We start from the raw sequence: 57671 nt of genomic DNA, 5'->3' as shown, positions 1-57671 counted from the left end.
TCACTGGATAAATTATTTTTAATGATCATTTTTGTTCTGATCGGCTATTTAATCAAAGAATACGAAGATCAAATAATAGAAAGACATACAGCATTGCTGCTTATTCTTGGCATTTTTTCATTTGCATTAATCATAGCGGGACCAAAGCTGATAAACAGCTTGAACGATTCCTTTGCTTTGCATTTTTCACATTATTTCCTAGCTGAATTAAACAGCTTGACTGCGTTAGTCTTTTCAGTTTGCCTCTTTATCTTGTTGTTAAAGGTGAACATCCAGAGCCTTCTAGCAAAGCTTTTAGGGTCATGTATGTTTGCAGTGCTCCTAATTCATGATAATCCCATTGTTCGAGATACATTATGGGTTCAAACCTTTAAAAATGCAGAACACTTTTTAGATCCTTGGCCACAATTTATCTTACGTGCAGTAGCTGAGCCATTGCTTGTATTTTTTCTGTGCGTACTTATTGAATTAGCAAGAAAAACAATCCTTAAATTCCTAAGACGCTTTCGTTCAACTGAACTAGCCAAAAATCCCACTTGAAGAGTTGAGTAATACAGCTTACTGAAATTGCATGTTGATCTACTTCAAAAATAAAAAAACTTTAAGCCAACGACTTAAAGTTTTTTTTACGTTCCCGACTGGAATCGAACCAGCGACCTATCGCTTAGGAGGCGATTGCTCTATCCTACTGAGCTACGAGAACATACTCAATTATTTTAAATTTCTTTTAACTATGTGTCAACCTCAAACAAAACATCCAGAGCCACTAGGTTGACTCAATAAAGCAATTTTTTTGATTCCCTGTGACTTTTCATAAAATACTAAGTCAGTATAACGCATTTCACAAATCGTTTATGTTTGCTTGACTGTGCACAAAAAAAGAGTGCTTATCAACACTCTTAATAAGATTCTTCAATCATTTGTAGCATTTTTTTAAATTGACGCTTTTTAAAATACATTAAAATCGTTCCTAAAATAGCATCGTTCATTTTTTGTAAAAAACCAAAGGATTCCATTTTTTCTTGATAATGAATTTCGCAGGATTTCTCATCAATCGGAACAATATCATAAGCTACTGAAAAATCATTTTTAGTTGTGGAGGTTCTAAAGTGGTAAGCAGTGTTATCGACAACCTTTTCGACTTTAATTTTGGCCCGACTGTTTTTAGAAAATGATTTTACATATTCAAAATTGTTCAATTGTTTTTTTGTCAAACTTTTCCCGGTGTGCTTGCGAATATCAAAAAGAACAGAATCAATCACTTTTTCATAAAAGTAAGGCGCCGGAATGTTTAATTTTTTAGTAATTTCCATTATTTCTTCACCTCTTGCTGTTTCTTCTCTTTATTTTCTTCATTTTTCTTTCCTTTGAAAAAGATATAGCCACCGGCCACAACTAAAAAGAAACCAGTTGTCATGCTTAACAAATCATAGGTCATTGTAACAGGATTCAACGTAAATAAAATTATCAAAAAACCAATACTGCACATAAATAAGCCGTTTCTTACCATTTTACATCCATCCAATCTTTTTTAAACTGCCGCTGCTTGGAAAAATAATACGCTGCCCCAAGATTGTTCTTTAATTAATGCTTTCGCTTTGGCCGCCGCTTCCTGTGGCTCACCCGTTACTTCAAAAAATAATTTGATTCCTTGTTTTTTTGAGAACTTGTATGTAAAATCACCGCCGTCATAGCTTTCTAATAACTTCTTGATTTCTTCCTGCTGCATTGCACTTGCAATTGTAATCATTGTTTTTGCTCCTTCACTTATAAAGCCGTTGCTTTCACCTTTAGATGAAAGCAACCTGCTTCATTTTTTATTGTTTATTCAAAATCAGTTGGTTCCATTTTATTCGCTGCAATCACGAAAGGTGTCCAAATAAAGAATGTGACAACCATGCACACTAGCGTAACAATCGGTGCACGCCAGTCAGCTCCTGTCGCTAAGAATGAAAGCAATAGCGGTGGAACAACCCACGTTACTTGTTGAGAAACCGGGGCAACTAAACCGAAGTAGGTTGCCAACCAGCCAATCGTTGTTGCTACTACTGGAGCAACCAAGAACGGTACAAACATAATCGCGTTTAATACGATTGGTAGACCAAACATAATTGGTTCATTAATGTTAAAGATACCAGGTCCTAATGACAATTTACCAACCGTTAGATAGTCTGCTCGTTTAGAGAACAGTAAGATGGCAATAATCAATACAATCGTACCACCTGAACCGCCAAACCAGGCAAAGGCATCAAATGAACCACGAACCCACATATAAGCTTTGCCGTCTTCAATTGCTTTTAAAACGGCTGGTGTACCAGTCAAGCCTTTGTAGCCTTTTTGGAAAATATCAATGTTGATTAATTGCGCTTGGCCCCAAATACCTTCTAAAACAGGCGCTAATACGTTTGGCCCATGAATACCAAAGAACCAGAAGATCTGTACAAAAATTGTAACGATTAGTACTGCACCGATACCTTGAGATAAGCCCAAGAATGGTTCTGCAATATATTTTTGAACAAGATCAATAATTAATTGGCCATCTGCGATTTTACCAACAACAAAATTAATAATTGCAATAACGTATAACGCAATAGTCGCTGGTAAGATCGCAGCGAACGCTTTTGATACTGCTGGCGGAACGGAGTCCGGCATTTTGATTGTGATGTTTGCCAACATTAACTTACAGAAAATGATAACAGAAATTGCACCCATAATCATAACAGTAAAATACGCATTACCATTTAAATGATCCAGTTTCAACCAGCCCCAGCCGCCTGCAGTTAAGCCTTGTGCTGTTGCTGTCCAGCCTGAATCGGCAGAACCGGCATTGATTGTATTAACTAACTCTTTTGGAACAGCTGTTTCTAATGTATTAGAATAAGAAAAAGCGATTCCTTGAATTAATGTAGCAACCCCAACAATACCACCGGCTAAATCATTGACTTTATACGCTCTAGCTAAATTATAGCCCCAAGAAAAGGCAAAAACTAAGCCGGCAATTGCCAACGTACCGTTCCAAACAAATCCATTAATCCCAATAATAACGTTGATAACTGCAAAGATTCCTTTGTCGGCAGCAAGGTTTGCTGCATAATCAGAAAAGAACTGCTGAGGCAAGTCACGAATAATCGCGTTGATCATTACTGCGATTGATCCGGCCATTGTCGCTGGCATCGTGCCGATAAAAGCATCACGTAGTGCGACCAAGTGTTTCTGCGCACCAATTTTGCCAGCCACCGGCAGAATGTACTTTTCCATCCAGGCTGTTAATCCATCCATTTTTTAATTCCCCCTATAAGTATTATTTATTTAAAAAGCGCGTGCTTTTTAAAACACAGGTGATTAAAGTTCCGTTCAAAAAACTTTAATGATTTCTTCCGTTCAAAAAAGAAATAAGTCTACCTATTCATTGCTGATACGACGATACAAATCAATAATTTCTTTCGCCAAATCAGTAAAAGCAATTGAAGTCATCAGATGATCCTGACTGTGAACAGTCAATAACGTAACTTCCATATGATTTCCTTGTGCTTCTTGTGTCAGCATTCCTGTTTGTGCATGGTGCGCCTGTACTAAGGATTCTTCTGCATCAACGATTTTTTGGTCTGCCAATTCGAAGTCGCCTGCCTTAGCTGCGGCAATTGCTTCCATTGCATCGCTTTTCGCATTACCGCCATACATAATCAAGCCCATAACTGCTTCTAAATTTTGTTGGTCTCCCACGATTATTGCTCCGTTCTTGTGTATTTATTTGTCCATTAACGCGATTGCTTGATCCAATACTTTTTCACCATTCATCATGCCGTAGTCTGACATATTAATAACATCCAACGGGATGCCTTTTGGTGCTAGTTTTTGTTCAAATTGTGATTTCATAAATCGAACTTGTGGGCCTAAAAGTAAAACGTTTACATCTTTTGCCTCTAAATTATTGTCCGCATCAGATGCTGACACTGCAAAGATATCGGTATCCATGCCGCGTTCTTCTGCTGCTTTTTGCATTTTTGTTACTAATAAACTTGTACTCATTCCTGCCGAACAAACTAACATAATTGTTTTTTTAGCCACTTTTGCTCACTCCTAAAATTTTATTTGTTTTACATTTTAATATAAAGCAAGAAGCGTGCCAAAAATTTGTATAGACCAAATCCCTTTAAATCAAGGTTTTGGTCTATACATTTTGTGTACACACTAGTAAAAATTCATTACACACATCAATTTGTGTGCGTTTTCTTTGTTGATATAACGGTATTAATCATTTTTACACATTGATGCACTATCTAAAACTTATAGCTATTGCAAATGGTTTTTAGAGCTAAAAAACTCTTCCATGGCTGAGCCGTAGGAAGAGTCTATGATTTATTCTGTTACTTGAGCAGCTTCTTGTTTCAAGAATTGATCTGTTGCTACTTTTACAAATGGTAGGTAAATTAATACAGAAACAATTAGGTTTACTGCGGCAAGCACACCACCGGCAATACTTTTTGTTGCTAAGAATCCGCCGATAATTGGTGGTGTTACCCAAGGTGGCATAAAGGTTGCTCCTGGCACAAGACCGGTAGCTGTCGCTACATAAGCAATGGTAACTAGAACCATTGGTGTAATAATGAATGGAATAAACATGATTGGGTTTAACACAATCGGCAAACCAAACATTACGGGTTCATTAATATTGAAAAGCCCTGGTGCTAAACTTAAGTTAGTAATCACTTTGTAGGGTTTGTTTTTACGACCTACGATAAAGATTGCAATCAATAGACCTAAAGTAGCTCCTGTTCCGCCTAAGTTAACAAATGAATCGAAGAACGGTTTGTTGACAATATACGGAATTTGTTTACCTGCTTCTAGTGCTTTGATATTAGCGTCAATTGCTGGCACATTGATTGTTTGCATCAATGGATCAACCATGTTGGCACCGTGTAATCCGAAGAACCATAAGAACGGTGTAATAAAGGCTAATAATAAAGCTGAAGGGTAGCTGTTCGCTAAGCCCATAAATGGTTTTTGAACTGCTTCATAGAATGAAACAACGATATTGTCAATTCCGAAGCCAAATAAAATAGACGTAATTAAACTAAATAAGCTGATGGTAATCATTGCTGGTAATAATGCCGCAAAAGATTTTGCAACTGCCGGTGGAACGCCATCTGGCATTTTAATTACTAATTTTTCATTACCAACTAATCTTTGGAAAATTTCTCCTGAAATAAGTGCAATAACTAATGCAATAAATAATCCTGTTGCGTCCATACCGCTAAGTCCTCCAACAGCAAAGAATGAAGCGACAGATACAGTTCCTGCTGCAATCCCGTCTTTTCCATAAGATTTAACTAAGTTATAAGCAACTAAAAAGGCAATTAATACTGAAAAGATCGCAAAGGTACCGTTCCAGATATTTCCGCCAAAGCTTTTCCAGATTGGTGCATCATTGACGATTTTTGGAAATAGCTTGTCCATCAAATCTGCGAATCCCGGAATCGGCAGATTGTTGATTAAAACTGCCAGCGCTCCTAAAATCATTAACGGCATCGTTACAACAAACGCATCACGAATTGCCACTAAGTGCCGTTGAGCTGCAATAACTGAAGCTTTCGGCATAAAATACTTTTCCATCCACTGAACAAATTTGTCCATTTTGTATTTCCTCCCATACAATATTTATTTAAAAAGCGTAATGCTTTTCAAAACACTCCTTGTTAAAGTTCCGTTCAAAAAACTTCAACCTGATTAGTTGCTCTCAATACGACGATACAAATCGATGATTTCTTTCGCCAAATCAGTGAAAGCAATTGATGTCATTAAATGATCTTGACTGTGTACAGTCAATAACGTAACTTCCATATGATTTCCTTGTGCTTCTTGTGTTAACATTCCTGTTTGCGCATGATGTGCCTGTACTAAGGATTCCTCTGCGTCAGCGATTTTTTGATCTGCTAATTCGAAGTCACCAGCTTTAGCTGCAGCAATCGCTTCCATTGCATCACTTTTGGCATTACCGCCGTACATAATTAACCCCATAACTGCTTCTAAGTTTTGTTGTTCCATTGTCATAACTCCCTCTTTATTTTATTTGTTTTCGATTAATGAGATTGCTTGATCCAATACTTTTTCACCGTTCATCATGCCGTAGTCTGACATATTAATAACATCCAACGGAATGCCTTTTGGTGCCAGTTTTTGTTCAAATTGTGATTTCATGAATCGAACTTGCGGGCCTAAAAGTAATACGTTTACATCTTTGGCTTCTAAGTTGTTGTCTGCATCAGAGGCTGATACTGCAAAGATATCGGTATCCATCCCGCGTTCTTCTGCTGCTTTTTGCATTTTTGTTACTAATAAGCTTGTGCTCATTCCTGCTGAACATACTAACATGATTGTTTTTTTAGCCATTGTTCTCCACTCCCTGAATTTAAATTGTTTTACATCTTTATATAAAGCAAGAAGTGTGCCAAAAAAAATGTATAGACCAAACCCTGCTACAGCAAGGTTTTGGTCTATACGTTTTGTGTACACACTAGCATAAAAAAGAGTTACACACTAATTTGACGGTGTATATTCGCTGGTGGATTTAATTTTATTTTCTAAAAACATCTGTGTTAAATGCGCAATGTCTGATTCAGTAAAGGTTAAACGGTAAGCTTTTTCGATCACCATTAGATTCGTTCTGGCTACATCCGTTTCCAAACGGTTCTTTTTCATAAACTCAGCTAAATCAGGAAATTCCTTGGTCTTTTCCCCTTTTAGAATGGCTTCAACTAAAAAGGCTAAATGAATCACAATACCGGCATCCACTCCCGGTTCAACGATAATATGCATGTCTGTTTGTATTTGGTGAACAGTTTTTTGCAGCATCATGATCAGTTTGTGAATAGAATCCACTGCAGTAATCGTTCCCGCTAATGACTTCACGATTTTTTCTGTCGGTACTTCGTCTCCGGCAATGCGTTTTAAAACATTCAGCTTTTCATCATCGAAGATATCATAGGCAGAAAAGAAGGGAATATTTTGGTACTCCACATCGACGGTTCCAGCAATGGCTTTGATTTCGTATTCTTCCATTAAACTATCAATATGCTTTTTAAAGGCTTCCCGCTCCAAAAACTGCATTTGAATAATTTCAACCTTGTTTTCATCAATGACCGGTAGAATACGCTGATAAAGCTTCGCAGCAACACCTTCCCCAGTAAAACAAGTTACGACGACTGCTTTTTTCACTTCCTCCCGGTTTTGAGGACTCGTCCGAAATTGTTCTCTAATAATACTTTCAAATGACATCTGAATATTTTGGTAAATATCTTCTAAACTGCGGCCCACGCTGGCCATCCGAATCGCTTCCAGTACAATCATCGTACTCGTCATCGTAATCGCTTTGGTGCGCACGCCTGTTTCTTCAAAGATCAAGCCGCCGAATGAATTTAATGAGCCCATATCCGTCAATAGCAGCATCCCATTAACTAATTGTTTTTGATGCTCTACAACAAACGCTTTTAGCTTTTCGTACATCGTCTGCACTTCCATGGTTAACGGCATATTCATGGCGACACCAGTTTGGGTGCCTAAAAGCTCCTGCGCTGTTTTTAACATACTAGAAGCCGTGGAATCACCGTGCATTAAGACGACTACGCCAACATTGTTTTCATGAATTTTTTCTTTGCTGCCGACATTAATGGAAAGAAACATACTGATAAAGCCGATTTCATCAAACGGAATTTCAATATTATTTTCTTCTTCAATAATCGCAGATAAATCCATAGCCACTTGAAATTCTTTTTTCATTTTTTTGCGGACATTATTAAGATCAGGATGAACGATGACATGACCTTCTTTAACACGATCAATGGTACTTTGCAAATGCAAGGCAAAGGCAAAACGCGCTTTTTCATTATAGGTACGCTCTAATCTTTGTTCCGCGATATCATACAGATGATTGGTCAGCTTCCAGATCGGTTCCGGCAGCAGCTCTTTATGCACTGGATTTTGTGTCAATTCATCCACGTAATTTTGAAAATAAGTATCCATATCGCTGGAAATTAACTGTTCCAAATCAACATTTTCCAGTTCATTAGCAGATAGATTCGCTACTTTTTCTTCAATTTCGTTATATACCTGCATGTCACGCGCAGGATCCTGCGACCAGACGACTTCATTTGTACCAGGCTCAAAGGAAAGATAATTGCTTTTACTGTCGACAAAGCGATCCAAACGGTCAGATACTTCTTTAATTTTTAATAAGCCTTTTTGCACTTGCAACGGCAGATCACGTTTTCTAATGACTAAACTAGATTCATTGTGCGTCCGATAGTGTAAAAAGGATTTCGCACAGACCAATTTAAGATCACGTTTAACCTGACCAATATTGCCTTCTGCATCGTACAGCATAAACGCTAAAATCGCCTCTCTTTTAATATCAATACGCTGATTTAAACGATTGGCTTCTTGCTTAATAAACAAAGAAATAATTTCATAGCGTTCATCTAATGAACGAGCATCTAGAGACGGCAAGGTAATCGCCATCGGGATGCGGCGGTTAAAGGTTGTCAAAAAGCTTTCAGAGGATTCCGTAGTGGCACCGATAATCTGTACAGAAGCTTCATAGGTTTTACTACTCTCACCTAAAGGCCGGTAAATACCTTTATCAATAAACGTAAACAGCATTTCCTGACCTTCTGGAGGCAAGCGATGAATTTCATCAAGGAATAAAATACCGCCGTCAGCTTCCGACATCAGGCCGGGGCTATCCTCATTTGCTCCAGTATAAGCGCCTTTTTTTACACCGAAAATATGACCAAACAGTAATTGCGGATTCTGCGCATAATCCGCACAATTAAAGGAGACAAAGGGCGCATTTGCTGCTAAGGCTTTCGCTTCGACTGCAAAATGATACATACATTCCGCAAAAAGTGATTTTCCTGTTCCTGTTTCACCGAAGATAATTGTATGTAAGCCGCGCGGCGGATATAAAATTGCCGCTTTTGCCTGTTGAATACTGACCTTTAAGGAGTCGTGTGCTCCAACTAAGTTTTCAAAAGTTATTTCACTTGAACTATCGACATGAACTTTGTCTTCTTCAGGAATAGCGGAATAAATTACTGGTCGACCTTCACTTTTGATGATACGGCGCTCTTTAAAAAGTTCACTTAAATAACGGCTGGCATTGCTGCGGTCAATAGCTAATTCCGCTGCAACATCCGCTGCAGTCATTCCTGTTTTTTTCGCTTCTAATACGGCTAAAATCTCGTCTTTTCTCGATTTCATGGATAAGCCTCCTTCAATCATGACGTTTTGCTTTGGTTCTTGTTAGTAGACGTTTTTCGTCTGGCACCTTTGTTTTTACTATTCTTAGTTCTTTTTTTCGGTTTGTTTTTTTCCTTTTGAACGGGCTGCTTTACAGGCGTCTTTTTTTCAACGGGCTGTGCGGCAGGCTTTTCAACTGCTTGCTTTTCTTTTCTGACTAACTGTAGCTCACCGTCGTAAAGGAAGATTTCCTGATAAGGGATATCTAGCTTTTTCATTAGCCGCTGGTAATCTCTTTTGGTGGCATCATTCACAAACGTAATGACTTTTCCCGAAGCCCCCATTCGCCCAACTCGACCGGAACGATGAATATAGCTTTCTTCTGACAAGGGCACTTCTGTGTTAACGACATAAGGTACAGCTTCAAAGTCCAAGCCTCTGGCCGCTATATCCGTAGTTAGGAAAAGGGACGCACGCCGTTTTGAAAAAAGATCAATCGCCAGCTTACGCAAATCCTTACTTTGATCCGAGGCTAAACCAGTAACCGGTAAGCCAGCATAAATCAATTTTTCTTCAATTGTGCCAAGCTCTGCGACCTGATTAAAGAAGATCATTCCTCTGAAGTTTGGTGTATGGGCTAAACTTCTAAGATAGTCACTTTTCTTTCGTGGGGAAAGCATCATAAAGAAATGCTCAACCTTCCCTTTTGAACAATCCTGCTCAGTCACATCCAGTACATCTAGCTTTGAAGTTAATGTTTCAGCTTCTTGTACAACACGATCTGCTGTTGCAGAATAAAAAACTAGTTGGAACTCTTTTGGCGCACTCGTAATTATTTGTTTCGTTAAATTCATTTCTTTTTCATGAAACAGCTGGTCCACTTCATCAAGTACGATCGTCTGCAGTGTATGGCTTTTAATTTTCTTAGCTTTGATCAGCTCTAAAACTCGACCCGGAGTTCCCACAAGCACTTCAGGCTTTTTCTTTAACTTTTCTATTTGGCGGCTAACATTAGCTCCGCCAATTAAGGGTTGGGTTTTTATCTGGATTAAGGCAGCCCAAGCTTTGACCACTTGGCTGATCTGCACCGCTAATTCTTGTGAAGGCGCCAAAATCAACAGCTGACTTCCCTGATCTTTTTCCACTTTTAAAAGCAGCGGCAATACGTATGCTAAGGTCTTACCAGATCCTGTTGGTGAAATACCTAAAATATTCTGTCCTTCTATTAAAGGAGTAAAGCTTTTTTCCTGAATGACAGAAGGCTCGCTAAAACCAGAAGCCTGCCACTTTTTTTGCCAAGCTTCTGGTAATTGTTTAATAAATGTCATAATATTCCCTTCTTCAATAAAACCGTTCATTCTTTGTCTGCATCAAAGACGATGCCGGCACTTTTTCTTAATTGTGTTAGTACTTGATTGACATTGCGTGAAAGCTCCACCCACTCTTCATAACGGGCACCCCACAATGGATCATTAGGATTTTCCAAAACATCAGCAAAGTCATGGGCTTCTTCAATCATTGGGTTTTCTTCTGCTGTAACAGGGATCAGTTCGCGTTCTTGATGATTGCGATCATGAAATTCAGCTTTGGAAATAGCATTTACACTATCTAAAACCAATGTACCGCCGTCAAAGTAAATTTCTGAATCTAAGAAGGCATCCGCATTTTTCCCAGTTTGTAAGGTCACGTCAAACAAATCATAGCGTAAAATCGCTGTTCCCATACCGTCAACGCCCGTTGGCAGCTTGCGGGCAAAATAGTGGCTTTCATTCGGCAAACCAAACCAGCCAACTGCGGCATAAACTAAATACACACCTAAATCAGCAATTGCACCCCCAGAAAAATGAGGAGAAAAAATATTCGGCTCTTCTCCATTCAATACTTGATCATAACGAGAAGAATATTTCATATAAGTAAAATTCGCTCCGAGAATTTGATTTTTTAGCGGAAGCAAATCAGCAATCGTTTTAAAGCTTTTTTCATGAATATTGCGTGCTGCTTCAAAGAAATACACTTGCTGTTGGTTTGTCAGCTCAATGATTTCAGCCATTTCCTCCGGCGTAGAGAAAGCCGGCTTTTCAACAATCACATTTTTGCCTGCTAGAATCGCTTGCTTAGCTTGTTCAAAATGCAGTGAATTGGGTGAAGCAATATAGACAGTATCCATGTGCTCAATGCCGAAAAAGGTTTTTAAATCAGTGGCATACTCAACATCGCCGTATTCTGAGCCGAATTTTTGAGCTGTTTCCAGCTTTCTTGAATAAACCGCCGTTAGATCGTAGCGCTTCGTTTTTAGTGCCGCTTTAACAAATTGATGACTAATCCAGTTGGTTCCAATAACTCCTAAGTGAATCATCTTTATCCTCACCTTTCTAAATTGGGATCCTCGAACATTGTCGTAACATCAAAAGGAACCTGATGTTCTATCTCTATTGTAGCAGGAGTGACCTGACAATTGTAAGCAAGGACACTTAAGCCTTGTTGTTGCCCTAAGGTAATCATTTCTGCCAGCTGCGGCTGCATTTGTGTATGAATGGTTGCTATTTTGACCGCAGCAAACTGAACCACAAATAATAAATAGCTTTGGTAGCCTTGTGCGGCTGCGTCAATCAGCTCGGTTACATGCTTTAAGCCGCGTAAGGTTGGTGCATCAGGAAAAGCGCCAATTTGTTGATTTTCTAAAGTCATTCCTTTAACTTCTACAAAAGCCTGCTGGCCGGTATCCGTTTCAATCAAAATATCAAACTGTGATTGCCCAAACCGCTTTTCCCGTTTCAGTGAAACAATACTGCCGTTCAGTTGCGGCAATACAATATCTCCCGCCAAAATTGCCTGACTAGCTAACGCATTGGGAACCTGACTATCAATATTGATCCAGTTCTCTGCTTTTTTTACAGCAATCAGATCATAAGCGGTTTTTCTTTTTGGCGAAGGCTGATAAGACAACGCGACCTCGACACCCGGCGCAAATAATTCTTTGCAGCGACCGGTATTTTTCACATGAACGGTGACGATTTCAGCTGTATCTTGTAATTTACATTGCGCAATAAAGCGGTTAGGTCTATTGATAAAATAGGCTAACTGCACATTTGGATAGGTAATCATTGTAACATCCTTTCCTCAAAACAATACCATATTTTCACTGAAAAAGCACCGCCAAACTTCGCTTCTGCACTTTCTTTTATTTGTATAAGCGATCATGTAAAATCGTAAGTAGCAGACTCATTTAAAAAATAACTTAAGTTTTTTTGTATTCTAAGATTTTGGAATAGTCTGTTTTTTTATTTCATGCTATGATGATAGTCAAAGGGGATTGATAGTATGAAAAAACATTGGTCATTTTTCTTAGGTGCTTCCGTTCTTACAGGGATTGCTGGTTCTTTATTTTTAAAAAGAAAGCAAACGAAACAATCCGATGCACTTGTGCCTAATTTATATAAAACCTACATTGGCAGCTGGTGGTTCGTCAACAAGCAAAAAGCGACACAGCATACCTTAAAAATCACGGATGATTTACAGATTATTATTGATGACAAAAAGCTGTCCTATGCTTTAATTGAGTTAACGAATAAACGTTTGGTTGCGCAGGATGAATATGGCTATCATTTAATTATTCAATGCCTTCAGGAGAAACCCGCTTCATTATACGATGAAGCAGACGATACAACCTATTTATTAGAAGAAATAAAACCATTAGATGATCTGCATCCGGATGCATAATTCGCTGCAGCAAAAGAAGAAGACGGAACAAAACTAAAAAACAGTTTTGTTCCGTCTTTTTACTACGAATAAACGGTGGCCAAATCTCAAGCCCTTCGGCAATTTCATAAAATCCGCCAATGCAAAAAGCGCATTCGTCGTCTTTTACTCCATTTGCTCGAGCCTGTACGACTTTTGGCTCAGCCTCTTTAATTAAAGCTCATCAATCTGCTGGCGTTCCTGTGTTTTGCTCAGTTTTCCTTCGCGTTTTTCCAGCTCAGCATTAATGTCTGCTAAAGAAACACCTTGTTCTGCCAATAAGACCAGCACGTGATACAAAAGATCTGCTGTTTCATAGACAAGCTCTTCCTGATTGTTTTTGGCGGCAATGATGACTTCTGTTGCTTCCTCACCCACCTTTTTCAAAATTTTATCGAGTCCTTTTTCAAACAAATAGTTTGTATAAGAACCTTCTTTTGGTGTCTGTTTTCGGTCGTTTATTTCTTCATATAAGCGTTCCAGCATGACATTCCCTTCTTTCATTTAAATGATTTGATTGAAAAAGCAGCTATGTTTTCCTGTATGACAAGCAGGCCCGGTCTGCTCAACTGTAATCAGCAACGTATCCTGATCACAATCCAGCACAAGCTTTTTCACTTTTTGCGTGTGTCCGCTGGTTTCACCCTTATGCCAAAGCTGCTGTCTTGAACGAGAATAAAACCAGGTTGAGCGTGTTGCCAGTGTTTTTGCGTAGCTTTCTTCATTCATATAAGCCAGCATGAGAACCTCGTTAGTTTTTTCTTCTATTATAATAGCCGGCAATAAGCCTTTGGAAAAATCTGGTTTCATAAGCGCACCTCGATTTCATTTGCTTTCAACGTTCGTTTTAATTCAGGAATTTTGACCTCGCCATAATGAAAAATACTGGCGGCCAGTGCCGCAGAAACCGGCGTCTGTTCAAACACTTTCTGAATATCCGCACAGCTGCCGCAGCCACCCGAAGCAATAACCGGCACTGTTACATCTGCACAAATGGCCTGATTTAACGCTAGATCATAGCCTTTTTTAGTTCCATCCGCATCCATGCTAGTCAGTAAAATTTCGCCTGCCCCTAAACGTACCGCTTCCCGTGCCCAAGCGATCGCATCCATACCTGTATCTTCCCGACCGCCTTTGATAAACACATGCCAGCTGCTGCCTACTTTTTTAGCATCAATGGCAATCACGATACATTGGGCACCAAATTTCTCTGCGCCGTCTTGAATCAGCTGCGGATTTTTTACTGCGGCTGAATTAAGTGAGATTTTATCCGCTCCTGCAGCCAAAATCCGTTTCATATCGGCAATCGTTTGAATACCACCGCCAACAGTTAAGGGAATAAAAACTTTTTCTGCTGTTTTTTCGATTACGTCAACCATCGTTTGGCGTTCGTCACTAGTCGCAGTGATATCTAAAAAGACTAGCTCATCTGCGCCCTGCTCATTATAAAATTCAGCAATTGCCACTGGATCGCCGACATCCTGCAAATCTACGAAATTAACACCTTTAACGACACGTCCGGCCGTCACATCCAAGCAAGGAATGATTCGTTTAGTCAGCATCGGCTTCTACCTCCAGCATTTCTGCTAATGAAATAGCGCCGTTATAATAAGCTTTGCCTACAATCGCTCCATAAATACCGATAGCGGCCAGCTGCTGCAAATCCTTCCGACTGCTTACGCCACCGGAAGCGATAATTTGAATATCCGGCACGGCCTTCAATAATTGCTCATACTGTGAAAAATTAGGTCCGGTTAACGTACCGTCTTTGGCAATATCCGTATAAATAATGGTTTTCACTCCGATTGCCGCCATTTCTTTCGCCATCTGTAAATAATCCGTTTCACTGACATCCAGCCAGCCGCTCACAGCCACCTTATCATTTTTAGCATCTATGCCGACAGCAATCTTTTCCCCATATTTTTGTACAGCCGCTTTAACTAATTCGGGATTTTTTAAAGCAGCTGAACCGATGATTACTCGTTCAATGCCTAATGCAAGATAGGCATCTATTTGTTCCATCGTACGAATCCCGCCGCCGACTTCAATGTTTAATCCTGTTGCCTGCAACTGTTCAATTAATTCGGCGTTTGCTGCTTTGCCCAATAAAGCTCCGTCCAAATCAACGACATGAATCATTTGAATGCCGTTGCGCTGAAACTCTTGCGCTTGGGCCAATGGATCGTCATTAACAACTGATTTTTGCTTAAAATCTCCCTGAACCAAACGAACTGCTTTGCCCTCTTGCAGATCAATTGCCGGAAATACGCGCATGTTCAACTACCTCCTTGAAATTTTTTAAAATCGTTAGTCCCGCATCGCTGCTTTTTTCGGGATGAAATTGTGTGCCGTAAATATTCCCTTTAGAAATCATTGCAGGAACTTTTATTGAATATTGTGCTAAAGCATCAATCGCTTCAAGCTCACAATCCGCATAATAGGAATGAACAAAATAAACATATTCGTCTGCTACAGCCTTTGTCAATGGTGTTTCCTTCGTTATCAGCAGCTGATTCCAGCCCATATGGGGAACCGGAAACGCAGCTTCTTCCGGCAGTTTTTCGCAAAGTCCTTCGATTAAACCTAAGCCTTCAGTAAAGCCATTTTCCATGCTTCCTTCCAATAATAGCTGCATGCCCAGACAAACACCTAAAATCGGCGTTCCTTTTGCAGCAGCCTCTTTAATGACTGATATCAGCTGGCGTTCCTTCAAAGCTGCCATCGCTAAGGAGAAGGCTCCAACTCCCGGTAAAATCAATCCGTCAGCCGCTTTTATTTCAGTAGGATCAGCAGAAATCTTATTGTCCAGCCCAATGTAATTCAGCGCTTTCTGTACATTGCGCGTATTACCTGTGTCGTAATCAATAATAATAATCATCTATAAGATTCCTTTCGTGGAATTTACACCTTGAATAGCCGGATTTTTCGTGATCGCTTCTCGCAATGCTCTGCCGGTTGCCTTAAATAGTGCTTCTATTTTATGATGGGTATTCTTTCCATGAATAATTTTCAGATGCAGATTCATTTGTGTGTTAAAAGCCAATGCTTGAAAAAATTCCTCCGCAAGCTCTGTATCAAACGTTCCCAATTTAGGATTATCAAATGCTGCATCGAAAACTAAATACGCCCGTCCGCTCAAATCCAGTGAAGCCAGCGCCAAAGATTCATCCATCGGTACAAAGCTTGTGCCGTAGCGATTAATTCCAGCCTTGTCGCCCAAAGCCTCTTTCAAGCATAAGCCTAAAACAATCCCGACATCCTCCACAGTGTGATGACTGTCTACCTCTAAATCGCCTTCAACCGAAATTTCCAGAGACATCCGACTATGACGAGCAAATAGAATCAGCATATGATCGAAAAAGCCCACACCTGTTTGAATTCGAACAGGCTCCTGACGATCCAAGTTAAGGGATAGTGTAATCGCTGTTTCCGCTGTCTTTCTAGTTAAGGTTGCTGTTCTCATTCTTCTTCCTCCTTAAATCGATAGTCCACCGCTCGAGCATGCGCCTCCAAGCCTTCTTTTCTAGCTAAAATAGTCACAGCTTCTTTCGCTTCCTCTAACGCTGCTTTTGTATAATAAGTAACCTGACTGTATTTAACAAAATCATAGACGCCCAACGGTGAATAAAACTTCGCAGTGCCGCTAGTTGGTAAAACATGGTTTGTTCCAGAGAAATAATCACCAACAGGTTCACAGGCATAAGCACCTAAAAAGATGGAGCCGGCATTTTTGATTTCAGATAAATAACTGATAGGATCAGGCAGTTGGACCTCCAAATGCTCGGGAGCAATCTCATTCATCACCGTAAACAGCTCCGAAAATTCTTCCACCACGATAATTTGACCATAATCATCCCAAGCTTTTTGCGCAATAGCTTTACGAGGTAAGGTTTGTAATTGTTTTTCTACTTCTGCCGCAACTTTGGTGCCCAATTCTTGTGAATTTGTCACTAAAATCGCCCGGGCCAGTATATCATGTTCTGCCTGAGAAAGTAAATCTGCGGCAATATAAGCCGGATTGGCGGTTGCGTCCGCAATAATGCCAATTTCGGAAGGGCCGGCGACCATATCAATTCCCACCAGACCAAACACTTGCTTTTTCGCCGTCGCTACATACTGATTGCCGGGACCGACAATTTTATCTACTTTAGGAACCGTTTCTGTACCGTAAGCTAAAGCGGCAATGGCTTGCGCTCCGCCAATTTGAAAAATTCGATCGACACCCGCGATTTTTGCCGCCGCCAAAATAACATCCGCTACACCAGCAGCAGAAGGCGGTGTGACCATAATAATTTCTGCTACCCCGGCAATTTTAGCCGGCAAAACATTCATTAGCACGGAGGAAGGATAAGCGGCCGTCCCGCCAGGCACATAAACCCCCACACGTTCTAAGGGCAATACCAGCTGACCTCTTATTACGCCATTTTTTTCAGCATCCATAAAATTGTTCTGCTTTTGTTTTTGATGATAGCTGATAATATTTGCTTTAGCAGCTTCAAGTGCCTCCAGTACAGGCTTTTCAACGCGCTGATAGGCTTGCTCTATTTGCTCCTTGGAAATAAGCAACTCTTGAAGAACAACCTGATCAAACTGCTCAGAATATTCTTTTAAAGCTTGATCGCCTTTTTCTCTGACCGCTTCGAGAATTACTTTGACTCTTGCTTCCACCTGCTGATTATCTGTACTCGTACGTAAAGCCTCAGCCCGCAACTGTTTTAAAATTGCTGGTGTTGTTCCTGTTAGCCACTTCATTGTACTCCTCCTTCAATCACTGCTGCTAATTCATCAAACAACTGAAAAATTTCTTGCCGCTTTCGCTTCAGCATGGCTTTATTGACAATGACACGTGCAGAAATGGGACAAATATCTTCGAAAATTTCTAAGCCATTTTCTTTTAAGGTCGTGCCTGTTTCAACAATATCGACAATCGCATCGGCCAAGCCCAGAACAGGCGCAATTTCTACTGAGCCTTCAATCTTAATGATCTCCACATCTTCACCTTTTTGCCGAAAATAATCTGATGCCAGAGTAGGATATTTCGTGGCAATGCGTTTTCGCTTATAATCATTCGGCTGGTAATTAGGCGTAGAGGCTACTGAAAATTTACATTTTCCAATTCCTAAGTCCAGCATTTCATAATAGCCGAAAGGATGCTCCAGCAAGACATCTTTTCCCACAATTCCCAAATCAGCCACCCCTTGCCGCACATAAGTAGTAACATCTGCCGCTTTTACTAATAAAAAGGTAAACCGCTCATCCGGACTATGAAAAATCAACTTTCTCTGTTTGTTTTCCATAAATGCAAGATCTATTCCAGCTTGTTTAAACAGTGCTAATGTTTGCTTTTCTAATCTTCCTTTAGTTAATGCTACGGTCAAGCGTGTCATCGTCGTCACCTACCTTTATCACTGTTGTTCGTTCTGCCGTTAGTTGAATAATTTGCTGATAGTGCCACTGCTGTGCGTACCTTTGCGTTTCTGCCAAGCTGTCAAATAGCGATAATTGATAGCCTTCGTTTTCACTAACCAGCTGCCGCGCTTGTTTCATTTGGTCAAGGGAGCTAAAAACCAGCGTAGTCGGTTGCTCCAAGGAAGCCAGCTGGTCTAAACGATATAAAAGAGAAACCAGCGTATCCAGATTAATGCCCCAGCCCACCGCAGGAACGTTTTGATACCCGAATTGCTCCGTCAATTGATCGTAACGCCCGCCTTGTAAAAAGGTTTCCGGCACTAAATCGGCATAACCGCTAAAGAGCACCCCTGTATAATAATCCATTAGCACAATTAAACCCAAGTCAACGGTTAAAGACAACGAGCGTTGCTGCTGAATCATTCGAGCTAAAATTTCCAGCTCTTCAATCACAGGTAATAGCTCAGAATCTTTAGGGAGCAAGGAGCGTGCGGCAGCCGTCACTTGATCCACTTCGCCGAACAACGTAGGAATCGCGCGAATAAAGGCATCCAGCTCACTAGGATGCTGCTTTGTAAAACGCCGCAGATCTGTTAAGCTTTTATTGCTGAAATATAATTGCAGTTCAGCCCTTTCTGCTTCATTTAATTGTAGCTTGGCGATAATTAAACGAAAAATTTCCGCATGCCCCAACTCGAAATGAAAATTGGGAATCTTTAACGCTTCCAGCACATCCACCGCACAAGTAATGCATTCGATCTCCGCTTTCAAAGAAGCATAACCGATTAATTCAATGCCGGCCTGTGTGACTTCATTTTTTTCGCCAAGCATTTCATCATTAAAACGAAAAATTTTGCCACTGTACGAAAGCTTTAGGGGTAAATTAAGACCAGCTGTCGTAATCACACGTCCAATCGGTAACGTCATATCCGGGCGTAGCACCAATAATCGCCCCTTTTGATCGAAAAAACGATAATAATCTTTCTCATTATGATTCTTGCTGTGAAAAACATCCGCAAACTCAATCACCGGCGTCTCGATCCTCTGATAGCCTCTTTTTTTAAGCAGCGTATGAATCTCTTTTTCAACTTCATAGGCACCATTAGCTTCTTTGAACAGCTTGTCTTTCGTTCCTGATGGTAAGCTTCGATTCCATTTCATTCGTTTCACTCCTTTTTTTAGAATAAAAAAAGTCCTCCCGGCAAATAAGCCAAGAGGACGAGAAATTTTTTTCACGTGGTCCCACCTCAGATTCATTTTTACTTCACAGTAAAAATCTCTGTTAGTTATACAACTAAGGAGTGTTAACGGACTCACCGATTTTTCCTACAATAAACAGATCCTTCACTAAAAAAAACAGATCCATTTCGATTCAGAAAAACAACTTACAGGCGTGTTCAATGAGAATTTATTATTTCCTTGCAGCAACCGGAAACTCTCTGGAATAAATCGATTCATTTACTATTCTGATCAGCGTTTTTTCATTTATTTATCATATATTTCTAAACAATTTATCATGAAAACGTCAGTTAGTCAAGAGGCATTTTTTAATTGATTTTGAACTACACTAGCGGTTCCACTGATTATTTTGTTCTTTTATTCGTTAAAATTGCTGTAATTTCTTCTTCTAAATACACACGTTTGTCTTCTTTAATTGCTTCTGCCTGTGGGCTTTTTGGTGAAATAAATCTAAATATTGTACATTCTGCTGGCTCCTGACCAACATTTGAAATCCGATGAATGCTGTTATTCATTCGTATGATCTCACCCGTGGAAACTTTTTTACTTTGAAGTCCTTCTGCCAGCCATTCCAGCAGCAGAGTGCCTTTGGACAGTACAACAATCTCTTCAATGATTTGATGCGCATGCCAATCCTGTATGCATTGAGCAGGAATCACATTCGTATGAACTTCAAATTTATCAAATAAGAAATAAGCAACCTCTGTACCATTTTCTTTGGTTACAGTTAATGCCTGTTCTTTATTTACAATCACCGGCTCATTCATATTCATTCTCCTGATACTTTTGCTGTACTTTTTTTGGTAATTTTCTAAAAACCAGCTCATAGGATTCTTTTAAAAAGTCGGTCAGCTGATCTTTCGAAAAGGAAGAATTCTCCAGCAAAAATGAATTCCAGTGCGTTTTATTCGCATAATAGCCCGGCAAAACATCCGCATATTGCTCTCGCAGCAGCTCATTTTTTTCCGGCAAGCCTTTGACTGTCATAACCCACTGCCCTCTTCCATTTTTTCCCAGCATACAAAAGCATTTTTGTTCAACCGAAAAATAATCGCAGGCCCAATCCTCACGAAAAATGACAAAAGCACCCGGCCAAACCGCCGCATCTTTTAAATACTGTCTTAATTCATTCATTTCCCACTACTCCTTTTTCATTGCAAAATAGACTAAGCAAATTACCATCTGGATCCTTAATAATGGCATAATATTGTCCCCAAACAGCATGCCAAGGCTCACGGAAAAGCACATAGCCAAAGGTTTTCATTTTTTCACAAAGCTGGTCGATCTGCTCCGCAGAATCACATAGAAAGGCCAGTTCTATTTTATCCCCTTCGCTTTTCGGTTCATATCCATAAATGCCAGTGATCATCTTTTTCGTATTCAACGAAAGCCTGATCCCCGCATGCTCCAGTTCCACGTAATCCGCCTCACGCTCGCCAATGGCCTGAAAGCCTAATCGTTCATAAAATAAAACAGCAGCTTCCATTGAAGATACAATGATCCCTACCATATCCAATTGCATATTTTATTCCTCCGTTTCTAATCGTGTCATAATAAAAGTTACTTCCATTATACCTTGTTTTCTTAGGATACAAACCGGAAAAGTTTTCATTATCCACAAGACAAGGTTTTTCATCTGCCATTTTCTAATTTTTCTTTAATAAAAGTCCTTTTAAAGATTTTTATATAAGAAACTATTTTCTAAATTCACTAACAAAAGGAACAGAAAACGTTATCATAACTAGGTTTCCATGATTTTTCCAGACAATCTAGTAAAATCAGAAAAAATTTTTAAGATTAATATCTTATTAAATGGTCAAAAAAAGTTTTTTCTGCTAAACTTATCCTGATGGCTTCTTTGAAAGGATGAAAATTATGACCCCGAACCGTGAAGACTACCTAAAGCTGATTTTTGAGCTGGGTGGCGATGAAAATAAAATTAATAATAAACAGATTGTTTCCGGACTCAATGTATCAGCGGCTTCTGTCAGCGAGATGATCTCTAAGCTGGTTAAAGAAGGACTCGTTGTTCATTCGCCTTATCAAGGCGTACAGCTGACCGAATCCGGCTTGAAGAAAGCCAGTACTTTGATTCGCAAGCATCGTTTGTGGGAAGTATTTTTAGTTGAGCATCTAGGTTATTCCTGGAATGAAGTACATGATGACGCCGAAGTACTGGAGCATGTGACTTCGCAAACCTTAGCGAATCGCCTATCCACGTATTTGCAAGATCCTGAGTTTTGTCCCCACGGTGGGGTTATTCCCGCAGTTGATCAGCCGGTTCATGAACAAAAGCGGCAGACACTTACCGAATACCCCGTAGGCACTAAGATTAGGATCGCCCGCGTTTTGGACGAGAAGGAATTACTGGATTACTTAGTTTCAATCGATTTAAAAATCCATGAAGAATACACGATCGATGAAATTGCTGCCTATGAAGGACCGATCAGCATCAGCAATGAGCAAAAACAATTATCCATCAGTTATAAAGCAGCCAACACCATCTTTGTTGATCAGTTATAAACATAAATCCTATAATGATAGACACTATGAAAGCGGGGAACACTATGACAGAAAAAATTGCGCTATTTACTATATTCGGTGGTACCGGAGATTTAGCTAAAAGAAAGCTATATCCTTCTTTATTCAGACTATACCGCAAAGGTCTTTTAGCGAAGCACTTTGCCGTAATCGGTACAGCTAGAAGAGATTGGTCGGATGAGTATTACCGGGAAATTGTACAAGAAACGCTTCAAGACTTGAATCCAACCGATGAAGAAGCTCAGGACTTTTCCAGTCATTTTTTTTATCAGTCACATAACGTGAATGACTCTGAGCATTATGATACGCTCAAAAAATTATCAGATACTTTAAATGATAAATACGAATTAGGCGGCAATCATATCTATTATTTAGCTATGGCTCCACAATTTTTCGGAACCATCGTCAAGCATCTAAAATCACAAAATATCTTAACTGAAAACGGCTTTGATCGTTTGGTCATTGAAAAACCCTTTGGTTCCGATTATGAATCTGCTTATCAGCTGAATGAAGAAATTCGTGCCGTTTTCCCTGAAAATGATATTTTTAGAATTGATCATTATTTAGGCAAAGAAATGATCCAAAATATTTCTGCAATTCGTTTTGCCAACAATATTTTTGAGTCACAATGGAATAACCGCTATATTGACAACGTACAAATCACTTTTGCTGAAAGCTTAGGTGTGGAAGATCGCGGCGGCTATTACGATCATAGCGGGGCCTTAAAAGATATGGTTCAAAATCATATTTTGCAAGTCGTTTCTTTATTGGCAATGGAACCGCCTGTCGCATTTTCAGAAGCAGAAATTCGTGCCGAAAAAGTCAAAGCACTTCAAGCGATCCGTCTTTATTCTGAAACAGAGGCTTTAGAAAATTTTGTCCGTGGTCAATATGACAAAGGGCGGCTTGGCAAAACTGAATTTGCCAGCTATCGCGAGGAGCCGAATGTTTCTGAAGCTTCTCAAACAGAAACTTTTGTTGCCGGCAAATTTTTAATCGATAACTTCCGCTGGTCTGGCGTTCCTTTTTATATTCGTACAGGAAAGCGTCTCACGGAAAAAGGCACACGTATTAGTATTGTCTTTAAACAAGTTCCTATTAATGTTTTTAAAGATGATGTGGATAACTGCGGGGAAAAAGTGGACCTGCCGCCAAACATTTTAACGATCTACATTCAGCCGACTGAAGGCTTTTCACTAACGCTGAACGGTAAAGAAATCGGGCAAGGGTTTTCAACAGCACCGGTGAAATTAGACTATCGTCATGATGCTGAAACCTCCGGCAATAGCCCGGAAGCTTATGAAAAACTATTATTGGATTGCCTAAACGGCGACGGTACAAACTTCTCTCATTGGGATGAAGTCGCTCAATCTTGGCGTATTGTGGATATCATTCGTGAGGCTTGGAATAAGACCTCTGTTGATTTCCCAAATTATCCAGCAGCCTCTATGGGACCTGCTGCAGCATTTGAGCTATTAGAAAAAGATGGATTCTCTTGGGTTTGGGAACCAGATATTTGGTACCGTGAACGCGGTAAATTAGATTAGAAAAAGAAGAAGTTGAGCCAAAAGTCGTTTAGGTGCGAGCAATTGGAGTAAGAGCCGATCAATATGCTTTTTATATTGATCGTCTTTTATAAAATTGCCGAAGAATCTGACTTCTGGCCATCGTTTATTCTTTTCCTCTTGACTAATCGTAGGAAGAAGTGGACGGGACAAAACTGTTTTTTTAGTTTTGTCCCGCCCACTTCTTCTTTAGTTATTCTTTTAGATTCAACTATAATTAATCTTCAAAACCTTCTGCTACTGCTTCTGGATAGTTTTCTTCCACAATCGTTGCGCAACGACCGCATAAATGCGGTAATTTTTCGTCTTCGCCAACATCTGTGCGTACAGCACGACAACGTTGACATGTTTCTCCCGCTGCTTTTTCCACAAGAATAGCCATATCCTCAAATGTTTCCACATTTTCAGGAATAACCGCTGCTTGCTCCGCAATATCAAAGTCAGAAACAATCAATAATTGGGCAATGTCCGCATCCACAGCTGTTAATAACTGACGAATTTGTTCATTCGGATAAACCGTTACTTTAGCTTCCAGTGATTTACCAATTAATTTAGAATTACGAGCCTCTTCTAACGCTTTTAACACATTATCTCTAAAGCTCATGAATGCTTCCCACGTATCTAGCAATTCTGCCTGATTGGCAAATTCTTCATAGCCGGGGAACTCAGACAACTGAACATAATCCTCTTCTTCTTTCAGGAAACTCCAGATTTCTTCAGAAGTATGTGGAATAATTGGTGTTAATAATTTTGTCAGCGCTACAGCTGTTTGATAAAAGACAGTTTGCATACAACGACGTTGATAGTTATCCTCAGCTTCAATATAGACCACATCTTTGGCGAAATCCAAATAGAACGAAGATAAATCTACTGTTAAAAAGTTCATGACTGTACGGTAAATCTGCATAAAGTTGTACTCTTCATATCCTTTTTCACGGATTTCTTTAATTACTTGATTCAAACGAACCATCATATATTTATCCACAGAGCGTAAGTCTTGATAAGCAACAGTATGTTCCATTGGTTCAAAATCGCTTGTATTTGCCAATAAGAAACGCATGGTGTTGCGGATTTTACGATACACTTCAGATACTTGGTTTAAAATATCCATGGATACCCGCACATCGGCTTCATAATCCACACTACTTACCCACAGGCGTAAAATATCTGCACCCATCTGCTTGATAACTTTGTCAGGTAAAATCGTATTGCCGAGTGATTTACTCATTTTACGACCTTCACCATCTAAAGTAAAGCCCTGTGATAAAACAGCTTTATAAGGTGCTACGCCATTAATTGCTACACTTGTTGTGATACTTGAATTAAACCAGCCGCGATATTGGTCGGAACCTTCCAAATACATATCAGCCGGGAAGGTTAATTCTGGACGCTGACGCAACACTGCTTCATGAGAAGAGCCTGAATCAAACCAAACATCCATAATATCTTTTTCCTTCGTAAATTCACCATTTGGCGAACCCGGATGTGTAAAGCCTTCCGGAAGTAGCTCTTTTGCTTCACGTTTAAACCAGACATTTGAGCCGTGCTCTGCGAATAATTCCGCTACATGATCGATCGTTTCCGGCGTAATAATTGCTTCACCATTTTCCGCATAGAAAATTGGTAGCGGCACACCCCAAGCACGTTGACGAGAAATAACCCAGTCGCCGCGATCACGAATCATATTATAAAGACGGGTTTTGCCCCACGGTAAGATCCAATCAACTTTTTCCACTTCATCCAGAATATTTTGTCGGAATTTATCAATAGAAGCAAACCATTGAGGAGTGGCACGATAAATTACTGGTTTTTTCGTCCGCCAATCATGTGGATAACTATGAACGAAGAAGTCCAATTTCAATAAAGCATCTTTTTCATCCAGCAATGCTGTAATCATCGGATTTGCTTTATCATAAAAAATACCTTCAAAACCTGGCGCTTCGTCCGTAAATACTCCGCGATTATCAATTGGTGAAAGAACGTCAAGATTATATTTTTTACTTACGATATAGTCATCTTCCCCGTGTCCAGGGGCCGTATGAACCAGCCCTGTACCAGCGTCCAACGTCACATGGTCTCCCAGCATAAGTAAAGAAGTCCGATCATAAAACGGATGCTGTGCAGTCATATACTCCAATTCTTTGCCGGCAATTGTTTCAAGTACTTCCACTTCTTCCCAGCCAATTGCTTCTTTGACTGAATCTAACAGATCTTTAGCCACAACGTATTTATTGCCGTTAGCTTTTACAACAACATATTGATATGCTGGGTTCACAGAAATTCCCAAATTCGCCGGCAACGTCCATGGCGTAGTTGTCCAAATGACAAAAGAAGTATCTGTGTCTAAAATTCCCTTACCATCCGCCACTTTAAAGGCCACATAAATTGATGGCGATTTTACATCTTTGTATTCAATTTCTGCTTCTGCAAGAGAAGATTCGCTTGAAGGAGACCAGTAAATTGGTTTTAAGCCTTTGTAAATATAGCCTTTTTCAGCCATTTTACCAAATACCCGAATTTCAGCCGCTTCATATGAAGGATCCAAAGTAACGTATGGATGTTCCCAATCCCCTGCTACGCCTAAGCGTTTAAAGTCTTCGCGTTGCTTATCCACCTGCGAACGAGCGTATTCTTCACATTTTTCGCGGTATTCAGCTAAAGACATTTCTTTTCTTTTAATTCCTTTATTCGTTAAAACTTGCTCGATCGGTAATCCATGAGTATCCCAACCTGGAACGTAAGGTGCACGATAGCCCGACATTGATTTCGAACGGATAATGATATCTTTACTGATTTTATTTAAGGAATGCCCTAAATGGATATTACCATTGGCATAAGGAGGGCCATCATGAAGCACAAAGGTTGGTTTGCCTTCATTTAACTCTTGACGCTTTTCATAAATTTTTTGTTCTTCCCAGTCCTTCTGCCATTCAACTTCACGATTTGGCAGATTGCCGCGCATTGGAAAAGCAGTTTTTCCAAGCTGCAGTGTTTCTTTCATTTTCATTTTGGTTCCTCGCTTTCTATTATCACAAGCTTACTTATTAAGCTTTTATTTATCCTAAAATACAAAAAAAGTACCTTCATCCCAAGGGACGAAAGCACTCGTGTTACCACCCAAATTCAGAACCACTAAATTAGCCGATTCTCTCTATGATTGTTAACGAAATCACTCGTCAAGCTTTACTTTATTCAAACTTGAGTAAAATAGAGGATCTTTTCAATACCAGGGTCTGTCATCCTTTCACTATCAATGACTCGCTTAAAAGAATGGTAATTGACTTTTCTGTTCTATTTATTTACAACCTTATTCAGAAGTTTTGTTTAATAAATCAAGCATTGCTTTAGGATCAATAGCTGCTTGTTCAAGTGTCGGCTGCTCATCAACTGCTTCGGCTGGCGCATCAGACTGCTCAGCTTCAGGTGCTTCAGCCACTTCTGTTGCAGCACTGTCAAGTTCTTGTGCAAGCACTTCTTTGATGACTGTATGTGAGTCACTGACATAGCTTGAAAATGGTTTTAATAATTCATTCCATTCATCACTTTTCACTTGTTCCAACTGCGCTTCCAACATTAAGCTTAAACGTTGATGGAATACCCGCGTTTTTTTCTTCAAGTCGTCTGTTTCAGCCGCTAATTGACGGGCACGTTCGGTCGCTTCTGTTAAAATTTCTTTAGCTTTGTCTTCTGCAGAAGAAATTAAATTGGTTGAACGTTTTTCAGCAGATGCAATCATTTCATTGGCTGTATTTTCAGCTGAAGTAACGATCACCTCTGATTCCTTGTTCGCACTAGTTTTTACTTTATCCGCAGTATCTTGAGCCACAATAATCGACTGATTCAAGGCATCCTTCAACTCATTGAAATATTGTAACTTTTCTTCTGCATGTTTTAAAGATTTTTCCAATTCGCGATTTTTTTGGATCGCATCTTCATAATCTTTTGTTACTTGATCTAAAAAATCATCTACATCGTCTTGATTGTAACCTCTCATTTTAATAGAGAAATTCTTATTTTGGATATCTAATGGAGTTAATGCCATAATTCTTCACCTCTTTGGATTATTTTCGTAAAACTCCCAATAACAAACGAAACTTATCCTTTTTCGTCTTACCTTCTAGCTGCTGAATCTGAATTCGACCAAAGCCCCTAATTGAAACAATGTCCAACAAATCGATTAGAAAATCAGGTCTTGTGTTCTCAGTCCAATTCACTTTGACTTTCCCAGATTCAATCAACTGTTTTGATCGTTGTCTAGATATATTATATACGGTAGAGATTAGATTATCCAGCCGTAATGAACTAATGGTAGCCCGTTCTTGTGTCCATTCATCTTTTGGAAGAATCATTTCCGTATATTTTCTTTTTTCCAGCCTTACTGAAATTTTGCCAATTTTTTCTACTTGAGTCAAAATAAAATTTGCAATTTCCTTTGCAGTAAAGACTTGCCAACGCTGACCATCCGAAATAATATCACCAAAATAGTCTCGTTTAATCCCGCTGTTAACTAAAGTTCCTAGTATCTTACCATGTGACAACGTAGAAAATTTAACCGGATAAACAACTTCCAGCAATTCTACTTCAAAGTCTTCTTCCTGTACCTGATAATAATCAGGGTAAATCAGACAACGTCGACGTTCAGCTTGTTCGTACCCACCGTAAAACTGAAACTTCAACTCACTATTTTGACGTATAAGTGTTTCTAAAATATACGCCTGTCTCGGATCAAGAAAATCGGTTAAGTAAGGAGCATATTGACTTTCGACTTGTTCCAGCCAGTCGCCCACAGAATCAATAAAAGGATGCTCATCTTTTCGAAAATGTTGATACACATTTGCGTTCATAGACAAATCATCCTTTCTTTTATTGCTACATGATCGATAGTAGAATTTTGCCTAAAACTTCAGCTGCTAAGTTTAATACAATAATTGCAATCATTACATTAAAACCGATCATACCTATTCTTAGATTCAAACGATCAAACAACCTCAAATATGGTTCACAAATTCCGGCAATTAAACGTCCAAGTAAAGAATCATAGGCACCTGGAAACCAAGATAATAAGGCATAAATAATTAAAATTCCCGAATAAATTCGTACGCCATTATACAATAGAAAAAGTAATAGTGAAATATGAATGACCTCCTGACTTAAAAATCAAATAATTGTTTCTGAGCCAACGATTGAGCCGTTGCACTATCAATTTCTATATTTGATGGTGTACATAGGAAAATTTCATCCCCAACGCGTTGAATATCACCATCTAACGCATAGACAGTACCCGTTAGAAAATCAACGATTCTTCTAGCTTGGCTTTCTTCAACTAAATGAAAATTAATCAACACGGCGTCGCTTGCAATAATATGCTTCGCAATATTTTTTGCTTCTGAATACACGCGCGGTTCGATAATCGTAATCTTCCCAGCTTTACCTGCATATGTGTCCGGCCGCTTGCTACTTGAGTTATTAGAACTACGCATGGAGACAACCTTTTTCTCATTAAATGCGGTTCCTTGACGGCTTTCAGTATTATCTTGATGCGTTTCTGTTGAACGATAACGAGCAGATGGTTTTTCGGTTAACGGCTCCGCGGGTGTTTGGATCTGACTTGGTCTTTGCACCTGAGCTTGTGTTTGTCGAACCGTCTGTCTTGGCTGCTCACTGACAGTTTGTTCTTCGTATTCGTCATAATTATCATATTCATCTTCACCAGATAATCCAAAAAAGCTAGATAACGCACTTTTACTAAAAATTGACATAGATTCCCCTCCTTTACGCACCTCTGAAAATTGCTGTTCCGATTCGTACAAAAGTTGCACCTTCTTCGATAGCGATTGGGAAATCATTACTCATTCCCATGCTAAGCTCTGTACATGGTGCATTTGACAGATGCTGATCACTTATTGCGCATTGTAATTTCTTTAATTCTGAAAAGACCTCATGAAGTTCTTTTTCTGAAGCATTCAACGGCGCCATTGTCATTAAACCGATGATTTTGATCTTATCAAATTCGGCTATTTCTTGAACAAACGGCAAAACCTCTGCCGGTTTAAAACCATGTTTGCTTTCTTCACCAGTAATATTCACTTCAACGAAACAAGAAATTTCTTTTTCAGCTCGTTTTTGGATCTCTTCGGCTAATTTAAAGCTATCCAATGCATGAAAATAATCAATCTCATTGATAACTAATTTTACCTTTCTACGCTGTAAATTACCAATTAAATGCCACTTTATAACCGAAAAATCTTTCAGTGCCATTTTTTTTTCGAGTAATTTATCTACTCGGTTTTCAGCCATATTTACAACTCCAAGTTTTGCAAGTTCCTTGGCAGTTTGGCTTTCCACAGATTTTGTAACGGCAATCATTGTTACATCTGATACTGATCGTTGTGCTTTTTCACATGCCAACAGAATTTCTTGATTAATATGTTTCAAATTATCTGTCAGCATGTGTCAGTCACTCCTATCTTTTTCTGCGGAAAAATGGCGGTGTGTTTAATTCATCGTCATTTTGTGTTTGTTCTTCACGATGGAATGTTTCGAAATCTTTTTTCTCAACATTATCGAATGACGTATCTTCTACTTTCGGCCGTACATTTTGTTCACGGCGAATATCCCAGTCACCAAAAGCGCTTGTTTCTTCCTGCGGTTGTGTTGGCGTTGGTTTTGATTGCTCCATATCCAAGACAGGTGCTTGCTGCACTGCTTGAATTTGAGTTGGTCTGCTTTGACGTTGTGGTTTACGTTCTTTTTTTGATGGATCAATTCCTGTCGCAATAACTGTGACACGAATTTCATCCCCTAGTTCTTCATTGATTGATGTACCTAAGATAATGTTTACATCGCCTGTTGCAGCATTTGTCACAATATCAGAAGCATCTTGCGCTTCAAATAAAGTCATATCTAAGCCGCCAGTGATATTTAACAAGACTTGCTCCGCACCATCAATAGATGTTTCTAATAATGGAGAAGAGATAGCTTTCTTCGTTGCTTCGATGACGCGTTCTTCACCGCTAGCAACACCGATACCCATCAAGGCTGTTCCTTGATTTTCCATCACAGTTTTTACATCTGCAAAGTCCAAGTTCACATAGCCTGGTGCCGTGATTAAATCTGAAATACCTTGAACACCTTGACGTAAAACATTATCCGCTTCACGGAATGCTTCAAGCATTGGCGTTTTCTTGTCAACTACTTCTAATAAACGGTTGTTTGAAATAATCAGTAATGTGTCGACATTTTCTTTTAAAAGGGCAATCCCTTCAGCTGCAAAGCGTCCGCGTTTAGGTCCTTCAAAACTGAATGGTCTTGTTACGACACCTACAGTTAGGGCACCTAATTCTTTCGCAATTTTAGCAACTACCGGTGCTGCTCCGGTACCAGTACCGCCGCCCATTCCGGCTGTAATAAAGATCATATCTGCACCTTGCAACGCATCCGAAATAACTTGTTCGCTTTCTTCTGCTGCTTTTTGGCCAACTTCAGGCTGTGAACCTGCTCCTAAACCACGTGTGTATTTAGGGCCTAATTGAATGACTGTTTCTGCTTTTGAGTTTTTAAGGGCTTGGACATCTGTGTTTGCAGCGATGAATTCCACGCCTTTAACGTTTTCTTCGATCATGCGGTTGACTGCATTGCCGCCACCGCCGCCGACGCCGATAACTTTGATGACTGCGCCATTGTTAATGTTATTATCTAAAGAAAATTCCATAGTATCGTTTCCTCCTGTTTTAGTTATTAGTCAAAAATGTTTGAGAAGAAGTCTTTAATTTTTCCAGTGACTTTTTCACCAGAATCGTGAGTAGTTGAATCGTCGTAGTACTCTTCCTCTGGTGCATCTGCATACGTATCATACTTAACTTCCTGCTCAACGGCAACCGGTTGGGAAGTTTTGATCTTCTCACCAGGAATTGCACCTTTAGCAATATGATAGATGTCATTTAATTGTGCTGAATATTCTACAATACTAATCACATTTGTGAAGACTGGATTACGTAAGCCCATATGATTAGGCACGTATAGTTTGACACTCGCATCAAAAATTTCTTGAGCTAAGTCTACTACTCCAGGAAGGCTTGCGCCGCCGCCAGTTAGAATAACTCCGCCAGGAAGCTCTAAAGCATCAATTTCATCCAAAACTTCTTTTGATTTCTTGAAGATTTGTTCGACTCTTGCTTCGATTACTTCTGAAAGATAGCGTTCATCTACTTTTACTGGTTCAGATTTACCGATAACATCTACCGGAAATTCTTCACTTACTGATGTTCTTTCAGGGAAAGCATCACCGTAGTTGATTTTTAACGCTTCAGCATTATTGAAAGATGTATTCAAAACGATTGAAACATCTTTAGTAACAAATTCGCCGCCTTCTTGATTTACATGTGTGAATTTCAATTGCTTATCGTGCATGACAGATGTCGTTGTTTGACCACCGCCCATGTCGATGACGATCGTACCGAAATCTTTTTCACCATCTGAAAGAACTGTTTCAGTTAAGGCTAAAGGCATAATGACTAATTCATTCACAGTTAAACCAGCTTTTTCAACACATTTTCTTGTATTGTGGATGATTGTCTTAGGTCCTGTAAAGACAACGCCAAACATTTCTAGGCGAACACCAATCATTCCTCGAGGATCTTTGATCCCTTCAAAGCCATCTACTGTGAATTCTTGTGGTAAAATGGCTACGATTTGGCGTTCAGGAGGAGTTGAACGAACCAGAGCTGCCGATGCAACATTTCTCACATCTTCATCAGTGATTTCTTTTGACTCACTACTTACAGCGATCATTCCCTGGCAATTTTCCACTTCAAGTAAGTTTGCTGGTAACCCCACATTCACACTTTTAATTTGAATTCCCGCTTTTTCTTCTGCTTGTCTTACTGCTCTTTGAATCGCATTTACTGTTTTATCAATATCGACGATAATCCCTCGATTTAATCCGTCAGATTTTGCGTTTCCCACGCCAATAATATTCATTTGACCTTCAATAAACTCAGCCACTACAACTTTGATTGATGTTGTACCAATATCAAGGCCTACATACATTCCCGTCTTTGCCATGAATGGGGTTCCTCCTCCTATTAATTCCAATATGTAAGCGAACATTAAATGCTCGTTTAAATATATATTTTTTTATGAATACTCACTTCTTTCAATTTTACCATAAACATAGGCTTTTTAGAAAGCAGATTCTACTAATTTATTCTTTTATTTTTCTTAAGATTTTTTTTACGATTATTCTTCCAATTGTGAAGCTTCTTCTGCACTTTCAGTCGTTTCTGGTTTCTCAAATGGATAAGAGAAAATGCCGACCTCCATATCAATTGTTCCCGGCTGTTCCATTTGGCTGGCTACTTTGTTGTAGTAAGCCATTTTTTCAACCATTTGGGAAATATTGACGATAACCTCATTCGTATCTTTCATATGAAGATTCACCAGCTCTTTGTTGGCTTTGGAAGGTGCATATCGGATTTCAGAGATATTTTTCTTCACGTCTTCCGGTAATTGATTGTAAGCATCCATTAAGTTTTTAATAATTGATTCATCTTTAAAATTTTGAAATATCGGCATGCCGCTTTCCGGCGCTTTTTTTTCTTCTGGTAAAATCTTACCATTTTCCAAAATAGGATGGAAAACATTATCAACCGATTCTAAAGCAACCACTTTGTATTCCGTAACGTTTATATTAAATGAGTGGATGCCATTTAAAGAAATTGTCGCTTTTTTTATTCGCGGTAATTGTCGTTTGATTTTTTGTTCGTAAATACTTCGGTCGTTAAATTGCTCCCACAAAGCTTCGCCTCGCTTCAACGTCGACTGAGTAATAATGTCTTTCGTACTGACAGAAGTATTCCCGCTGACGCTAATCGCGCCCAGCTTACTTAAAGGCGATACGAAATATAACATGATCAATATTGCGATTAAAAAGACTGATACAATCAAAGTAAGTCTGCGGAAAAGTCTAGTGTTTCTGACTTTTTTTATATTGGGTAAACGGTCTGCAAAAGATTCGTAAGTTTTCTTTTGTTTTTCAACTTCGACCTCTTCTGTCATGTTCTCTTCCTGTGCTTCTGACTCAGTTTCAGCTTTTGCTTCTGCTGATTTCTCTTTTTTATCATCCTCTGTCGGATTCCAGGCTGGCTCGTCGCCCTGTGTTCTTAAGTACTCTAAATTTTCCTTTTGCCAAGGAGTCAGATTCTGTTCATCCAAAGGCGATTCATTTTCTTCAATTGCTTTTTCTGGCTCTTCTTTTTTCTTACTAATCTTTTACACCCCCTATCCAATAATTTCTTCGACTATTTTGAATAAACGATCACTCGCATCGGCTATGCCTTCTTTTTTAGACGCAGCGGCCATTTGCTGATGACGATTATCATCTAAAAGAATCCGATCAATTTCCGCAACTAAAGTCGTTCCTGTCAGTTCCTGATCACTGATCATTTCAACTGCTCCGGATTTTACTAAACTTTGTGCATTTTTTGTTTGATGATCGTTTGTTACATAAGGGCTTGGGATTAAAATTGCCGGCAGACCTAATGCCGTAAACTCGGCAATCGAAGTTGCGCCAGCCCGACCGACCATTAAATCAACGGAAGCCAGTACCTCCGCCATTTTGTCAATATACGGCTGAATACTGATTGTCATCTGTTTCTTTTCGGTAAGCTTTAAACTTTTTTGAAGTTCAGGGTAATAACGTTCTCCAGATGCGTACAGCACTTGGTACTCTTTTTCTTCAAATGAGGGAAGCGCCTCAACAAACGCCTGATTGATTTTCAATGCGCCGCGACTGCCCCCAAAAATAACCACCGTTTTTTTGTTAGGATCAAGTCCATATGCCTGCAATACGTTGGATTTTTCAACAGATACTACTTCCTGCGCACGCGGATTCCCGGTTAAAACGACTTTTTCTTTTGGAAAGTAGGCAGCTACATCAGGAAAACAGATAGCCACCCTCGTCGCAAATTTACTTAGAAACTTGTTGGTAATTCCAGGAATACTGTTTTGTTCATGAATGATTGTTGGAATCTTTAACTGCTTGGCAGCATAAACAACCGATCCTGATACATAACCGCCTGTACCAATGACTACATCAGGCTGAAATTCTTTAATAATTTTTTTAGCTTTACCGATACTACTGAGAAAAAGATAAACAGTTTTGAAATTCTGGGGACTTAATGAACGTCGAAAACCTTGAATTTCAATTGTTTTAAATGGAATTTCGTAGCTGGGTACAATCTTGCTTTCCAAACCTTTTTTGGTTCCCACATACATAAATTCTGCCGTTGGATCTAACTTTTTCACATGATTAACAAAGGCTAAGGCCGGGTAAATATGCCCACCTGTACCGCCGCCGGTTATCAAAATTTTCATAAATTATCTCACTTTTCTATGTCTTTTAACTGATTCATTGCTTGAATAAACTTATCTCCGCGTATCTCAAAATTGGGATACTGATCCCAACTAGCACATGCGGGCGATAATAGAATAGTATCATTTTTTTCAGAAAAATCATAGGCATCTCGAACTGCCGATTCCACATTTTCAGTCATTTTTATAGTTTTAACTCCAGCTGCTTGTGCTGCTTCATACAGCTTGTCTTTGGTTTCACCAAAAAGGACAACTGCTTTTAAGCCTTTTAAGGAAGGAATTAATTCATCAAAGCTGTTTCCGCGATCCAAACCACCTGCTAATAAAATTAATGAAGAATGCTCAAAGCCGCTTAAAGCCATTTCCGCAGCTAAGATATTCGTTGCTTTTGAATCGTTATAGAATTTACGTCCGGCTACTTCACCTATATATTGTGTGCGGTGAGGCACACCAGTAAAGAGCATCAACGCTTGTCTGATATGCGCTGCGGGAACTCCTTTTAGCTTAGCTACAGCAATTGCGGCTAGCGCATTTTCAACATTATGACTGCCGGGCACGCCTAGTTCTGAAGCAAGCATAATATATTCTTCGTTATAATAGATCTTATCTCCTTCAAGATAAGCACCGGCGACTTTTTCTTTAGTTGAAAAAGGGATAATTTTAGCTTTAGTTGTACGGCTTAACCTCTGCAATTCTTCCTGATTCCAATTCAAAACCAAAAAGTCGGAAGCGGTCATATTTTTTTGAATTTGCCATTTAGCCTGAACATATTCTTCTCTGGAACCATGATAATCTAAATGTGCTTCATAAATATTGGTAATGACTGCAATTTCAGGTTGGAAGGTTTGAATGCCCATTAATTGAAAGCTGGAAAGCTCCATAACAATGTCATCTTTAGCTGTAGCAACCGCAGCCACTTCACTGGCGGGATACCCGATATTTCCGGCTAAACGAGCGGTTCCTGCCTGACGTTCCGCGTTTAAAAGCAAGCCGATCATTGTCGTTGTCGTCGTTTTTCCATTTGTTCCAGTAATGCCGATAATCGGGCATTCGGCGATTTGATACGCCAATTCAACCTCTGTAATCACAGGAAGCTTTAGCGACAATGCTTTTTCAACCAGCGGATTACTATACGGAATCCCAGGATTCTTCACAACGAGCGAAAAATCCTCATCTAAAAGCTCAATTGGATGTCCTCCCGTAACAACACGAATACCCAAGGTTAATAAATCTTGGGCTTCAGGATTTTGATCAAATTGTTTAAAGTCGTTGACAGTTACCAGCGCACCAAGCTCGTGCAGCAATTTTGCTGCACTTACGCCACTCTTAGCAAGCCCAAGAACAAGGACTTTTTTATTTTTATACGTTGTTATCATATTCATAATACATTCTCCTTATCTTAGAAAAGCTAGAAGAAGCGATTAGCTTTGTAGAAAATTAGAAAACTAAGATTGAAACGTCTTTTCGTTTCATTCGCAGTTTATCTATTTTCCTACAAGCTGCTTCTGACAGTTGGTTGAAATCTGCGCTTTCTGCATTTATTAAAGAACAAGCCAAAGGGCAATGCCAGAGCATACTGCACCAGTTAGCCAAAAGACAATATCGATTTTCCATTCAGACCAGCCACACATTTCAAAATGGTGATGGATTGGCGACATTTTAAAAATTCGCTTGCCGAATAATTTAAATGACGTCACCTGCAAAATAACACTAGCAGTTTCACAAACATAGACTAATCCGATTAAAAGCAATGTCCATTCTTGACGTAGAATAATTGAAATTGCAGCCAACAAGCCACCCAATGCTAAAGAGCCTACATCACCCATGAAAATTTTAGCCGGCTTTTTATTGTAAGGAAAAAAGCCTAACAAGCCGCCGATAACACTTAGACAAACAATCACCACATCAAACTGCTGCTGCTTCCAAGCAATGATAGCATAAGTGGCAAATGAAATTGTACCTAGTCCGGCAACCAGTCCATCGATGCCATCCGTCAAATTTACTGCGTTGGAAAAACCGACTAACCAAAAAATAATAAACAGTCCATACAAAATACCAAGAGGCAGCGTAATGATGCCAAATAAATCAAGTGAGTCCGGCAAGCCCTCTGAACGATACACTAAATAAAAAACAATACCGCCGAGAATTTGACCAACTAATTTTTGACGAGAATTCAATCCCAAATTGCGTTTTTTGAAAACTTTAATAAAATCATCTAAAAATCCTAATAATCCATATAAAACTAAAATAAACAGGATAATTAGTAAAGAAGGAGTTAACTGCTTCAACCATACCCCAGTGAATAAAGCAGTGATCAAACTAGCAACTAAAAAGACCAGCCCGCCCATTGTCGGTGTTCCTGTCTTTACATTATGCCAGGTTGGACCATCTTCCCGTGTTGTTTGGCCTTGCTTTTTCATTTGGAAATAACCGATAAACAATGGCATAACAGCCACTGTAATAGCAAACCCGCCTGCTACGGGAATAAAAATTTGTGTCCACTCCATGATATCTCTCCTAATTATCCACTCTTATTGTTTTACCTTTTCCTTTTATTGAACATTTATTTAGCAGCGTCTGTAGTCGTCGCCTCTGTATCTGAATCATCCATCATCACTTTTTGCATTAATGGATTGGCAATTTCTGCCAATGCTTTGTTTGAATAGCTTTGAGGTTTTTGCATCGTTAAATACAAAATATATTCTGGATTATCTGCCGGAACCATTTCAACAACAGAATACGTATAATCCGTTAGCCCCTTCATATAGCCATCCTCACCAGTAATTTGGGCAGTTCCTGTTTTGGCTGCGACATGATAGCCAGGTACTTTGTAAATGTCGTAGGCAATGCCATAATTAGGATCTTCTACAGTATCAATCATATACGTCCGCACATCACTGGCTGTTTGTGTACTAAAGACAGGCTGTCCAACTTTTTCTGTTTGCGTTACTTCTTGTTTGCCAGTGTTAGGATCTACTACCTTACTGATAAACTGTGGCTTAGTCATAGAACCATCATTAGCAATCGCTGTAAAAGCCTGCATCATTTGAAAATTCGTTACATCGACCGCTTGACCGAAAGAAGACATTGCGCGATCGACCCAGTTATCTCCCGGCAGATTACCAGCAATTTCTCCCATTAAACCTGAATTAGTTGATTTACCAAAACCGAGTTTTTCCAAATAGCTTTTCCAAACGCCGCCAGACTGATCCATGTTTTGTTCCAAGGTCAGCATCCCCACATTACTTGACCAAGAAAGTGCTTGTCTAAAGGTTAATGGGCCAACCGCTCCAAAGTCATGGTCATTTACTTTTCTATCCTCTAACGGATAACCACCTGTAGGATAAGTGAAGGTCGCATTCGGGTTAAATTTCCCTTCTTGAATCGCTGCAGCCGTTGTGAAGACCTTCATTGTTGAGCCAGGTTCAAATTGACTTTCGACTAGAAGATTTTGCCAAGTGCCATCTTCGCCGCCCAAGCCTGCTTTGGTTTCCGGATTAAAGGACGGGCGTTGTGACATAGCAAGTATTTCCCCAGTTTTTGCTTTCATTAATACTGCTGTTAAGTTTTTAGGTTTGTATTCTTCTACCACCGGATCCAGCAAGGATTCTAATTTACTTTGAATCCGTACATCTAGCGTGGTATAGATATCTTTACCGTCAACGGCTTTCTTTTCGTCTGCTACGGTTCCGGGAAGCGGATTGCCGTTTACATCTTTTTCGTATTCGATTTTTCCGTCTTTTCCGCTCAACACATCATTATAAGATTCTTCAAGCCCCATCTTGCCGACCAAGCCTTTTGAGTCATCTTTAGCATCCGCCAAGCTAGTGTATCCGATAAAATGAGAAGCAAACACCCCATTTGGATAAATACGTGCCGGATGGCCTTCAAAGTAAAGACCAGCAACCTTATTTTTCTTCAGATCTGCTTCGATTTTTTGACGTTGTTCTAGGGTAATGTTCTTCCCTTTATTCCCGAATTCGACTTGAAATTGTACACTGCCGTCATCATGAACCCCTTTGTTCAAGTAGGTTAGGGCTTCTTCTTTGGACAGCTCTGTATTATCCGCAATAATTTGTGCTAGTACAGAAAAATCTTTTTGTTGCGCATAGAGTTTTTTATTATCTTCACCTAAATAAGTTTTAGATAAAATAGCATAGAGAGAATAAGAAGTAGCATCTTCTGCGATTACTTCGCCATTGCGATCCAAAATCGCGCCTCTTTTAGCTTTCACGACACTGCTACCTTGATACAAGGCAGCTGTTTTTTCCGACAGCGAAGTACCGGCTACTTTGCCGACTGCTACAATATAGGTTAATCTAAAGGCAAATAAAAAGAACAATCCAATACTCGTAGCAAATAAAATAATGCCTACTTTTTTACGATTGTTCATTGGATTTAAGTTCTTCTTTTTGACAAAATTCTTTATTTTATTTTGTATACTCATTATTTCACTTTCCTTATATTTTCAAGATGGTCAGAAAGACCTTGTTTCTTCGCGATCTCTTTGATACGGTCAGCTTTTGATAATTCGTTTTTTTGTTGCTCTAGTTTTAAAGCTGTTTCTTCTTTTTCTTGAATCGTTGTCTGTGTCTGAGTGATTTGATTTGTCATTTGAGTAATGGACGTACGGATTTGAATCGTGAGAACTGCTATACCAATAATCGCTACTAATAATAAAAAGCCAATTGTTTTTTCCATTAGAGAAATATTTCTCAGCTTTCTTTTAGGAGATTGGGGTAGATTGACATTTTTTTGAACTTTTTTAGGTTGGTTTTCAACTTCATTTGCCGGCTCATCCATTACCGGAATATCAAATTGAAAATCTTCCATTCTTTTTAACTCTGCCATTTCGGTACCCCTTTCTTCTATTATTTTAGCTTTTCAGCAATTCTTAGTTTAGCACTTCTTGAGCGATTATTTTCCGCCAACTCCGTCTCACTCGGTAAAATTGGCTTTCTGGTGATTACTTTTAAGGTTGGTTGAAACTCGTCAGGAATTACCGGTAATCCCGGCGGCAAATCCTGGATTGTACTATATTCTTTAAACATGCTTTTCACGATACGGTCTTCTAATGAGTGAAAGGTTATCACACTGATACGACCATTTTTTGCCAACAAAGCAATCGCTTGTTCTAATGATTCTTCTACAACTCTCAGTTCATCGTTGACTGCAATCCGAACGGCTTGGAAAATCCGTTTTGCCGGATGACCGCCTTTTCTTCTGGCTGGAGCCGGAATAGCTGCTTTGATGACTTCTACTAATTCCCCCGTGGTTTTGATTGGTTCCTTTGCACGAACACGTTCAATTTCTCGGGCAACCTGCTTGGAAAATTTTTCTTCCCCATAACGGAAAAAGATTTTCACTAATTCCTGATAACTATAATGATTAATGACTTCATAAGCAGAAAGCTCTGCGTCTTGATCCATCCGCATATCTAGCGGAGCATCCTGATGATAGCTAAAGCCTCGTTCTGCTTCATCCAATTGTGGAGATGAAACACCTAAATCATATAAAATACCATCAATTTTGTAAATTTCATGTTTCGCTAATTCTTCCTTAAGATGTCTGAAATTTGCCTTGATAAAAGTAACCATCCCTTTATCGACGTATTCTTTCAAACGCTGCGCTGCAAAATCCAACGCTCGCTGATCCTGGTCAAAGGCATATAGATGCCCTTTTTCGCTTAATTGCGAAAGCAAGTATTCACTATGACCTGCACCGCCTAATGTGCAATCGACATAAACACCGTCTGTTTTCACATGTAAGCCATCAACTGTCTCTTTCAATAAAACAGTGTAATGTTGAAAATCCTTCGTCATAATGTTCCTCTTTCTAAAAACCAAAATCAATCATTGTTTCTGCAATGTCGTCAAAATTTTCTTCGGCTTCAGTAGAAAATTCCTGCCAGCGTGCTTCATCCCAAATCTCAATTCGGTTTGAAACGCCAATAATGACACAAGATTTTTCTAAACTGCCGTGCGTTCTAAGTGTAGCAGGAATGTTAATTCTGCCTTGCTTATCAATCTCACACTCGGTAGCAGCCGAATAAAAAAAGCGGACAAAGGTGCGGGCGTCTTTCTTAGCTAAGGGCATTTCTTTCAACTTTTCTTCTAGCTGCTCCCACTCGGACATGGGATAACCAAATAAACAGCCATCCAATCCTCTAGTTACCACAAATTTTTCGCCTAATTCCTCACGAAATTTTGCTGGTACGATGAGGCGGCCTTTGGCATCTATATTATGTTGAAATTCACCCATAAACATAGCCAATATTCCCCACTTTTCCACTTGATAGAAACAGTCTACCACATCCTACCACTTTCTACCACAAAAAATGAAAAATCTTCTGCCATTTAATTGTTATTTAAAAACTTTGTAACATTTCTTCTTAATTTACTTGTGCATACAAGAGCTCAAAACCCTTTATTTGATAGAATTTATTGAATAAATATCATTAGTTCTTTAAATAAGAGTTTTAAAATTATTACAAAAAATAAAATCAAGCAGACTTACAAATAATGCGCCATATTTAATAAAATCAACGCGACATACATAATCAAGCTCAATAGAAATACGATTCGCCAAAACATCTTAAAATATCTGCCGTAAAGAATCTCTCCGTAGTAGTATGCTTGGAATATTGCTACGCAAATTCCTAATAATAAAACGGAAATAATCATATAAGGAACAATTGATTGTCCATAACTATCTTTTGATAATTCATTCAACCCAATAAATAAAAAGGGAATGGAGATATCCGGCGCTTTTATCTTAAAACGTTCTGTCAACGAAAACGTTGAAATAATATAATTACACGCGAATAGAACAACAACTGGAAAAACATACCAAAATAACATAATGATTGAAAACGACATCATTTACTAACAATTCCTTTCATAACACACTTAGTTAACTATACTTCATTTACTTTACATAGATGTTTCAGTTCGTTTAAAAGTTCGTGCTTAAATAATACTTGTTTTCCAAGGGTTTTATTAGCCCAAAATTGACCAACTACATTATAATTATGTTTAGTAAACACTTATTAAAAATGAGGTGGCGTTTTGATTAATTATTTAAAATTAGACAATGATCATTTTGTTTCTTCTGAAACAGATACTGAGGACACGTTGTGGCTCGCGGTAGAACAGCCTTCAGAAGAAGAAATCAATCATCTGGTCACAACTTATAAACTTCCTAAAGATTATATCACAGGTGTACTGGATGAGAGTGAAAATTCCCGTGTGGAAGGCTTGCACCAAAACGCGTTGGAAGAACCTGCGTTATTGCTGCTGCAATATCCTCATGCTACTGTCAGCCCTAGCGGCTACAAACAATTGAATACACTGCCCTTTGCTATTATTCTGACAACGGACGGAAAGGTTATTACTGTGGTCAATCGATCGACTGATTTTCTAAAGCATGTATTCGCTAGAGCTATTCCGGATAATCATTTATCTATTCAAGAAACCTTAGTATTATACCTCTCTTGGCAGGTTGCTATTTCTTATAATTATTTTCTAAAAGAGCTGATTAAACAAACAGATAAGCTGGAAGGCGAATTGAAAGTTTCGACAGAAAATAGTCAGCTCTATCAAATGATGGATATCCAAAAAGGCCTTGTCTATTTTGAATCCGCTATTGACTCAAATTTACAGGTAATGAATTTATTGTATGGAGCTAAAATCTTTAAAAATCCTAGAACTCATCTGCCAAGGTTACACGATATTTTAATTGAAATGCAGCAAGCTGCCACGACGACACAAATTCAGCTGAAGCTAGTAGATAAAATCACGGACACTTTTTCAGCCATTGTTTCAAACAACTTGAATAATGTTATGAAAATCTTAACCTCTTTAACGATTGTTTTAACCATTCCAACAATTATCGGCGGAATCTTTGGCATGAACGTTAAATTACCGTTTGCAGATCGGGATGATGCGTTTTGGTGGATCTTTGTCATTACAACTGCAACGTGTATTTTTGTCACCCGCAAGTTAAAAAAACGTAACCTTCTATGAAAATTTTAGTTGCCGTTTTTCAGAAAAGGTTGTACACTAAAGAAAGCAAAAAATAAGGAAGTGTGTAATCAATGAACGATAAAAAGACCAGTACCTTTTCTAAGGTGACTAAAGTCGTTGTATGGTTGATGCTGATTGCGATCGTCGGCTCAACAATTTTGACTGCCATTATGAACATGTAACAACAAAATAAACAACAGAATAATCACTCGGGCTTTTGTTAAAAGCTTGAATGAAGATTCTGTTGTTTTTTATTTATCAAAAAATTAATGACGTTCTTTTCCCGCCATGCTTAATAATTCTTCGGCATGCTCAACGGTTAACTTGGTAATTTCGCTGCCTGAAAGCATGCGGGCAATTTCTGTCACGCGCTCTTCCTGTTTTAAACGACGAACCTTGGTTTCCGTCCGTTCGCCTACAATTTCTTTTTCAATGAAGTATTGATAATCAGCAACGGCTGCTACTTGCGGCAGATGAGTAATACATAATACCTGTGAATTTTCCGAAATTTGGTAGATCTTGTCAGCAATCGCTTGCGCCACACGACCGCTCACGCCCGTATCCACTTCGTCAAATACGATACTTGTAATCCCCTGCGATTTTGAAAAAATTGTTTTTAGAGCCAGCATCACTCGTGAAAGCTCCCCACCGGATGCCACCCGCACCAGCGGTTTTAACGGTTCGCCGGGATTCGTTGTAATATAAAATTCCACTTGATCCAAGCCCTCTTCTGTAAACTGATCCTTCGGCAGCTCAGTAAAGCGCACGTCAAATTCTGTCCGCTCCATGTATAATTCCTTTAATTCATGAAGAATATTCTTCTCAAGCTGTTCCGCTACCTTTTTTCTCATTTCACGTAATTGCAGCCCATGCTTAATGACTTGGTTTTTCTTTTCAATTAAAAGAGATTCCAGCTCGCCGGTCTTCCCTTCTAAAAAGTCCGCATCTGCCAGCTCCCGCGTAATTTCTTGATAGTAAGCTAGGATCGTTTCGATGGACTCACCGTATTTCCGCTTCATTTGGCGAATCAGCTCTAAGCGATTTTCGACTTCATTCAAACGATTCTCATCCAGCTCCAAACTATCAATATTTCTGGCTAAATCCGCACTTGCTTCCTGCAAAAGATAATAGCTGTTTTGAACCGCTTCTGAAATCGCCTTATATTCTGGATCCAAGGACTCAATGGACTGCAGTTCATTCATCGCATAGCCAATTTTATCCAAGCTGCTGTCACTTTCACCATTAATTGCACCGTAGCTGATCGCCAGTGCATCCGCAATTTTTTGGAAGTTTCCCAATTTATTGCGTTCTTCCAGCAGTTGCTCTTCCTCGCCTACAACTAGCTGTGCGCCGGCAATTTCATCACTTTGAAACTGCAGCATATCCATCCGCTGCGCGAATTCTTTTTCATTTTTTTGGCGATTTCTAACCTTCGTTGCAATCATACGGTATTCAGAATAACTGTTTTCGTATTGTTCTTTACGCTTAAGCAATTCTTTGCCACCGAAATCATCCAACATATGAATATGTCTTTCACTTTGCATCAATTCCTGATGCTCGTTTTGTCCGTGAATATCAACAAGAAACTCACCGATTTTGCGCAAATTCGCAATATTAATAATTCGGCCATTCACGCGACAGACATTTTTCCCCGAAGCAGAAATATCCCGCTGAATGACCAAGGCATCATCATCTCGTTCAATCCCCAGCTCTTCTAGCAGGTTAATCAATTCCTGATTTTTCGGCATGGTAAACAAGCCTTCCAACGTGCATTTTGACGCTCCCTGACGAATATAATCGCTGGAGCCTCTACCACCGGTTAATAAGCCCATCGCATCAATAATGATTGATTTTCCAGCACCTGTTTCTCCAGTAAGAACAGTCATGCCCATTTGAAATTCTAATTGTAAAGAAGAAATAATAGCAAAGTTTTTTACTGAAAGTTCTTGCAACATGCGTTTATTCACCTCAATTTATAAATATCGGAAAAATTCATTTTTTAAAAATTCAGCATCGTTCTCAGTTCGAGCAATAATCAACACACTGTCATCATCATTGATTGCCGCAAACACGATTTCCTTGTATTGGCGTTTGATCAATGTCGAAACAGCCGCTGCATTCCCTGGTATAGTACGCAAAATAACCTGCTTTTCCATTTGATCAACGGAAACAAATGCATCTTTTAATAATTTTTCAAGTTTTACAGAGGTTGCTTCCTTGGTTTCAGCCGGCATACTATAACGATAACCGCCTTCTGCTGAAGGAACCTTAATCAGCTTCATTTCTTTAATATCACGAGAAATCGTCGCTTGTGTTACTTCCACGCCTTTTTCCTGTAAATAAGTAACAAAGTCCTCTTGTTTTTGTATATTTTTATCCGCTAACAGTCGGGTAATCAGACGATGCCGATCTTTTTTTCTCATGTTCCATGACTCCTTTTCCTGGTGAAACCGTAGTCGTTAGAGGTGCATTCCTCCAGCTTTTGAAATAAGACACAGGTTCTCAGCTATTTCCACTTTATCATAGCGTATTTTTATTCAATTTGAAAGAATAAAAAACAAGATTAAAGCAAAGGACTTTTCACTTCACCTCAATCTTATTCCTTAATTTTTAAGTTTTTCATGTGCCGCAGCGACAACCTCATCAATCCTTGTAGAAAGATCCCGGTCTTCACTTTCAGCTAAAGTAAGCTGGGTCAAAAATTCAATATTGCCTTCACCGCCGGTAATTGGCGAATAATCCAAGCCGCTGACTGTATAGCCCTGCGCCTGTGCAAACGTCAAAATATCTTTCAAGACCAGCTTATGGACGTCCGGATCCCGCACGATGCCTTTTTTCCCAACCAGCTCCTTGCCGGCTTCAAACTGTGGCTTGATAAGCGCAATCACTGTACCGTTGGGCTTCAAAATCTTTTTAAGCGGCGGTAAAATAAGCTTCAATGATATGAAGGAAACATCGATTGTCGCCATATCAGGAGTGCCTTCCTTAAAATCCTCCGGAACGCTGTAGCGGAAATTGGTCCGCTCCATCACAACCACGCGCGCATCCTGACGGATTTTCCAAGCCAGCTGATTATAGCCAACATCCAGCGCATAGCTTAAACGCGCGCCATTTTGCAGCGCAACATCGGTGAAGCCGCCGGTAGATGCCCCAATATCCAGCATCGTTTTCCCAGCTACATCGATCTGAAATACCTTTAACGCTTTTTCCAGCTTAAGGCCGCCGCGCGAAACATATGGAAGTGATTGTCCTTTGATTTGAAGTGGTGTTTCCACAAAAATTTTTTCTCCCGGTTTGTCCAGCCGTTCATTTTTATCATTATAAACTAAGCCAGCCATTACCGCTCGCTTCGCCTTTTCTCTTGTTTCAAATAATCCTTGATTAAACGCTAAAACATCTACACGCTCTTTTTTCATAAGGGCCTTCTTTCTATGATAAACGCAGCTGTTCTAATAGTTCTTGTAATAACTCCGGTTGAAAATCACTGCTGGTTTGTTTAATTTCTTCTATGATTGCCATGCCGCACGTCAGTTGTTCCTCCAAAGCTGCCTTAGCTCCTGTTAAGCCCAATAACGCAGGATAGGTACTTTTATGCAGCGCTGCATCCCGGCCGACCTGCTTTCCTAGCACTGCTTCTGAGCTGGTGGCATCCAGCAAGTCATCTTTGATTTGAAAGGCTAAGCCTAAATGCTTGGCAAATGTGCCCAACAACTCCACAATCACTTCAGGCTGTTGGGCCAAAATACCGCCCGCTAAAAGTGCAAATTCGATCAATGCCCCAGTTTTCTTTTCGTGAACCTCTACTAATTCTTCTAATGACAAGGAACGCTCTTCACCCTGCAAATCGCCCGCCTGACCTGCGACCATTCCTTGAGTCCCAGCCGCTTTACTTAACAGTTGAATCAACAAGATCTTCTGATCTGCCTGCAGTCGGCTCAGCGACAACAGCTGAAAAGCGGCCGTAAGCAGACCGTCACCGGCCAAAATCGCCTGTGCTTCGCCGTAAACTTTGTGGTTCGTTGGTTTGCCACGTCTTAAGTCATCATCATCCATCGCTGGCAAATCATCATGAATCAGTGAATACGTATGAACCATTTCCAAGGCTGCACTGACTTGATAGTCTGCAACTTCTGCCTGCTTGTTAAACGAGTCGAGCACTGCCATAATTAAAAGTGGTCGAAATCGTTTACCGCCTGCTTGAATGGAATAAAGCATCGCTTCTTTCAGCAGGTCATTTGTTGTATATTCGTTAATGAAAGCTGCCATTTCTTTTTCAATAAGCGGAAGATGCTGCTCACGAAAATCAGCGAAGTCTTTCATTCGTTTTCCCCACTCTCTTCAAACGGGACTTCTTCATTATTCTTCATTACCTTAGCCAAAGTTTTTTCCGCATTTTCTAGCGTATCCTGACATTGTTTGCTTAAGGCCATTCCTTCCTGAAAGGCAGCCAAAGCTTCTTCTAAGGGAACATCGCCACGCTCAAGGCGTTGGACGATTTGCTCTAATTCAGTTAATGATTCTTCAAAGGTTTTTTCTACTGCTTTTTCTTTTGCCATCATTTACTCCTCTTCCGCTACTTGTTTGATTACAGCATCTACGACACCGTCGACATAATGTATACGAATTTCTTCATTTGTTTTAAGCTCTGCCACTGACTTAATCACTTGTTCCTCTTTTGTTGTATAACTATAGCCGCGCCCCATAATCTTTAATGGGCTTAACAAATCCAGTTGCTGAACGGCAGAGGTAAACTGCTTTTGCTTGTCTTTCATGTATTGCTCCATACGATCGGTTAACGACTTATTTAAATAGCTAAGCTGCTGCTTGCTTTCTCTAATCTGTCCTTTAGGAGAATATTGGCTGAATTGGTTTATGATTTCTTGTGCTGTCCGTTGCTTTTTATGGTAAACAGTTTCCATCGACTGAACCAACTGCTGCGTCATACGATCCAGCTTAATGGTCTGTCCTTCATACAAGCGCTCCGGCTGTTTAAAAACATAAGAATTTTTCAACCGCTGATAACGTTCTGTTTTTTGCTGCAGCTGATATAAAAAGCTTTGCTCCAAGCGTGTTTGCCAGTTATTAATGCGTACGAGCTCTTCCGTTAACACCGGTACAGCCAGCTCTGCCGCCGCGGTTGGTGTCGCTGCGCGAACATCGGCTACCATATCCGCAATTGTGACATCTGTTTCATGACCAACGGAAGAAATAATCGGCGTGTTCGCCTGATAAATTGCTCTAGCTACCTTTTCCTCATTAAACGGCCACAAGTCCTCAATCGAACCGCCGCCGCGCCCGATAATCATTGTATCAAATGTTCCCAACGCTTCTACCCGCTGAATATTCTCAACAATATTAGCCGCGGCCTGATCGCCCTGTACCAAGGTTGGAAATAGCACGATCTGCGCGATGGGATAGCGCCTTTTGACTGTCGTGATAATATCTCTAATCACAGCGCCGCTGGGACTGGTCACAACCGCAATGCGTTTCGGATATCTCGGTAATGTTTTTTTTGGCCCTTCAAAAAGCCCTTCTTTGCCTAATTTTTCCCGCAGTTCCGCCAACGCCTGATAAAGTGCTCCAACGCCGTCAGGTTCCATATGCTCAACATAAATCTGATAAGAGCCGCCACTCTCATAAAGAGAAATACGCCCGATAACCAGAACCTTCATGCCTTCTTTTGGCTGAAATCTCAGCTTTTGAAAAGCCGATTTGAACATAAGCGCAGAAATTTTCGCTCCGTCATCCTTCAAGCTAAAATATTGATGTGCATTGGGACGCAAGCGAAAATTAGAAATTTCACCGGTTAAATAAACGCGTTCCAGATATGGATCAGCATCGAATTTACGTTTTAAATATTTGGTTAAGGCCGTAACTGTTAAATATTGCTGCTCCATCTTCTCACCTTACTTTTGTTTTTTAGCTGCCGCCACTGTTTGATACATCAGCATCGTAATCGTCATTGGACCGACGCCCTTTGGTACTGGTGTAATATAATCTGCTATTTCAGCTACTTCATCAAATTTAACGTCACCGATTAATTTACCGTTGGCATCGCGATTCATGCCTACGTCAATTACGACTGCACCCGGTTTGACAAATTCCTTCGTCACAAAATGACCACGGCCAATCGCCACGACTAAGATATCTGCTTCTCTTGCGACAGCTGCTAAATCCGCTGTTTTAGAATGAGCAATGGTTACAGTAGCATCTTTCATCATCATAAGCTGTGCCATTGGTTTACCGACAATATTACTGCGACCAATCACCACCGCTCGTTTTCCAGCCAACTCAATATTGTATGCTTCAAACATTTTCATAATACCATAGGGCGTACATGGAATCATCGTTGGCTCACCGATCAACAGCTGGCCCATATTCATCGGATGAAACCCATCTACATCCTTTTTAGGATCAATAGCCAAAAGCACCTTTTCTTCATCAATGTGCTTAGGTAGCGGCAATTGAACTAAAATGCCATGAAAGGCGGAATCTTGATTATACTGTTGAATCAACGCAAGCAATTCTGCTTCTGAGATTGATTCCGGCAAACGTTCAATTTTAGAATGAATACCAATCTTTGCAGCGGCTAAGTCTTTGTTTTTTACATACGTTTGACTTGCCGGATTTTCACCTACTAATAATACGACAAGACCCGGGCGAATACCGTTTTTTTGAAGTTCGGCAACTTCCGTTTTGATTTGGTCCTGCATCTTATCAGCTAATTCACGACCGTTAATTAAGGCTTTCATGAACTCACTCCTCTTTTTATCTGTATAATATTCTTTTATTTTAGCATAATTTATCGACTCTTAACACACCCTAGTTATTCTACAATTATTTCAGTTCCACCAACATTTCACGATAAAGAAAATAGGATAGAGAGCATCTCTATCCTAAAAACGAATTATTAGTAGCTTGGGTATTGTTGAAAAATGTAACTAAAAAGGGTAACGGCTAAAACTATATAAAGAACAATAATAGCAATTGCTAGAATAAAACAGACAAACCCTGCTCTATTCCATGTTTTTTGTATTTCCTTAAATGTATCAATATCTTCTATTAGGAATTGGCCGCTTTGCCAAGCCCATTCATTTCCTTTAAATCCGCAAACAAATACCCATACAATATTAAATAGCGGAATTAAACAAAGTAAAGGTAAATAAGTTCTATTCCCAATCCCCCAGATAATATTGAACATAAAAGCTCCCCAATTCCAACCTTTTACTTCATTTGGTGTTTCTCCCATAAATATCACTCCTTATTATTAATTAACTTATTTAGTTTAACATAACTAGGAGTTAGCTTTAACCCTTTTCAAAAAAATTTTTTACTTTTTATCTAATTTAAACAAAATTTCTTCTAAACAAAACGAACTTTACACTTATTTTTTATTATTTTGCCTAGTCTGACGATAGTAGCTTAGAAAAATAATCGCATACAACACAGCTGTAAATCCAGTTACTGCAAGCGAATTTGTGACTAAAATACCGACAAACAGCAATAGCAGCGAAACTATGGCCAAACTCAAATAACATTTTCTGAAGAATTGTTTTTGTTTTATGGCTAATATTAATGCCGCCAGACTAATCAATAGCCAGATCAACAGGACTGTGTAGGAAAGAGAACCCGCCAAATACCCGAATAGTTTATCCCCTAGAAAATACGAAAGAACAACACCAAGATATAATGTACCGCTGCAAAACAGAATCGCTCTTTGCGGGACACTATTTTTATTCAAAGCGATAAATTTATGTTGCGCGTTCCCATTGTTGCTCAAGCGGAAATACAAAATCCGCGAAGAGGCATAGATTCCTGAATTTATCGAAGAAAACAAAGCTAAAATAATTACCAAATTAACGATATCTGACGCAAAAGGCAGATGGATCTTTTGAAAGACCATTACAAACGGGCTAACATTTGGATCAGCTAGCTGATTCCACGGATAAATAATCAACAAAAGAAACAATGGAATAATATAAAAAGCGGTAATTCGCGTCATGACCCCTCTAATAGCTTTAGGAATGGCTTTCTTAGGATTTTCTGCTTCACTGATCGTGATCGCCACCAACTCCGAGCCGCCATAGGAATAAATCACCACTAACAACGAATTGATAAATCCTTGAATACCATGTGGCGCAAAGCCGCCATGCGCTGTGATTTGACAGAAAGTCGGTAAAAAACCAAGCTGAAAAACTTGTGTACCCACCAAATATACACCAATCATAATCAACGCAATTACCACGCTGATTTTAGCCCAGGAAAGCCAATATTCAGTTTCTGCAAACAAACGCACCGAGAAGAGATTGATGGTTGTTGTCAAAAGAGCGAGTATCAAAACGAAAACCCATGCCGGTATATCGGGAAACCAAAGCTGCAAAAAACTGGCGGCGGCCACCGCTTCAGCAATAATATTGATCATCCACATCGACCAGTAGAGCCAATCAATAAAATCTGCAGTATGTAAACCAAGATAAGGCTGAACCAATCCCGAAAGACCATGCTGCTTTTGATCTTCTAAAACTAATTTGCCAAGACCTGTCATCACCATAAATAAAATAACACCACAAAAAATAAAAGCGAGTAATACCGAAGGTCCCGCTAAATCAATCGCTTCGCCGCTTCCTTTAAACAGACCTGCACCGATCGCTCCGCCTAGAGCCAGCATCGTGATATGTCTGGTTTTCATTTGTCTTTTCAATTGATTTTTTTCTTCCATAGGCTTCTCCTTCTTTCGCTACTAAGCATAAATGAAATCAATCAAAAAAATCTTTCTTTTTATAACTGATTTCAAAAGAAATTTGGCTCATCATCTCTATTCACAGATCATACACAGTCAGATATTCTAATGCAATCTAAAATTGAAAAAATAATCTTTTTTTTCTGAAAATTCTATCTTTTTCTAATTTTGTTCAGTTTTTTTGAAAAAAATGCTGTTTCGTGCATAAAGTTAAGGATTGAAAAAATACGAAAAAAATGTGAAACAAAAGCAAAAAATACTTTCGTTTCACACTATAAATTCTTGGCAGTTCTTTTAAATCAAAAATAATAGAACAAGACAGCTGCTTTTTGTCTATATTATTGACATCTATCCATAGTTATCAAACATCAACAATCTCTATCTTTTCTGATAAAACCCATCCACTTAACCCATAAGAAGAACCTAACACAAAATAATGCACATCCGCTTGTATTATTTTATCTTTTAAATCTTCTAATGTACTGTATCTTACAGGCCAGATCTTTCGTTTGGTACGATCCAATAAGTCTTTATTTCCTACAAAAAAGCTATCTACCGGTTTTTCTTCTAAATCAAAAATAATACTGTAAGGCATTTCGTTATCAAATTTATAAGCAAAAACACCAGAAAATATAATTTTCTTTTGTTTTGACTCAAGAGAGACATCTATTACGATTCTACTTTCTTTAAAATCAACGCTGTATCCATCTATTTCATAATCATGAATGTAATTAATATAATTCATTTGTTTCCTTTCTCCTTTAGTAATTTTTATCTTTTTGTCTTGGCGGATTCTTGCTCCAATCCCATTCATGCCCATGCGGAAAATCTTGTGAGGAATTAGGTTCCCCATCACCATCTAAACTTACATTTTCATTTTTATCATTCCGAATTACTTTGTGCTTTTTAGCTGGAAGTCCATCTTTTATTGCTTTATCCAATTCTGTACGTTCGATCTCACTATCAACTTTTAGCCAGTTTTCCGTATCAGTCTAAAAGCATTGTTAAGTTTAATTTGTATTAATTTGATACGTCGAATAATACAGTAGTTGTAGCTAAAAATCATCAACTACGACAACTCTTTGTTGTCATTATTACGGAGTAGGATCAGCTGCATACCAAGTGAATACATCCTCTAATTCTACATCTTCCATTTCTAACCAAGCAATATACAACATTATATTCTCAGCGTTAAGTAATTTCATTTCAATTCCATTATCTAGATATTATACAAAGCTCCTGAAAGTTCTTTTGTACCCATACTTAATTTCAAATTTTTATAATAGAAACTTATTAATTGAAGATCTTCCCTTGTTTCTACACAGGATTTCACTGGAAGATTATTAATAATAATTTTAACAGTACTATATTTCATTTTATTTAAATCCTCAATTACTCGAATCTCTATTCTTCTATCTACACTAAAAACTTTTGATTTTTTAATCAATTCTTTTTCCATATACTTAACTTCTTTTTCATCAATTAGAATTTTTAAATTTCCTATCGGTGTATGAAGCATCCCTTTCACCTTCCTTTGTACCTATTACTTTAAATATTGCTTGGGATTTACAGGATAACCATGAATATTTCCTTTTCCATCTATATGAACTCTCACGCCCGTTTCTCCATTTTGACCAACTGTTTTTCCGGTATCCCAAACCCTTGTTACATTAGGAAGTTGCTCTCCTTTAAGTTAACCTTCCTGCGTCTACCGGCGGAACATCCTCTACTCCAATGCATTGTACAATATCAAACCAACTGCGTATATTAGGTAATTGAACCTGAGCCATTGTTAAATATCTAACTGTATTATTTTTATTAATGACATCTATCCACAGTTATCACACTTCAACAATCTCTACTTTTTCTGCCAGAACCCATCCATTTAAACCGTAGGAAGAATCTAATACAAAATAGCGCACATTTGCCTGCTTTATTTTATCGTTCAAGTCTTCTAATGTATTGTATCTTACAGGCCACGCATACTTTTTATTTTGAGCTAGTAAATCTTTATTCTCCTTAAAAAAACTAACCATAGGCATTTCTTCTAAATCAGAAATACAACTATAAGGCATTTCTTCTTCAAATTTGTAAGTAAAAACACCAGAAAATATAATTTGCTTTTTTTGGGATTCAAGAGACACCTCCATCACTATCTTACTTTCTTTGAAGTCTATACTAAACCTATCTATTTCATAATCATGAATATAATTCATCTACTTTTCTCTCCCTTAGTCTTTTTTCTCTTTTTGTCTTGGCGGATTCTTGCTCCAATCCCATTCATGCCTATGCGGAAAATCATGTGTCCCATCGTCTGAGTGATTGTAATCTATGTCCTCTAAAGCTTTTCCATCAGCATCATAATATCTTCTTCGTTTTACTGAACCATCTGGATTTAATAAATCTTGTGAGGAATTAGGTTCCCCATCTCCTCTAAAATTTTTTTTCTCTTCATTTGGAATTACTTTGTGCTTTTTAGCTGGAAGACCATCTTTTATTGCTTTATCCAATTCTGTACGTTCGATCTCACTATCAATTTTTAGCCAGTTTCCCATATCAGGCAATTGAACCTGAGGCATTGTTAAATTTATATCTGTGCTATTCGTATTAATGACATATGCTGAATATACAGCTGCTGTAGCCAAAAAGGCAAGAAAAAGCAGATCATCAACTACTACAACTCTTTGTTGCGGACCTATTACTGGATTAAATAATGTCTTGTTGGCATAATAATTGTTTCGTCCGATATATTGCATGGATGAATTACGCGAGTTCGCTACTAATGGTTGATAGCCTATATTTGGCACATTAGCTTGTTGAAGCGTCGGCTGACGAAATAAATGATTACTTCCAAACAATTTGTCTAATTCATCATAATGAACCATAGAATTATTCCAAATTGTTGCCAATGTATTAGTTACTTCAACAGCTGTATTAGCTCCTGTTTTTTTATGATAGGGTTCATAAATTGTTGTTAACTGTTGACTAAAGCGATTATTTATATAAATATTTGTTCTTTCCGATGTCGTATCAACCGAAAGTCGATAATTAACAAAGGTACCCTTAGTCATTTGAAAGGTCGTATTTGAATTAATACCTGTTAATGATAGATAATAATCCCCAGCGGGCAAATCTAATATATCCGACATCTTATAATAGGTTAGCTCAAAATATTTTTGCCTTTGTTTATTGTATACCTTGAACGTTTTATATGCATTCCCTGTGGCATTAATATTTAAGCGAGTTGTTTCATTTAATGATAGAGAATAGTATTGATCTTTAGCTGTAGTTCGTCCTTCTTTGAAGAATTTCCAATCTCTAATTTCATTGTTTTTTTGAGCTACAAGTAAATCGATCTCTGATTCTCTGACAAGAGAAATTTCATTTTCTGTCCAAAAATTTAACCAGTTTAACAAATCATTTAAATCTTTTCCTTGATAAGTATCTTTTTCTTTATAATTCTTATAGAATATATAGTATTCTGGTTTGAATTGAAACTGTATGGCATTATTGGAATATCCACCAATATTTTCAGCTGTTCCCTTCTCTCCACCTAACTGTTCATAATAAACTCGATCAATTCCTTTTTTGTTAATATAGACATTACTATAGCTACTTGTACAGATACGTCTTGTGTAGGAATACTTTCCATCTTTAGATTTGATTAACAGATATAAATCATTCCGAGACAGCCAATGGCTGTTTCCACCAGAATAATAATCTTCACTTTTTACTAATTCTTGTGTGTAGTCAATTTTGGCTGGCTCAAAATTGATGCCAGTATTTTTTTCTCGCACATCAATTTCAATATCTATTGGAGTCGTTTTACGTACAAGAGAGATTTCGTTTTCTGTCCAAAAATTTAACCAGTTTAACAAATCATTTAAATCTTTTCCTTGGTAGGTATCTTTTCCTTTATAATCCTTATAAAATAAATAGTATTCTGGCCTAAATTGAAACTGTATAGCATTCTTGGAATATCCGCCAATATTTTCAGCTGTTCCCTTCTCACCACCTAACTGTTCATAATAAACTCGATCAATCCCTTCTTTGTTAATATAGACATTACTATAACTACTTGTACAGATACGTCTTGTGTAGGAATACTTTCCATCTTTAGATTTGATTAACAGATATAAATCATTCCGAGACAGCCAATGACTATTACTGCCTGAATAATAGTCTTGCCCCTTCACTAATCCTTGTGTATAGTCTATTTCTGCTGGCTCATACTTATTAACAATCTTTGTTTCCCTTTTAATAGATTTTGATAACTTAGGTACTACTTCTTGTGCCTGTATTTCCTTTTCTTCAGATGTCATAGTTTCCAGAGTGTCCGCTACTTCTGTTTGTATTTTCTCACTATCAACAGTTTCTGTCTCTTTCTTATCATCCTTAGTAATTGAATTTTCTTCTGTTTCTAATTCTAAGTAAAGATTTTTTGTATTAGATAAATTGATAGTAGATAAGTCGACTTGCCAAAACAACTGCTCAATCTCAGGCTCAGGCATTTGTGGCTCGGAAAAATTGTACATCCCTACATCGTCTTTTCCAATAATGTGATTGTCAACAGATGCTAGTATTAATGGTGTTGTCACCGTAGTCTCTAAACGACGAGATACGATTTCTTTTACTATCGATTCCTTTTCCAACTCATAGCAGTCTGATCTTGGCATGTAATGAACAAGTGCAGCTATATTTTTTTGAACCATGATTGGAAAATATGCTTCTTCAACTACTTCATCTTCTATTACTGAAAATAAAGCTATAGGTTCAAGAAGCGTATAATCTTGCTTGATAACTTCTGATTCTTTCAAAACTTCGCTTACCTTACTTTTATCAATTACCTTTTTCATTGTTGAATTGACTACATAAACTGGTGATGGCGTCTGACCATTCTTTTCCATGGCATATAACACTGATGGCATCAGTGTTTGACATAACATAACAAATATAATAATAATTTGAATTACTTTTTTCTTCATTTCACCAACCCCTTTAAAAAATTTAAAAAATACAGATCCATCATATCATAAAGTTAACTCAAAGTAACTCAAAAATATCTTTATGTAATTTTTAAAAATAAAAATCAAATTAAATGCAGATAAATCGCAAAAATAATTTTTATATGTTTTCTATTTTAAATAACAATTCTCTTTAAACACATATTTATATAACTACACAAAAAAACAAAATATGTATATTAATATTAAACTGAAAATAATCATCAATAAACTAAGTACTGTTTTGAACAGATAATAAAGGTTACTTTTATAAGAAAATTGTAGATTACTCCGTCATACTTACTTGCAAAAAATCTTCCTAACTCTTCAGAAGCGGGAGAGCTACTAAATGAACTCCTACGTTATTCTTTCACTTTTCTTCTGTATAGTGGCAGGGTAGCCAAATAGGTAAAAGCGTGGTAAAACAGAAGAAAAATGAATTTGATAGCTGTCTAGCTTTTGTCCCGTTGATAATCCATACTGGGATATTTTTTATATTAGAACGTACTAGCTCCTTTACCTAACTTTCATCAAAATAAAAAAGACTAAAATCATTCCGTTTTAACCTCAGACTGTAGACAAAGTCCAAAAAAGGGATGATGTCCACGTTTTTATTTCATATTTAATAGATAAGAAGCGTAGAAGAAATGATGTCAAAACACCCACTGAATGGAAGAGACCAATACATAATGATTTCCTTGGAAGAACTACTCCCAAAAGATCACTTGATTCGAAAAATAGATAAAGCAATCGATTTTTCCTTCATTTATCCAATTGTTGAATCAACTTATTCGACCTTAGGTCAACC

The 57671-nt window shown here is 38.7% G+C and carries 62 protein-coding genes, 1 tRNA gene, 1 pseudogene and 1 other annotated feature (1 of these 65 running past the window's edge); of the genes and pseudogenes, 7 read left to right on the top strand and 57 right to left on the bottom strand.

Annotation, left to right across the window (positions count from 1 at the left end):
• Positions 1 to 540, top strand: partial view of an acyltransferase gene (locus ABH902_RS08745; protein WP_404590331.1) — the end only. It extends 543 nt beyond the left edge of the window; the window shows 540 of its 1083 coding nt (coding positions 544-1083); its start codon lies beyond the left edge, outside the window; it ends in the stop codon at positions 538 to 540.
• Between the two features lie 89 nt (positions 541 to 629).
• Here the strand turns inward: ABH902_RS08745 and ABH902_RS08740 are convergent.
• From ABH902_RS08740 to sfsA, 14 genes are all read right to left on the bottom strand, one after another.
• Positions 630 to 703 (bottom strand) — tRNA-Arg (locus ABH902_RS08740).
• A 196-nt stretch (positions 704 to 899) separates the two neighbouring features.
• Positions 900 to 1313 carry a DUF3284 domain-containing protein gene (locus ABH902_RS08735; RefSeq protein ID WP_404590330.1) on the bottom strand — a complete coding sequence of 138 codons (414 nt, stop codon included), beginning with the start codon at positions 1311 to 1313 and terminating at the stop codon, positions 900 to 902.
• Positions 1313 to 1510, bottom strand: coding sequence for a DUF3188 domain-containing protein (locus ABH902_RS08730; protein ID WP_404590329.1), 198 nt, complete (start codon positions 1508 to 1510; stop codon positions 1313 to 1315). The genes ABH902_RS08735 and ABH902_RS08730 overlap by 1 nt, the downstream gene beginning before the upstream one ends.
• Positions 1511 to 1531: 21 nt before the next feature.
• Entirely contained in the window at positions 1532 to 1750 is a 219-nt protein-coding gene (locus tag ABH902_RS08725) for a hypothetical protein (RefSeq protein WP_404590328.1), read from the bottom strand.
• 74 nt (positions 1751 to 1824) lie between these two features.
• Positions 1825 to 3279, bottom strand: coding sequence for a PTS sugar transporter subunit IIC (locus tag ABH902_RS08720; protein ID WP_404590327.1), 1455 nt, complete (start codon positions 3277 to 3279; stop codon positions 1825 to 1827).
• A gap of 123 nt (positions 3280 to 3402) precedes the next feature.
• Positions 3403 to 3723 (bottom strand): PTS lactose/cellobiose transporter subunit IIA, encoded by a 321-nt coding sequence (locus tag ABH902_RS08715; protein ID WP_404590326.1) that lies wholly within the window; start codon positions 3721 to 3723, stop codon positions 3403 to 3405.
• 24 nt (positions 3724 to 3747) lie between these two features.
• Complete coding sequence (locus ABH902_RS08710) at positions 3748 to 4068, bottom strand: PTS sugar transporter subunit IIB (protein WP_404590325.1); 321 nt, start codon at positions 4066 to 4068, stop codon at positions 3748 to 3750.
• A 291-nt stretch (positions 4069 to 4359) separates the two neighbouring features.
• Complete coding sequence (locus ABH902_RS08705; protein ID WP_404590324.1) at positions 4360 to 5634, bottom strand: PTS sugar transporter subunit IIC; 1275 nt, start codon at positions 5632 to 5634, stop codon at positions 4360 to 4362.
• A gap of 93 nt (positions 5635 to 5727) precedes the next feature.
• Positions 5728 to 6045: a PTS lactose/cellobiose transporter subunit IIA gene (locus ABH902_RS08700; RefSeq protein WP_404590323.1), complete on the bottom strand. Its 318-nt coding sequence runs from the start codon at positions 6043 to 6045 to the stop codon at positions 5728 to 5730.
• A gap of 21 nt (positions 6046 to 6066) precedes the next feature.
• Positions 6067 to 6390: a PTS sugar transporter subunit IIB gene (locus ABH902_RS08695; protein WP_404590322.1), complete on the bottom strand. Its 324-nt coding sequence runs from the start codon at positions 6388 to 6390 to the stop codon at positions 6067 to 6069.
• Between the two features lie 147 nt (positions 6391 to 6537).
• The gene (locus tag ABH902_RS08690) at positions 6538 to 9255 is read right to left on the bottom strand and encodes a sigma 54-interacting transcriptional regulator (RefSeq protein WP_404590321.1); all 2718 of its coding nucleotides are present in this window, start codon (positions 9253 to 9255) and stop codon (positions 6538 to 6540) included.
• Between the two features lie 17 nt (positions 9256 to 9272).
• The gene (locus ABH902_RS08685) at positions 9273 to 10562 is read right to left on the bottom strand and encodes a DEAD/DEAH box helicase (RefSeq protein ID WP_404590320.1); all 1290 of its coding nucleotides are present in this window, start codon (positions 10560 to 10562) and stop codon (positions 9273 to 9275) included.
• A gap of 26 nt (positions 10563 to 10588) precedes the next feature.
• Positions 10589 to 11590: a Gfo/Idh/MocA family protein gene (locus ABH902_RS08680; protein WP_404590319.1), complete on the bottom strand. Its 1002-nt coding sequence runs from the start codon at positions 11588 to 11590 to the stop codon at positions 10589 to 10591.
• Positions 11591 to 11598: 8 nt separating this feature from the next.
• Entirely contained in the window at positions 11599 to 12336 is a 738-nt protein-coding gene (sfsA, locus tag ABH902_RS08675) for a DNA/RNA nuclease SfsA (RefSeq protein ID WP_404590390.1), read from the bottom strand.
• A 219-nt stretch (positions 12337 to 12555) separates the two neighbouring features.
• Between sfsA and ABH902_RS08670 the strand changes: the two genes are divergently transcribed.
• On the top strand, positions 12556 to 12954 hold the full coding sequence (locus ABH902_RS08670) for a DUF4828 domain-containing protein (protein WP_404590318.1): 399 nt from the start codon (positions 12556 to 12558) through the stop codon (positions 12952 to 12954).
• Positions 12955 to 13146: 192 nt separating this feature from the next.
• Here ABH902_RS08670 and hisE read toward each other — a convergent pair whose 3' ends face one another.
• The 12 genes from hisE to ABH902_RS08610 form a co-directional block, all read right to left on the bottom strand.
• On the bottom strand, positions 13147 to 13458 hold the full coding sequence (hisE, locus tag ABH902_RS08665) for a phosphoribosyl-ATP diphosphatase (protein WP_404590317.1): 312 nt from the start codon (positions 13456 to 13458) through the stop codon (positions 13147 to 13149).
• Positions 13459 to 13476: 18 nt separating this feature from the next.
• Positions 13477 to 13782 carry a phosphoribosyl-AMP cyclohydrolase gene (hisI, locus tag ABH902_RS08660; protein WP_404590316.1) on the bottom strand — a complete coding sequence of 102 codons (306 nt, stop codon included), beginning with the start codon at positions 13780 to 13782 and terminating at the stop codon, positions 13477 to 13479.
• The gene (hisF, locus tag ABH902_RS08655; RefSeq protein WP_404590315.1) at positions 13779 to 14534 is read right to left on the bottom strand and encodes an imidazole glycerol phosphate synthase subunit HisF; all 756 of its coding nucleotides are present in this window, start codon (positions 14532 to 14534) and stop codon (positions 13779 to 13781) included. Before hisF ends, hisI begins: the two co-directional genes overlap by 4 nt.
• Positions 14524 to 15246, bottom strand: coding sequence for a 1-(5-phosphoribosyl)-5-[(5-phosphoribosylamino)methylideneamino]imidazole-4-carboxamide isomerase (gene hisA / locus ABH902_RS08650; RefSeq protein WP_404590314.1), 723 nt, complete (start codon positions 15244 to 15246; stop codon positions 14524 to 14526). Before hisA ends, hisF begins: the two co-directional genes overlap by 11 nt.
• Positions 15224 to 15850: an imidazole glycerol phosphate synthase subunit HisH gene (gene hisH / locus ABH902_RS08645; RefSeq protein ID WP_404590313.1), complete on the bottom strand. Its 627-nt coding sequence runs from the start codon at positions 15848 to 15850 to the stop codon at positions 15224 to 15226. Before hisH ends, hisA begins: the two co-directional genes overlap by 23 nt.
• Positions 15851 to 16435, bottom strand: a complete 585-nt coding sequence (hisB, locus tag ABH902_RS08640; protein WP_404590312.1) for an imidazoleglycerol-phosphate dehydratase HisB — start codon at positions 16433 to 16435, stop codon at positions 15851 to 15853.
• Positions 16432 to 17724 carry a histidinol dehydrogenase gene (hisD, locus tag ABH902_RS08635; protein WP_404590311.1) on the bottom strand — a complete coding sequence of 431 codons (1293 nt, stop codon included), beginning with the start codon at positions 17722 to 17724 and terminating at the stop codon, positions 16432 to 16434. The genes hisB and hisD overlap by 4 nt, the downstream gene beginning before the upstream one ends.
• Positions 17721 to 18359 (bottom strand): ATP phosphoribosyltransferase, encoded by a 639-nt coding sequence (gene hisG / locus ABH902_RS08630; RefSeq protein WP_404590310.1) that lies wholly within the window; start codon positions 18357 to 18359, stop codon positions 17721 to 17723. Before hisG ends, hisD begins: the two co-directional genes overlap by 4 nt.
• Entirely contained in the window at positions 18331 to 19542 is a 1212-nt protein-coding gene (gene hisZ / locus ABH902_RS08625; RefSeq protein ID WP_404590309.1) for an ATP phosphoribosyltransferase regulatory subunit, read from the bottom strand. Before hisZ ends, hisG begins: the two co-directional genes overlap by 29 nt.
• A 50-nt stretch (positions 19543 to 19592) precedes the next feature.
• Positions 19593 to 19864: a binding site (T-box leader), on the bottom strand.
• A gap of 100 nt (positions 19865 to 19964) precedes the next feature.
• Complete coding sequence (locus ABH902_RS08620; RefSeq protein ID WP_404590308.1) at positions 19965 to 20387, bottom strand: cupin domain-containing protein; 423 nt, start codon at positions 20385 to 20387, stop codon at positions 19965 to 19967.
• Positions 20380 to 20754 carry an MmcQ/YjbR family DNA-binding protein gene (locus ABH902_RS08615; RefSeq protein WP_404590307.1) on the bottom strand — a complete coding sequence of 125 codons (375 nt, stop codon included), beginning with the start codon at positions 20752 to 20754 and terminating at the stop codon, positions 20380 to 20382. The genes ABH902_RS08620 and ABH902_RS08615 overlap by 8 nt, the downstream gene beginning before the upstream one ends.
• Complete coding sequence (locus ABH902_RS08610) at positions 20747 to 21142, bottom strand: VOC family protein (RefSeq protein WP_404590306.1); 396 nt, start codon at positions 21140 to 21142, stop codon at positions 20747 to 20749. The genes ABH902_RS08615 and ABH902_RS08610 overlap by 8 nt, the downstream gene beginning before the upstream one ends.
• Positions 21143 to 21495: 353 nt before the next feature.
• Here ABH902_RS08610 and ABH902_RS08605 point away from each other — a divergent pair, with 353 nt between their 5' ends.
• Together ABH902_RS08605 and zwf are read left to right on the top strand one after the other, a co-directional pair.
• The gene (locus tag ABH902_RS08605) at positions 21496 to 22143 is read left to right on the top strand and encodes a metal-dependent transcriptional regulator (protein ID WP_404590305.1); all 648 of its coding nucleotides are present in this window, start codon (positions 21496 to 21498) and stop codon (positions 22141 to 22143) included.
• 44 nt (positions 22144 to 22187) lie between these two features.
• A complete protein-coding gene (gene zwf / locus ABH902_RS08600; protein ID WP_404590304.1) occupies positions 22188 to 23708 on the top strand; it encodes a glucose-6-phosphate dehydrogenase in 1521 nt (506 codons plus the stop codon).
• A 235-nt stretch (positions 23709 to 23943) separates the two neighbouring features.
• On the opposite strand, the gene ileS is transcribed toward zwf, so the two are convergent.
• From ileS to ABH902_RS08515, 17 genes are all read right to left on the bottom strand, one after another.
• A complete protein-coding gene (gene ileS, locus ABH902_RS08595; RefSeq protein WP_404590303.1) occupies positions 23944 to 26733 on the bottom strand; it encodes an isoleucine--tRNA ligase in 2790 nt (929 codons plus the stop codon).
• 300 nt (positions 26734 to 27033) lie between these two features.
• Entirely contained in the window at positions 27034 to 27768 is a 735-nt protein-coding gene (locus tag ABH902_RS08590; protein WP_404590302.1) for a DivIVA domain-containing protein, read from the bottom strand.
• 19 nt (positions 27769 to 27787) lie between these two features.
• Positions 27788 to 28570, bottom strand: coding sequence for an RNA-binding protein (locus ABH902_RS08585; RefSeq protein WP_404590301.1), 783 nt, complete (start codon positions 28568 to 28570; stop codon positions 27788 to 27790).
• Between the two features lie 25 nt (positions 28571 to 28595).
• Complete coding sequence (locus tag ABH902_RS08580; RefSeq protein WP_404590300.1) at positions 28596 to 28838, bottom strand: YggT family protein; 243 nt, start codon at positions 28836 to 28838, stop codon at positions 28596 to 28598.
• Between the two features lie 38 nt (positions 28839 to 28876).
• The gene (locus ABH902_RS08575) at positions 28877 to 29485 is read right to left on the bottom strand and encodes a cell division protein SepF (protein WP_404590299.1); all 609 of its coding nucleotides are present in this window, start codon (positions 29483 to 29485) and stop codon (positions 28877 to 28879) included.
• 13 nt (positions 29486 to 29498) lie between these two features.
• A complete protein-coding gene (locus ABH902_RS08570) occupies positions 29499 to 30176 on the bottom strand; it encodes a YggS family pyridoxal phosphate-dependent enzyme (RefSeq protein ID WP_404590298.1) in 678 nt (225 codons plus the stop codon).
• A 13-nt stretch (positions 30177 to 30189) separates the two neighbouring features.
• The gene (ftsZ, locus tag ABH902_RS08565) at positions 30190 to 31437 is read right to left on the bottom strand and encodes a cell division protein FtsZ (RefSeq protein ID WP_404590297.1); all 1248 of its coding nucleotides are present in this window, start codon (positions 31435 to 31437) and stop codon (positions 30190 to 30192) included.
• 26 nt (positions 31438 to 31463) lie between these two features.
• The gene (ftsA, locus tag ABH902_RS08560; protein ID WP_404590296.1) at positions 31464 to 32789 is read right to left on the bottom strand and encodes a cell division protein FtsA; all 1326 of its coding nucleotides are present in this window, start codon (positions 32787 to 32789) and stop codon (positions 31464 to 31466) included.
• A gap of 174 nt (positions 32790 to 32963) precedes the next feature.
• A complete protein-coding gene (locus tag ABH902_RS08555) occupies positions 32964 to 33938 on the bottom strand; it encodes a cell division protein FtsQ/DivIB (RefSeq protein WP_404590295.1) in 975 nt (324 codons plus the stop codon).
• 66 nt (positions 33939 to 34004) lie between these two features.
• Entirely contained in the window at positions 34005 to 35099 is a 1095-nt protein-coding gene (gene murG, locus ABH902_RS08550; protein ID WP_404590294.1) for an undecaprenyldiphospho-muramoylpentapeptide beta-N-acetylglucosaminyltransferase, read from the bottom strand.
• A gap of 8 nt (positions 35100 to 35107) precedes the next feature.
• The gene (murD, locus tag ABH902_RS08545) at positions 35108 to 36478 is read right to left on the bottom strand and encodes a UDP-N-acetylmuramoyl-L-alanine--D-glutamate ligase (RefSeq protein WP_404590293.1); all 1371 of its coding nucleotides are present in this window, start codon (positions 36476 to 36478) and stop codon (positions 35108 to 35110) included.
• A 159-nt stretch (positions 36479 to 36637) separates the two neighbouring features.
• On the bottom strand, positions 36638 to 37603 hold the full coding sequence (mraY, locus tag ABH902_RS08540; protein ID WP_404590292.1) for a phospho-N-acetylmuramoyl-pentapeptide-transferase: 966 nt from the start codon (positions 37601 to 37603) through the stop codon (positions 36638 to 36640).
• A 56-nt stretch (positions 37604 to 37659) separates the two neighbouring features.
• The gene (locus ABH902_RS08535) at positions 37660 to 39543 is read right to left on the bottom strand and encodes a penicillin-binding transpeptidase domain-containing protein (protein WP_404590291.1); all 1884 of its coding nucleotides are present in this window, start codon (positions 39541 to 39543) and stop codon (positions 37660 to 37662) included.
• Entirely contained in the window at positions 39543 to 39947 is a 405-nt protein-coding gene (gene ftsL / locus ABH902_RS08530; protein ID WP_404590290.1) for a cell division protein FtsL, read from the bottom strand. The genes ABH902_RS08535 and ftsL overlap by 1 nt, the downstream gene beginning before the upstream one ends.
• Before the next feature lie 20 nt (positions 39948 to 39967).
• Entirely contained in the window at positions 39968 to 40918 is a 951-nt protein-coding gene (gene rsmH, locus ABH902_RS08525; RefSeq protein WP_404590289.1) for a 16S rRNA (cytosine(1402)-N(4))-methyltransferase RsmH, read from the bottom strand.
• Between the two features lie 13 nt (positions 40919 to 40931).
• Positions 40932 to 41363: a division/cell wall cluster transcriptional repressor MraZ gene (gene mraZ / locus ABH902_RS08520; protein ID WP_154774396.1), complete on the bottom strand. Its 432-nt coding sequence runs from the start codon at positions 41361 to 41363 to the stop codon at positions 40932 to 40934.
• 245 nt (positions 41364 to 41608) lie between these two features.
• Positions 41609 to 41977 (bottom strand): DUF3397 domain-containing protein, encoded by a 369-nt coding sequence (locus ABH902_RS08515; protein ID WP_404590288.1) that lies wholly within the window; start codon positions 41975 to 41977, stop codon positions 41609 to 41611.
• A gap of 186 nt (positions 41978 to 42163) precedes the next feature.
• Between ABH902_RS08515 and ABH902_RS08510 the strand changes: the two genes are divergently transcribed.
• Both ABH902_RS08510 and ABH902_RS08505 read left to right on the top strand, forming a co-directional pair.
• Complete coding sequence (locus tag ABH902_RS08510; RefSeq protein ID WP_404590287.1) at positions 42164 to 43120, top strand: magnesium transporter CorA family protein; 957 nt, start codon at positions 42164 to 42166, stop codon at positions 43118 to 43120.
• 71 nt (positions 43121 to 43191) lie between these two features.
• A complete protein-coding gene (locus ABH902_RS08505) occupies positions 43192 to 43302 on the top strand; it encodes a DUF4044 domain-containing protein (protein ID WP_404590286.1) in 111 nt (36 codons plus the stop codon).
• 84 nt (positions 43303 to 43386) lie between these two features.
• Here ABH902_RS08505 and recN read toward each other — a convergent pair whose 3' ends face one another.
• The 14 genes from recN to ABH902_RS08435 all read right to left on the bottom strand — a co-directional run bounded on the left by recN (position 43387) and on the right by ABH902_RS08435 (position 56845).
• A complete protein-coding gene (recN, locus tag ABH902_RS08500; RefSeq protein WP_404590285.1) occupies positions 43387 to 45075 on the bottom strand; it encodes a DNA repair protein RecN in 1689 nt (562 codons plus the stop codon).
• A gap of 18 nt (positions 45076 to 45093) precedes the next feature.
• The gene (locus ABH902_RS08495) at positions 45094 to 45543 is read right to left on the bottom strand and encodes an arginine repressor (RefSeq protein WP_404590284.1); all 450 of its coding nucleotides are present in this window, start codon (positions 45541 to 45543) and stop codon (positions 45094 to 45096) included.
• Positions 45544 to 45723: 180 nt separating this feature from the next.
• Complete coding sequence (locus tag ABH902_RS08490) at positions 45724 to 46536, bottom strand: TlyA family RNA methyltransferase (protein ID WP_404590283.1); 813 nt, start codon at positions 46534 to 46536, stop codon at positions 45724 to 45726.
• A 13-nt stretch (positions 46537 to 46549) separates the two neighbouring features.
• Positions 46550 to 47440 carry a polyprenyl synthetase family protein gene (locus tag ABH902_RS08485; protein WP_404590282.1) on the bottom strand — a complete coding sequence of 297 codons (891 nt, stop codon included), beginning with the start codon at positions 47438 to 47440 and terminating at the stop codon, positions 46550 to 46552.
• The gene (locus ABH902_RS08480) at positions 47437 to 47676 is read right to left on the bottom strand and encodes an exodeoxyribonuclease VII small subunit (RefSeq protein WP_404590389.1); all 240 of its coding nucleotides are present in this window, start codon (positions 47674 to 47676) and stop codon (positions 47437 to 47439) included. Before ABH902_RS08480 ends, ABH902_RS08485 begins: the two co-directional genes overlap by 4 nt.
• Positions 47677 to 47679: 3 nt before the next feature.
• A complete protein-coding gene (gene xseA / locus ABH902_RS08475; protein WP_404590281.1) occupies positions 47680 to 49017 on the bottom strand; it encodes an exodeoxyribonuclease VII large subunit in 1338 nt (445 codons plus the stop codon).
• Between the two features lie 9 nt (positions 49018 to 49026).
• Positions 49027 to 49872 (bottom strand): bifunctional methylenetetrahydrofolate dehydrogenase/methenyltetrahydrofolate cyclohydrolase, encoded by an 846-nt coding sequence (locus tag ABH902_RS08470; protein WP_404590280.1) that lies wholly within the window; start codon positions 49870 to 49872, stop codon positions 49027 to 49029.
• A 158-nt stretch (positions 49873 to 50030) separates the two neighbouring features.
• Positions 50031 to 50369 (bottom strand): ribonuclease G, encoded by a 339-nt coding sequence (locus ABH902_RS08465; RefSeq protein ID WP_404590279.1) that lies wholly within the window; start codon positions 50367 to 50369, stop codon positions 50031 to 50033.
• Between the two features lie 135 nt (positions 50370 to 50504).
• Positions 50505 to 51839 (bottom strand): amino acid permease, encoded by a 1335-nt coding sequence (locus ABH902_RS08460; protein ID WP_404590278.1) that lies wholly within the window; start codon positions 51837 to 51839, stop codon positions 50505 to 50507.
• Between the two features lie 382 nt (positions 51840 to 52221).
• Positions 52222 to 52605 (bottom strand): hypothetical protein, encoded by a 384-nt coding sequence (locus ABH902_RS08455; protein WP_404590277.1) that lies wholly within the window; start codon positions 52603 to 52605, stop codon positions 52222 to 52224.
• Positions 52606 to 52621: 16 nt separating this feature from the next.
• Entirely contained in the window at positions 52622 to 52801 is a 180-nt protein-coding gene (locus ABH902_RS08450; RefSeq protein ID WP_404590276.1) for a hypothetical protein, read from the bottom strand.
• Positions 52802 to 53079: 278 nt separating this feature from the next.
• On the bottom strand, positions 53080 to 53379 hold the full coding sequence (locus tag ABH902_RS08445; RefSeq protein ID WP_404590275.1) for a hypothetical protein: 300 nt from the start codon (positions 53377 to 53379) through the stop codon (positions 53080 to 53082).
• Between the two features lie 322 nt (positions 53380 to 53701).
• Complete coding sequence (locus tag ABH902_RS08440; RefSeq protein ID WP_404590274.1) at positions 53702 to 54076, bottom strand: hypothetical protein; 375 nt, start codon at positions 54074 to 54076, stop codon at positions 53702 to 53704.
• A 15-nt stretch (positions 54077 to 54091) separates the two neighbouring features.
• The gene (locus ABH902_RS08435) at positions 54092 to 56845 is read right to left on the bottom strand and encodes a hypothetical protein (RefSeq protein ID WP_404590273.1); all 2754 of its coding nucleotides are present in this window, start codon (positions 56843 to 56845) and stop codon (positions 54092 to 54094) included.
• A gap of 668 nt (positions 56846 to 57513) precedes the next feature.
• Between ABH902_RS08435 and ABH902_RS08430 the strand changes: the two are divergent.
• Positions 57514 to 57671, top strand: a pseudogene (locus ABH902_RS08430) (IS5/IS1182 family transposase); the annotation flags it as partial.

Source organism: Enterococcus sp. UD-01 (assembly GCF_044909655.1).
In the GTDB taxonomy this organism is placed as follows: domain Bacteria; phylum Bacillota; class Bacilli; order Lactobacillales; family Enterococcaceae; genus Enterococcus_L.
This window is presented reverse-complemented; position numbering and strand designations above follow the sequence as displayed.

Coding starts and splice junctions, on each gene's coding strand:
- ABH902_RS08720 (WP_404590327.1), bottom strand. CDS start 3,279: ATGGATGGATTAACAGCCTGGATGGAAAAGTACATTCTGCCGGTGGCT.
- ftsZ (WP_404590297.1), bottom strand. CDS start 31,437: ATGGAATTTTCTTTAGATAATAACATTAACAATGGCGCAGTCATCAAA.
- ftsA (WP_404590296.1), bottom strand. CDS start 32,789: ATGGCAAAGACGGGAATGTATGTAGGCCTTGATATTGGTACAACATCA.
- ABH902_RS08690 (WP_404590321.1), bottom strand. CDS start 9,255: ATGAAATCGAGAAAAGACGAGATTTTAGCCGTATTAGAAGCGAAAAAA.
- ABH902_RS08695 (WP_404590322.1), bottom strand. CDS start 6,390: ATGGCTAAAAAAACAATCATGTTAGTATGTTCAGCAGGAATGAGCACA.
- recN (WP_404590285.1), bottom strand. CDS start 45,075: ATGTTGCAAGAACTTTCAGTAAAAAACTTTGCTATTATTTCTTCTTTA.
- rsmH (WP_404590289.1), bottom strand. CDS start 40,918: ATGACGAAGGATTTTCAACATTACACTGTTTTATTGAAAGAGACAGTT.
- ABH902_RS08730 (WP_404590329.1), bottom strand. CDS start 1,510: ATGGTAAGAAACGGCTTATTTATGTGCAGTATTGGTTTTTTGATAATT.
- hisH (WP_404590313.1), bottom strand. CDS start 15,850: ATGATTATTATTATTGATTACGACACAGGTAATACGCGCAATGTACAG.
- ABH902_RS08685 (WP_404590320.1), bottom strand. CDS start 10,562: ATGACATTTATTAAACAATTACCAGAAGCTTGGCAAAAAAAGTGGCAG.
- ABH902_RS08505 (WP_404590286.1), top strand. CDS start 43,192: ATGAACGATAAAAAGACCAGTACCTTTTCTAAGGTGACTAAAGTCGTT.
- ABH902_RS08445 (WP_404590275.1), bottom strand. CDS start 53,379: ATGCTTCATACACCGATAGGAAATTTAAAAATTCTAATTGATGAAAAA.
- ABH902_RS08570 (WP_404590298.1), bottom strand. CDS start 30,176: ATGCTGACAGATAATTTGAAACATATTAATCAAGAAATTCTGTTGGCA.
- ABH902_RS08575 (WP_404590299.1), bottom strand. CDS start 29,485: ATGTCAATTTTTAGTAAAAGTGCGTTATCTAGCTTTTTTGGATTATCT.
- hisA (WP_404590314.1), bottom strand. CDS start 15,246: ATGCGCGTATTTCCGGCAATTGATCTGCAAGAGGGCAAAGCAGTTCGT.
- hisD (WP_404590311.1), bottom strand. CDS start 17,724: ATGAAGTGGCTAACAGGAACAACACCAGCAATTTTAAAACAGTTGCGG.
- mraZ (WP_154774396.1), bottom strand. CDS start 41,363: ATGTTTATGGGTGAATTTCAACATAATATAGATGCCAAAGGCCGCCTC.
- ABH902_RS08535 (WP_404590291.1), bottom strand. CDS start 39,543: ATGAGTATACAAAATAAAATAAAGAATTTTGTCAAAAAGAAGAACTTA.
- murD (WP_404590293.1), bottom strand. CDS start 36,478: ATGAATATGATAACAACGTATAAAAATAAAAAAGTCCTTGTTCTTGGG.
- ABH902_RS08610 (WP_404590306.1), bottom strand. CDS start 21,142: ATGCAATTGGATATGGTAGGGATCATTGTATCTTCAATGGAAGCTGCT.
- ABH902_RS08585 (WP_404590301.1), bottom strand. CDS start 28,570: ATGAACGCAAATGTGTATCAACATTTTCGAAAAGATGAGCATCCTTTT.
- ABH902_RS08460 (WP_404590278.1), bottom strand. CDS start 51,839: ATGGAAGAAAAAAATCAATTGAAAAGACAAATGAAAACCAGACATATC.
- ABH902_RS08680 (WP_404590319.1), bottom strand. CDS start 11,590: ATGATTCACTTAGGAGTTATTGGAACCAACTGGATTAGTCATCAATTT.
- ABH902_RS08705 (WP_404590324.1), bottom strand. CDS start 5,634: ATGGACAAATTTGTTCAGTGGATGGAAAAGTATTTTATGCCGAAAGCT.
- ABH902_RS08455 (WP_404590277.1), bottom strand. CDS start 52,605: ATGAATTATATTAATTACATTCATGATTATGAAATAGATGGATACAGC.
- ABH902_RS08590 (WP_404590302.1), bottom strand. CDS start 27,768: ATGGCATTAACTCCATTAGATATCCAAAATAAGAATTTCTCTATTAAA.
- ABH902_RS08735 (WP_404590330.1), bottom strand. CDS start 1,313: ATGGAAATTACTAAAAAATTAAACATTCCGGCGCCTTACTTTTATGAA.
- ABH902_RS08615 (WP_404590307.1), bottom strand. CDS start 20,754: ATGAATGAATTAAGACAGTATTTAAAAGATGCGGCGGTTTGGCCGGGT.
- ABH902_RS08700 (WP_404590323.1), bottom strand. CDS start 6,045: ATGGAACAACAAAACTTAGAAGCAGTTATGGGGTTAATTATGTACGGC.
- ABH902_RS08725 (WP_404590328.1), bottom strand. CDS start 1,750: ATGATTACAATTGCAAGTGCAATGCAGCAGGAAGAAATCAAGAAGTTA.
- ABH902_RS08515 (WP_404590288.1), bottom strand. CDS start 41,977: ATGATGTCGTTTTCAATCATTATGTTATTTTGGTATGTTTTTCCAGTT.
- hisE (WP_404590317.1), bottom strand. CDS start 13,458: ATGCTGGAACGCTTATATGAAGAAATAAACGACCGAAAACAGACACCA.
- ABH902_RS08465 (WP_404590279.1), bottom strand. CDS start 50,369: ATGGGAGAAACACCAAATGAAGTAAAAGGTTGGAATTGGGGAGCTTTT.
- zwf (WP_404590304.1), top strand. CDS start 22,188: ATGACAGAAAAAATTGCGCTATTTACTATATTCGGTGGTACCGGAGAT.
- ABH902_RS08485 (WP_404590282.1), bottom strand. CDS start 47,440: ATGAAAGACTTCGCTGATTTTCGTGAGCAGCATCTTCCGCTTATTGAA.
- ABH902_RS08495 (WP_404590284.1), bottom strand. CDS start 45,543: ATGAGAAAAAAAGATCGGCATCGTCTGATTACCCGACTGTTAGCGGAT.
- hisI (WP_404590316.1), bottom strand. CDS start 13,782: ATGAAACCAGATTTTTCCAAAGGCTTATTGCCGGCTATTATAATAGAA.
- mraY (WP_404590292.1), bottom strand. CDS start 37,603: ATGGAGTGGACACAAATTTTTATTCCCGTAGCAGGCGGGTTTGCTATT.
- ABH902_RS08620 (WP_404590308.1), bottom strand. CDS start 20,387: ATGAATGAGCCGGTGATTGTAAATAAAGAACAGGCATTAACTGTAACC.
- ileS (WP_404590303.1), bottom strand. CDS start 26,733: ATGAAAATGAAAGAAACACTGCAGCTTGGAAAAACTGCTTTTCCAATG.
- hisZ (WP_404590309.1), bottom strand. CDS start 19,542: ATGAAATGGAATCGAAGCTTACCATCAGGAACGAAAGACAAGCTGTTC.
- ABH902_RS08440 (WP_404590274.1), bottom strand. CDS start 54,076: ATGAATTATATTCATGATTATGAAATAGATAGGTTTAGTATAGACTTC.
- ABH902_RS08605 (WP_404590305.1), top strand. CDS start 21,496: ATGACCCCGAACCGTGAAGACTACCTAAAGCTGATTTTTGAGCTGGGT.
- xseA (WP_404590281.1), bottom strand. CDS start 49,017: ATGGAGCAGCAATATTTAACAGTTACGGCCTTAACCAAATATTTAAAA.
- ftsL (WP_404590290.1), bottom strand. CDS start 39,947: ATGGCAGAGTTAAAAAGAATGGAAGATTTTCAATTTGATATTCCGGTA.
- hisB (WP_404590312.1), bottom strand. CDS start 16,435: ATGAGAACAGCAACCTTAACTAGAAAGACAGCGGAAACAGCGATTACA.
- murG (WP_404590294.1), bottom strand. CDS start 35,099: ATGAAAATTTTGATAACCGGCGGCGGTACAGGTGGGCATATTTACCCG.
- ABH902_RS08470 (WP_404590280.1), bottom strand. CDS start 49,872: ATGAAAGCCTTAATTAACGGTCGTGAATTAGCTGATAAGATGCAGGAC.
- ABH902_RS08435 (WP_404590273.1), bottom strand. CDS start 56,845: ATGAAGAAAAAAGTAATTCAAATTATTATTATATTTGTTATGTTATGT.
- hisG (WP_404590310.1), bottom strand. CDS start 18,359: ATGACACGCTTGACCGTAGCATTAACTAAAGGAAGATTAGAAAAGCAA.
- ABH902_RS08670 (WP_404590318.1), top strand. CDS start 12,556: ATGAAAAAACATTGGTCATTTTTCTTAGGTGCTTCCGTTCTTACAGGG.
- ABH902_RS08480 (WP_404590389.1), bottom strand. CDS start 47,676: ATGGCAAAAGAAAAAGCAGTAGAAAAAACCTTTGAAGAATCATTAACT.
- hisF (WP_404590315.1), bottom strand. CDS start 14,534: ATGCTGACTAAACGAATCATTCCTTGCTTGGATGTGACGGCCGGACGT.
- ABH902_RS08490 (WP_404590283.1), bottom strand. CDS start 46,536: ATGAAAAAAGAGCGTGTAGATGTTTTAGCGTTTAATCAAGGATTATTT.